The sequence below is a fragment of the Methylobacterium sp. E-012 genome (assembly GCF_057836545.1).
The window spans coordinates 3,536,489-3,590,950 of the sequence record NZ_JBYQEY010000001.1 but is presented as its reverse complement, the minus strand read 5'-3'; the positions used below and the strand labels follow the sequence as shown (position 1 = coordinate 3,590,950).

Annotated in this window: 56 protein-coding genes (2 of these 56 only partly in view); 18 read left to right on the top strand and 38 right to left on the bottom strand. The window is 71.2% G+C overall.

The features are described from left to right. A protein-coding gene (locus AC3IF1_RS17445; protein WP_489218640.1) for a DNA polymerase III subunit delta' crosses the window boundary here: on the bottom strand, positions 1 to 781 show its 5' portion. 272 nt of this gene lie to the left of the window's left edge; only the first 781 of its 1,053 coding nucleotides appear in the window; it begins with the start codon at positions 779 to 781; the stop codon falls past the left edge of the window. A 219-nt stretch (positions 782 to 1,000) separates the two neighbouring features. Between AC3IF1_RS17445 and AC3IF1_RS17440 the strand changes: the two genes are divergently transcribed. The 3 genes from AC3IF1_RS17440 (at position 1,001) to AC3IF1_RS17430 (ending at position 5,082) form a co-directional block, all read left to right on the top strand. Then, a complete protein-coding gene (locus tag AC3IF1_RS17440; RefSeq protein ID WP_489218639.1) occupies positions 1,001 to 2,329 on the top strand; it encodes an AmpG family muropeptide MFS transporter in 1,329 nt (442 codons plus the stop codon). Between the two features lie 176 nt (positions 2,330 to 2,505). Beyond that, entirely contained in the window at positions 2,506 to 3,804 is a 1,299-nt protein-coding gene (locus tag AC3IF1_RS17435; protein WP_489218638.1) for a DUF2778 domain-containing protein, read from the top strand. A gap of 228 nt (positions 3,805 to 4,032) precedes the next feature. Then, on the top strand, positions 4,033 to 5,082 hold the full coding sequence (locus AC3IF1_RS17430; protein WP_243967348.1) for an HpcH/HpaI aldolase/citrate lyase family protein: 1,050 nt from the start codon (positions 4,033 to 4,035) through the stop codon (positions 5,080 to 5,082). A gap of 199 nt (positions 5,083 to 5,281) precedes the next feature. On the opposite strand, the gene AC3IF1_RS17425 is transcribed toward AC3IF1_RS17430, so the two are convergent. Continuing rightward, the gene (locus tag AC3IF1_RS17425) at positions 5,282 to 6,265 is read right to left on the bottom strand and encodes a GlxA family transcriptional regulator (RefSeq protein WP_489218637.1); all 984 of its coding nucleotides are present in this window, start codon (positions 6,263 to 6,265) and stop codon (positions 5,282 to 5,284) included. Between the two features lie 52 nt (positions 6,266 to 6,317). On the opposite strand from AC3IF1_RS17425, the gene AC3IF1_RS17420 reads away from it, so the two are divergent. The 4 genes from AC3IF1_RS17420 (at position 6,318) to AC3IF1_RS17405 (ending at position 8,940) form a co-directional block, all read left to right on the top strand. Continuing rightward, positions 6,318 to 7,061 carry a DJ-1/PfpI family protein gene (locus AC3IF1_RS17420; protein ID WP_489218636.1) on the top strand — a complete coding sequence of 248 codons (744 nt, stop codon included), beginning with the start codon at positions 6,318 to 6,320 and terminating at the stop codon, positions 7,059 to 7,061. Continuing rightward, a complete protein-coding gene (locus AC3IF1_RS17415) occupies positions 7,058 to 7,456 on the top strand; it encodes a nuclear transport factor 2 family protein (RefSeq protein WP_243967351.1) in 399 nt (132 codons plus the stop codon). Before AC3IF1_RS17420 ends, AC3IF1_RS17415 begins: the two co-directional genes overlap by 4 nt. A 47-nt stretch (positions 7,457 to 7,503) precedes the next feature. Continuing rightward, positions 7,504 to 7,842, top strand: coding sequence for a heat shock protein HspQ (hspQ, locus tag AC3IF1_RS17410; RefSeq protein ID WP_243967352.1), 339 nt, complete (start codon positions 7,504 to 7,506; stop codon positions 7,840 to 7,842). 81 nt (positions 7,843 to 7,923) lie between these two features. Continuing rightward, on the top strand, positions 7,924 to 8,940 hold the full coding sequence (locus AC3IF1_RS17405) for a DUF4424 domain-containing protein (protein ID WP_489218635.1): 1,017 nt from the start codon (positions 7,924 to 7,926) through the stop codon (positions 8,938 to 8,940). Between the two features lie 75 nt (positions 8,941 to 9,015). On the opposite strand, the gene AC3IF1_RS17400 is transcribed toward AC3IF1_RS17405, so the two are convergent. Continuing rightward, the gene (locus tag AC3IF1_RS17400) at positions 9,016 to 9,789 is read right to left on the bottom strand and encodes an invasion associated locus B family protein (RefSeq protein WP_243967354.1); all 774 of its coding nucleotides are present in this window, start codon (positions 9,787 to 9,789) and stop codon (positions 9,016 to 9,018) included. A 458-nt stretch (positions 9,790 to 10,247) separates the two neighbouring features. Here AC3IF1_RS17400 and AC3IF1_RS17395 point away from each other — a divergent pair, with 458 nt between their 5' ends. Together AC3IF1_RS17395 and AC3IF1_RS17390 are read left to right on the top strand one after the other, a co-directional pair. Continuing rightward, positions 10,248 to 11,501 (top strand): AMP-binding protein, encoded by a 1,254-nt coding sequence (locus tag AC3IF1_RS17395; RefSeq protein WP_489218634.1) that lies wholly within the window; start codon positions 10,248 to 10,250, stop codon positions 11,499 to 11,501. A gap of 168 nt (positions 11,502 to 11,669) precedes the next feature. Then, positions 11,670 to 12,014, top strand: a complete 345-nt coding sequence (locus AC3IF1_RS17390; protein WP_489218633.1) for a hypothetical protein — start codon at positions 11,670 to 11,672, stop codon at positions 12,012 to 12,014. Between the two features lie 49 nt (positions 12,015 to 12,063). On the opposite strand, the gene AC3IF1_RS17385 is transcribed toward AC3IF1_RS17390, so the two are convergent. Together AC3IF1_RS17385 and AC3IF1_RS17380 are read right to left on the bottom strand one after the other, a co-directional pair. Continuing rightward, positions 12,064 to 13,278: a UbiH/UbiF family hydroxylase gene (locus tag AC3IF1_RS17385; protein WP_243967357.1), complete on the bottom strand. Its 1,215-nt coding sequence runs from the start codon at positions 13,276 to 13,278 to the stop codon at positions 12,064 to 12,066. 143 nt (positions 13,279 to 13,421) lie between these two features. After that, on the bottom strand, positions 13,422 to 14,306 hold the full coding sequence (locus AC3IF1_RS17380) for an alpha/beta fold hydrolase (RefSeq protein WP_243967358.1): 885 nt from the start codon (positions 14,304 to 14,306) through the stop codon (positions 13,422 to 13,424). Between the two features lie 98 nt (positions 14,307 to 14,404). Between AC3IF1_RS17380 and recG the strand changes: the two genes are divergently transcribed. Continuing rightward, positions 14,405 to 16,621: an ATP-dependent DNA helicase RecG gene (gene recG / locus AC3IF1_RS17375; protein ID WP_489218631.1), complete on the top strand. Its 2,217-nt coding sequence runs from the start codon at positions 14,405 to 14,407 to the stop codon at positions 16,619 to 16,621. A gap of 293 nt (positions 16,622 to 16,914) precedes the next feature. After that, entirely contained in the window at positions 16,915 to 17,238 is a 324-nt protein-coding gene (locus AC3IF1_RS17370; RefSeq protein ID WP_243967360.1) for a hypothetical protein, read from the top strand. Positions 17,239 to 17,319: 81 nt separating this feature from the next. Here the strand turns inward: AC3IF1_RS17370 and AC3IF1_RS17365 are convergent, their stop codons facing one another. Together AC3IF1_RS17365 and AC3IF1_RS17360 are read right to left on the bottom strand one after the other, a co-directional pair. Further along, on the bottom strand, positions 17,320 to 18,117 hold the full coding sequence (locus tag AC3IF1_RS17365) for a DUF502 domain-containing protein (RefSeq protein ID WP_243967362.1): 798 nt from the start codon (positions 18,115 to 18,117) through the stop codon (positions 17,320 to 17,322). Between the two features lie 130 nt (positions 18,118 to 18,247). Then, positions 18,248 to 19,183: a sugar kinase gene (locus AC3IF1_RS17360; protein WP_489218630.1), complete on the bottom strand. Its 936-nt coding sequence runs from the start codon at positions 19,181 to 19,183 to the stop codon at positions 18,248 to 18,250. Positions 19,184 to 19,815: 632 nt separating this feature from the next. Here AC3IF1_RS17360 and AC3IF1_RS17355 point away from each other — a divergent pair. Continuing rightward, the gene (locus AC3IF1_RS17355; RefSeq protein ID WP_243967364.1) at positions 19,816 to 20,841 is read left to right on the top strand and encodes a PAS domain-containing protein; all 1,026 of its coding nucleotides are present in this window, start codon (positions 19,816 to 19,818) and stop codon (positions 20,839 to 20,841) included. 146 nt (positions 20,842 to 20,987) lie between these two features. Here AC3IF1_RS17355 and AC3IF1_RS17350 read toward each other — a convergent pair whose 3' ends face one another. Then, positions 20,988 to 21,410 carry a Ros/MucR family transcriptional regulator gene (locus AC3IF1_RS17350; RefSeq protein WP_243967365.1) on the bottom strand — a complete coding sequence of 141 codons (423 nt, stop codon included), beginning with the start codon at positions 21,408 to 21,410 and terminating at the stop codon, positions 20,988 to 20,990. Between the two features lie 974 nt (positions 21,411 to 22,384). On the opposite strand from AC3IF1_RS17350, the gene AC3IF1_RS17345 reads away from it, so the two are divergent. Beyond that, complete coding sequence (locus tag AC3IF1_RS17345) at positions 22,385 to 23,785, top strand: HdeD family acid-resistance protein (RefSeq protein ID WP_489218628.1); 1,401 nt, start codon at positions 22,385 to 22,387, stop codon at positions 23,783 to 23,785. A gap of 41 nt (positions 23,786 to 23,826) precedes the next feature. Here AC3IF1_RS17345 and AC3IF1_RS17340 read toward each other — a convergent pair whose 3' ends face one another. Next, a complete protein-coding gene (locus AC3IF1_RS17340; protein ID WP_243967367.1) occupies positions 23,827 to 25,044 on the bottom strand; it encodes a serine hydrolase domain-containing protein in 1,218 nt (405 codons plus the stop codon). Positions 25,045 to 25,390: 346 nt separating this feature from the next. Here AC3IF1_RS17340 and AC3IF1_RS17335 point away from each other — a divergent pair, with 346 nt between their 5' ends. From AC3IF1_RS17335 to AC3IF1_RS17320, 4 genes are all read left to right on the top strand, one after another. Beyond that, the gene (locus tag AC3IF1_RS17335) at positions 25,391 to 25,717 is read left to right on the top strand and encodes a DMT family transporter (RefSeq protein WP_489218627.1); all 327 of its coding nucleotides are present in this window, start codon (positions 25,391 to 25,393) and stop codon (positions 25,715 to 25,717) included. Between the two features lie 184 nt (positions 25,718 to 25,901). Next, positions 25,902 to 26,480, top strand: coding sequence for a cell wall hydrolase (locus AC3IF1_RS17330; protein ID WP_243967369.1), 579 nt, complete (start codon positions 25,902 to 25,904; stop codon positions 26,478 to 26,480). Between the two features lie 142 nt (positions 26,481 to 26,622). Next, the gene (locus AC3IF1_RS17325) at positions 26,623 to 26,814 is read left to right on the top strand and encodes a hypothetical protein (RefSeq protein WP_243967370.1); all 192 of its coding nucleotides are present in this window, start codon (positions 26,623 to 26,625) and stop codon (positions 26,812 to 26,814) included. Positions 26,815 to 27,118: 304 nt separating this feature from the next. Further along, positions 27,119 to 27,535, top strand: a complete 417-nt coding sequence (locus tag AC3IF1_RS17320) for a hypothetical protein (protein WP_489218625.1) — start codon at positions 27,119 to 27,121, stop codon at positions 27,533 to 27,535. Positions 27,536 to 27,572: 37 nt separating this feature from the next. Here the strand turns inward: AC3IF1_RS17320 and AC3IF1_RS17315 are convergent, their stop codons facing one another. From AC3IF1_RS17315 to AC3IF1_RS17230, 18 genes are all read right to left on the bottom strand, one after another. After that, on the bottom strand, positions 27,573 to 28,118 hold the full coding sequence (locus AC3IF1_RS17315; protein ID WP_243967373.1) for a transglycosylase SLT domain-containing protein: 546 nt from the start codon (positions 28,116 to 28,118) through the stop codon (positions 27,573 to 27,575). Continuing rightward, complete coding sequence (locus AC3IF1_RS17310) at positions 28,078 to 29,625, bottom strand: flagellar hook-length control protein FliK (RefSeq protein ID WP_489218623.1); 1,548 nt, start codon at positions 29,623 to 29,625, stop codon at positions 28,078 to 28,080. The genes AC3IF1_RS17315 and AC3IF1_RS17310 overlap by 41 nt, the downstream gene beginning before the upstream one ends. Next, a complete protein-coding gene (locus AC3IF1_RS17305; protein ID WP_489218622.1) occupies positions 29,622 to 31,010 on the bottom strand; it encodes a chemotaxis protein in 1,389 nt (462 codons plus the stop codon). Before AC3IF1_RS17305 ends, AC3IF1_RS17310 begins: the two co-directional genes overlap by 4 nt. Then, complete coding sequence (locus AC3IF1_RS17300) at positions 31,007 to 32,311, bottom strand: MotB family protein (protein ID WP_489218621.1); 1,305 nt, start codon at positions 32,309 to 32,311, stop codon at positions 31,007 to 31,009. The genes AC3IF1_RS17305 and AC3IF1_RS17300 overlap by 4 nt, the downstream gene beginning before the upstream one ends. Before the next feature lie 2 nt (positions 32,312 to 32,313). Continuing rightward, a complete protein-coding gene (locus tag AC3IF1_RS17295; protein WP_489218620.1) occupies positions 32,314 to 32,940 on the bottom strand; it encodes a hypothetical protein in 627 nt (208 codons plus the stop codon). Then, on the bottom strand, positions 32,940 to 34,592 hold the full coding sequence (fliF, locus tag AC3IF1_RS17290; protein ID WP_489218618.1) for a flagellar basal-body MS-ring/collar protein FliF: 1,653 nt from the start codon (positions 34,590 to 34,592) through the stop codon (positions 32,940 to 32,942). The genes AC3IF1_RS17295 and fliF overlap by 1 nt, the downstream gene beginning before the upstream one ends. A 170-nt stretch (positions 34,593 to 34,762) precedes the next feature. After that, entirely contained in the window at positions 34,763 to 35,962 is a 1,200-nt protein-coding gene (locus AC3IF1_RS17285) for a flagellin N-terminal helical domain-containing protein (protein WP_489218617.1), read from the bottom strand. A 276-nt stretch (positions 35,963 to 36,238) separates the two neighbouring features. After that, positions 36,239 to 36,976, bottom strand: a complete 738-nt coding sequence (fliP, locus tag AC3IF1_RS17280) for a flagellar type III secretion system pore protein FliP (protein ID WP_489218616.1) — start codon at positions 36,974 to 36,976, stop codon at positions 36,239 to 36,241. Positions 36,977 to 37,117: 141 nt separating this feature from the next. Further along, positions 37,118 to 37,600 carry a flagellar basal body-associated FliL family protein gene (locus tag AC3IF1_RS17275; protein WP_489218614.1) on the bottom strand — a complete coding sequence of 161 codons (483 nt, stop codon included), beginning with the start codon at positions 37,598 to 37,600 and terminating at the stop codon, positions 37,118 to 37,120. Between the two features lie 250 nt (positions 37,601 to 37,850). Then, positions 37,851 to 38,558 (bottom strand): flagellar basal body L-ring protein FlgH, encoded by a 708-nt coding sequence (gene flgH / locus AC3IF1_RS17270; protein WP_489220406.1) that lies wholly within the window; start codon positions 38,556 to 38,558, stop codon positions 37,851 to 37,853. 89 nt (positions 38,559 to 38,647) lie between these two features. Continuing rightward, entirely contained in the window at positions 38,648 to 39,292 is a 645-nt protein-coding gene (locus AC3IF1_RS17265) for a MotE family protein (protein ID WP_489218613.1), read from the bottom strand. Next, entirely contained in the window at positions 39,289 to 40,389 is a 1,101-nt protein-coding gene (gene flgI, locus AC3IF1_RS17260) for a flagellar basal body P-ring protein FlgI (protein ID WP_489220405.1), read from the bottom strand. The genes AC3IF1_RS17265 and flgI overlap by 4 nt, the downstream gene beginning before the upstream one ends. After that, positions 40,389 to 40,880, bottom strand: a complete 492-nt coding sequence (gene flgA, locus AC3IF1_RS17255; RefSeq protein ID WP_489218611.1) for a flagellar basal body P-ring formation chaperone FlgA — start codon at positions 40,878 to 40,880, stop codon at positions 40,389 to 40,391. The genes flgI and flgA overlap by 1 nt, the downstream gene beginning before the upstream one ends. Before the next feature lie 4 nt (positions 40,881 to 40,884). After that, positions 40,885 to 41,673, bottom strand: a complete 789-nt coding sequence (gene flgG, locus AC3IF1_RS17250; RefSeq protein WP_489218610.1) for a flagellar basal-body rod protein FlgG — start codon at positions 41,671 to 41,673, stop codon at positions 40,885 to 40,887. 73 nt (positions 41,674 to 41,746) lie between these two features. Further along, complete coding sequence (fliE, locus tag AC3IF1_RS17245; protein WP_489218609.1) at positions 41,747 to 42,079, bottom strand: flagellar hook-basal body complex protein FliE; 333 nt, start codon at positions 42,077 to 42,079, stop codon at positions 41,747 to 41,749. Then, entirely contained in the window at positions 42,079 to 42,492 is a 414-nt protein-coding gene (flgC, locus tag AC3IF1_RS17240) for a flagellar basal body rod protein FlgC (RefSeq protein ID WP_489220404.1), read from the bottom strand. Before flgC ends, fliE begins: the two co-directional genes overlap by 1 nt. Next, entirely contained in the window at positions 42,492 to 42,878 is a 387-nt protein-coding gene (gene flgB, locus AC3IF1_RS17235) for a flagellar basal body rod protein FlgB (protein WP_489218608.1), read from the bottom strand. Before flgB ends, flgC begins: the two co-directional genes overlap by 1 nt. Positions 42,879 to 43,127: 249 nt before the next feature. Continuing rightward, positions 43,128 to 43,811: a response regulator transcription factor gene (locus AC3IF1_RS17230; RefSeq protein ID WP_489220403.1), complete on the bottom strand. Its 684-nt coding sequence runs from the start codon at positions 43,809 to 43,811 to the stop codon at positions 43,128 to 43,130. A gap of 480 nt (positions 43,812 to 44,291) precedes the next feature. Between AC3IF1_RS17230 and AC3IF1_RS17225 the strand changes: the two genes are divergently transcribed. Then, positions 44,292 to 46,775 (top strand): heparinase II/III domain-containing protein, encoded by a 2,484-nt coding sequence (locus AC3IF1_RS17225; protein ID WP_489218607.1) that lies wholly within the window; start codon positions 44,292 to 44,294, stop codon positions 46,773 to 46,775. 268 nt (positions 46,776 to 47,043) lie between these two features. Here the strand turns inward: AC3IF1_RS17225 and AC3IF1_RS17220 are convergent, their stop codons facing one another. From AC3IF1_RS17220 to AC3IF1_RS17170, 11 genes are all read right to left on the bottom strand, one after another. After that, positions 47,044 to 47,493, bottom strand: a complete 450-nt coding sequence (locus AC3IF1_RS17220; RefSeq protein ID WP_489218606.1) for a hypothetical protein — start codon at positions 47,491 to 47,493, stop codon at positions 47,044 to 47,046. A 6-nt stretch (positions 47,494 to 47,499) separates the two neighbouring features. Continuing rightward, positions 47,500 to 47,835, bottom strand: coding sequence for a flagellar protein FlgN (locus tag AC3IF1_RS17215; RefSeq protein ID WP_489218605.1), 336 nt, complete (start codon positions 47,833 to 47,835; stop codon positions 47,500 to 47,502). 41 nt (positions 47,836 to 47,876) lie between these two features. Further along, a complete protein-coding gene (locus AC3IF1_RS17210; RefSeq protein ID WP_489218604.1) occupies positions 47,877 to 48,353 on the bottom strand; it encodes a rod-binding protein in 477 nt (158 codons plus the stop codon). Next, positions 48,350 to 48,871 (bottom strand): hypothetical protein, encoded by a 522-nt coding sequence (locus AC3IF1_RS17205; RefSeq protein ID WP_489218603.1) that lies wholly within the window; start codon positions 48,869 to 48,871, stop codon positions 48,350 to 48,352. Before AC3IF1_RS17205 ends, AC3IF1_RS17210 begins: the two co-directional genes overlap by 4 nt. Position 48,872: 1 nt before the next feature. Then, positions 48,873 to 49,619, bottom strand: a complete 747-nt coding sequence (fliR, locus tag AC3IF1_RS17200; protein WP_489218602.1) for a flagellar biosynthesis protein FliR — start codon at positions 49,617 to 49,619, stop codon at positions 48,873 to 48,875. Between the two features lie 6 nt (positions 49,620 to 49,625). Beyond that, positions 49,626 to 51,716 (bottom strand): flagellar biosynthesis protein FlhA, encoded by a 2,091-nt coding sequence (gene flhA / locus AC3IF1_RS17195; protein WP_489218601.1) that lies wholly within the window; start codon positions 51,714 to 51,716, stop codon positions 49,626 to 49,628. A gap of 227 nt (positions 51,717 to 51,943) precedes the next feature. Next, positions 51,944 to 52,210, bottom strand: coding sequence for a flagellar biosynthesis protein FliQ (fliQ, locus tag AC3IF1_RS17190; RefSeq protein WP_489218600.1), 267 nt, complete (start codon positions 52,208 to 52,210; stop codon positions 51,944 to 51,946). Between the two features lie 21 nt (positions 52,211 to 52,231). Beyond that, positions 52,232 to 52,648, bottom strand: coding sequence for a flagellar hook assembly protein FlgD (gene flgD / locus AC3IF1_RS17185; RefSeq protein WP_489218599.1), 417 nt, complete (start codon positions 52,646 to 52,648; stop codon positions 52,232 to 52,234). Positions 52,649 to 52,692: 44 nt separating this feature from the next. Beyond that, the gene (gene flbT / locus AC3IF1_RS17180; protein WP_489218597.1) at positions 52,693 to 53,115 is read right to left on the bottom strand and encodes a flagellar biosynthesis repressor FlbT; all 423 of its coding nucleotides are present in this window, start codon (positions 53,113 to 53,115) and stop codon (positions 52,693 to 52,695) included. Further along, positions 53,112 to 53,459: a flagellar biosynthesis regulator FlaF gene (gene flaF / locus AC3IF1_RS17175; RefSeq protein WP_489218595.1), complete on the bottom strand. Its 348-nt coding sequence runs from the start codon at positions 53,457 to 53,459 to the stop codon at positions 53,112 to 53,114. The genes flbT and flaF overlap by 4 nt, the downstream gene beginning before the upstream one ends. A gap of 88 nt (positions 53,460 to 53,547) precedes the next feature. Continuing rightward, positions 53,548 to 54,462, bottom strand: partial view of a flagellar hook-associated family protein gene (locus tag AC3IF1_RS17170; RefSeq protein WP_489218594.1) — the 3' portion only. It continues 156 nt past the right edge of the window; 915 of the gene's 1,071 nt are visible here — the last part of the coding sequence; its start codon lies off the right edge, out of view — the gene reads right to left on this strand; the stop codon is at positions 53,548 to 53,550.

The window sequence follows — 54,462 nt, the reverse complement described above, 5'->3', positions numbered from 1 at the left end:
CCCGCGCCAGCAGGGTCTCGACCTCCGCCACCAGCCCGGACGTGACCGGGTCGAGCATCGCCAGGGCCCGGGCCACCGAGCCCTCGCACTGGGCGATCGCCCGGGCCAGGGCCGCCTCCTCGGGCTGCGGGAACGGCTCCGGCAGCCCGCGCACCACCCGGGCGACCTCCCCGGCCGCCAGGGGGCGCAGCATCAGCGCCCGGCAGCGGGAGCGGATCGTCGGCAGCAGCCGGCCGGGCTGGTGGGACAGGATCAGGAACAGGGCCCGGGGCGGGGGCTCCTCCAGCACCTTGAGCAGGGCGTTGGCGGCGTTGGCGTTCAGGTCCTCGGCGCTGTCGAGGATGCAGACGCGCCAGCCGGAATCCGTGGCGGTCGCGGAAAACAGGTCCAGGGCCCGGCGGACCATGTCGACGGAGATTTTGGTCGGCAGCGCCTTGGCGCCCGCGATCCGGTGGCGGCGCAGGGCCACGAGGTTCGGATGCGACAGGCCCGCCACCTTGCCGGTGACGGGGTCGCCCGCCGGCAGGTCGAGCCCGGGCGGGCCCCCGCCCCCGGGATGGGCGAGCAGGCGCCGGGCGACCCGGTAGGCGAGCGTCGCCTTGCCGATCCCGGGGGCGCCGCCGATCAGCCACGCGTGGTGCAGCCGCCCCGCCGCGATGCCGGCCGCGAAGGCGTCGGCCGCCGCCGCGTGGCCGACCAGCCCCAGGGTCTCCCGCGGGCGCGGGATGCCCGGCAGGTCCCCGGGCTCGACGTCGTCGGCGGCGCGGTCGATGGGCTTCATGGCGGTCCCTGGGGCTCCCGTCCGGCCGGCGATCCCGGTGCCGCTGCTTACAGGGGTGGGCGGGCGGCGCCCAGCGCCCCGGGCGGGCCTTGGCGGGCGACCTTGCGGTGCAAGCGATGCCGCGCGCCCCTTGCGGGAGGCCCGGTGCGACGGCCCCGCGCGCGTTGCACCGCGCGGCCGGATCTGCTCTCTCCCCCACGCAGCTCAGGAGAGGCGTGGATGGCAAACCCGGCGCAGGTCACCGGCGCGCCCGACCCGGTGAAGTCCGACACCAACGCCTTCCTGAAGCCCCTGTTCACCGACCGGCGGGTCATGGCGGTGCTGGGGCTGGGCTTCGCCCAGGGCATCCCGTTCCTGCTCGTCTACGCCACCCAATCGGCCTGGCTCGTCCAGGCGAAGGTGCCGCTGGCCACCATCGGCCTGATGAGCGAATTGACCATCGCCTACAAGTTCAAGTTCCTCTGGGCACCGTTCCTCGACCGCCACGACCCGCCGCTGCTGGGGCGGTGGCTCGGGCGCCGTCGCGGCTGGATCGTCGCCACGCAGATCCTGGTGGCGCTGGCGCTGGCGGGGGTGGCCTTCGGCGACCCGGCGCACTGGCTGGCCTGGACCGTGGCCTTCTCCCTGGCCCTCGGGGTGGCGGGGGCCACGCAGGACGTGGTCATCGACGGCTGGCGGATCACCGCCGCGCCCCCCGCGCAGCAGGCGCTGATGTCGTCCTGGTCGGAGATCGGCTACCGGATCGGCAACCTCGCGGCGGGCGCGGGCGCCCTGTACCTGTCCGACGCCTATGGCTGGCGCGCCGCCTACCTGTGCATGGCCGCGCTGATGGCCCCCGGCACCGTCGCGGCCCTGCTCGCCCCCGAGCCCCCCGCCCCGGCGACGCCGGCGATGGGCGGCTTCGTCGAGACCGTCTGGGCGCCGATCCGCGACCTCCTGGCCCGGCTCGGGCCGCTGGCCGTGCCCGTGCTCGCCCTGGTGGCGGGCTTCCGGATGCCCGGCTACGTGTCGAGCGCCATGGCGATCCCGCTGTTCAAGACGCTGGGCTACTCCAACACCGACATCGCCACGGTCACCAAGCTGTTCGGCTTCTGGATCGCGCTCGGCGGGACGTTCCTGGCGAGCGCCATCATCCCGCGGATCGGCATGATGGCGAGCCTGCTCGTCGGCACGGTCACGGCCTCCGCGTCGCACCTCGCCCTGGCCTACCTCGCTTGGCACGGCGGCCATGGCGGGGCGGCGTTCTGGACCTTCGCGGCCACCGTGGGGATCGAGGGCTTCGCCTACGCCTTCGCGTCGATCGTGCTGATCACCTACATGTCCCGCCTCTCGGCGACCGCGCATGCGGCGAGCCAGTACGCCCTGCTCACCTCGCTCTGCGCCCTGCCCGGCAGCCTGCTCGCCGGGGTCTCGGGCTTCGTCATCGAGCGGACCGGCTTCCCCTGGTTCTTCGTCGGCACGTCGCTGATCGGCGTGCCGGTGGCCCTGCTCTGCCTGCTGGTCGCGCGCCGGCACGGGCCGATGGAGGCCGCCGAACAGGCGCCCTGAACGCGTATTCGCCGCGGCGTGCGCGTCTTCAGCAAGACTTAACCATAAGGCCGCTTAATGGGGCGGACGGTTGAAGTCCTCCCCAGACGGGCAACCCAGGCCACGCGCGCGGAACAAGCCTCCGCGGGCGAACGGCGGCGGCTGCCCACGGGGAAGCGCGTGCGCGAGTTCCCCGAATGGCCCAGGCTGCGTCGTCCCGAACTGCGGACCCCCGAATTGCGCACCCCATGGCGGAGCCCGCCCGGCGGACGGCGCCCCCGCGGGTCGTCTATGTCGAGACCGCCTACGATCCCGTCGCCCGCACCCGGGCCCCCTATCCCAGCGCCATGCGGCGCGCCCGCCGCCGCACCCGGCTGACGGCGCTGATCGCCCTGACGGCGGTGAGTCTGTCCGGCTGGGCGATGCTCGCCGGGCCGCCCGCCCCCGACGAGCGCGCGCCCCTCGCCGCGCCCGCGCTCCGGCCGGCGCTGGCCACCGCCCCGCACGCCGCGCCGCAGCCGAACATCGCCTGGATGCTCGATCCGAGCCCCGCCCTGGGCTCCGGAGCGGCGATGGCCTTCGGCACCGAGGCGCTGCTGACCGGATTCCAAGTCGCCACGCAGATCGCCGCATCCGAGCCGTCCCCGGCGATCCGGGAGATCGCCCGGCAGGTCGCCGGCGCCGAGCAGGTCAGGGCGGCGCAGATCCGGACCGCGCGGGCCCCGGGGGCGTCGCCCAGGACGACGGTCGCCGAGGCGACCTCGGCCCCGCTGCGGCTCGCCGCGGCCGAGCCGACGCCGGCCGCCCTCGTCCCGCTCCCGGTGGCGCGCCCGCCGGAGCTGCGGCGTCCCGCCCCCGCCCCCCGGGTGGCGTCCCGCGCCCTGCCCCGCACCCGCGACGTGTTCCGCGCCGCCATGGCGGAGGAGCCTTCCTTCTTCGAGAAGCTGTTCGGCGTCGGCGCCGCGGCGCCAGGTCCGGAATCCCGCCAGGCCCTGGCCTATGCCAGCCCGGACGCCCTGCCGCGCGAGGCCCCGCGCACCCGGATCAGCCCGGCGCCCGACTCCGTGGCCGGCACGGCGGTCTACGACATCAGCGCCCGCACGGTGACGCTGCCCTCCGGCGAGGTGCTGGAGGCCCATTCCGGCCTCGGCGAAGCCATGGACAACCCGCGCTTCGTCCACCTGCGCATGCGCGGCTCGACGCCCCCCGGCACCTACGCGTTGACCGAGCGCGAGAGCCTGTTCCACGGGGTGCGGGCGATCCGCCTCACCCCGGTCGGCGGCAGCGGCGCGGTCCATGGCCGCGACGGCCTGCTGGCCCACACCTACATGCTGCGTCAGCCCGGCGCCTCGAACGGCTGCGTCTCGTTCCGCGACTACAACCGCTTCCTCCAGGCCTTCCTGCGGGGCGAGGTCCGGCGCCTCGTGGTCGTGGCCGGCAGCGGTGACTTCTTCGGCCGGATCGGGATGAGCGACCGCGGCGGCCGGCGGGGCTAGGGTATGGTCACGGGATCCCAAAGGGCGAGCCCTTTGGTGGGGTGTCGGGGTGAAACCCCGACGAACGGCTCTTCCACCCCAGCGCGGGGGTGGAAGAGCCGTACAGCAAGGCTCTGCCCTGCACCCGCCAAAGGACTCGTCCTTTGGAATCCAGGATCGGGCCCGATTGCAATGCGATCGGGATCGGCTCTAACGGGGGCGGACGCCAGCCCTGACAAGAGGCACCCGATGAAACTGCCCCGCCGCTTCTTCCAGCCCCTCGCCACCGGCGCGCCGGCCCCGTTCCGCGAATTGCCGGTGCGGCTGGAGCGGATGATCCACTTCGTGCCGCCGCACAACGACAAGGTCCGCGCCCGGGTGCCGGAGCTCGCCGGGACCGTCGACGTGGTTCTGGGCAACCTGGAGGACGCGGTCCCGGCCGACCAGAAGGAGGCGGCGCGCAAGGGCTTCGTCGCCATGGCCCAGGCGACCGACTTCGCCGCCACCGGCACCGGCCTCTGGACCCGTATCAACGCCCTCAACTCGCCCTGGATTCTCGACGACCTGTTCACCCTCGTCGCCGAGGTCGGCGCCAAGCTCGACGTGGTGATGGTGCCCAAGGTCGAGGGCCCGTGGGACATCCACTACATCGACCAGCTGCTCGCCCAGCTCGAGGCGCGGCACGGGATCGCCAAGCCGATCCTGGTCCACGCGATCCTGGAGACCGCCGAGGGCGTGGCCAATGTCGATGCCATCGCGTCGGCCTCGCCGCGGATGCACGGGATGAGTCTCGGGCCCGCGGATCTCGCGGCGTCGCGCGGCATGAAGACCACCCGGGTCGGCGGCGGCCACCCGGATTACCGGGTGCTCAGCGATCCCGCGGGCGACGCCCCGCGGGCCACCGCGCAGCAGGATCTCTGGCACTACACGATCGCCAAGATGGTCGATGCCTGCATGGCCAACGGCCTCAAGGCGTTCTACGGCCCGTTCGGCGACTTCTCCGACGGCGCGGCTTGCGAGGCCCAGTTCCGCAACGCCTTCCTGATGGGCTGCGCCGGGGCCTGGACGCTGCACCCGAGCCAGGTGGCGATCGCCAAGCGGGTCTTCGCGCCGGACCCCGCCGAGGTCGCCTTCGCGGCCCGGATCGTGGCGGCGATGCCGGACGGCACCGGGGCGGTGATGCTCGACGGCAAGATGCAGGACGACGCCACCTGGAAGCAGGCCAAGGTCATCGTGGATCTGGCGAAGCTCGTGGCCGCGAAGGATCCGGAACTGGCGGCGGTGTATCAGCTGGGGTGAACCCCCTCTCTCCCGAACCTACAAGGGGCACACATTTGCGCCGACGCGCTCTCCTCCCCCCTGTGGGGAGGAGTTGGAGGTGGGGGTGGTGCAGGCGGCACCGGAACGCTCGATCCTGCACCACCCCCACCCCTGATCCCTCCCCGCAAGCTCGAGCGATCCCGGGCAAGCCCGGGATCGCCAGGGGAGGGGAAAAGCGCTAGCCCCCGAACCGCGCCCGGTACTCCTGCGGCGTCGCCGCGACGTGCCTTAGAAAGCTGCGCCGCATCGTCTCCTCGGAGCCGAAGCCGCAGGTCCGGGCGATGCGCTTCACCGGCTGCGCGGTCTCGGCGAGCGCCCGCCGGGCCGCCTCCACCCGCAGGCGCTCCACGGCCTTGGCCGGGGTGAGGCCCGTCGCCTCGAGATAATGCCGGCTGAGGCTGCGTGCGCTCATCCCCGCCGCTGCGGCCAGCGCCGGCAGCGCGAGATCGCCCGACAGGTTGTCGGCGATGTAGGCGTGGAGCCGCCCGAACCGCTCCTCCCCCGCCTGCAGGGCGAGCGCCGCGCTGAACTGCGCCTGTCCGCCCGGACGCTTCAGGAACATCACGAGGTGGCGCGCCACCGCCAGGGCGAGGGGGCGGCCGAGATCCTCCTCGACCAGCGCGAGCGCCAGGTCGATCCCCGCCGTGACCCCCGCCGAGGACCAGACCGGGCCGTCGCGCACGAAGATCGGATCGGGCTCGACCCGGACCCGCGGGTAGCGCCCGGCCAGTTCGCCGCAATGATGCCAATGGGTCACCGCCCGCCGCCCGTCGAGGAGCCCGGTCGCCCCCAGCAGGAACGCCCCGGTGCAGACCGAGGCGACCCGGCGCGCCCGTCCGGCCCGCGCCCGGACCCAGGCCACCAGGGTGGGGTCGTCGCAGGCCGCCAGGATTCCGGGGCCGCCCGCGATCACCAGCGTGTCGACCGGCATGTCGTCGCCGGGCAGCGGCTCGGCCACCAGCCGCAGGCCCGCCGAGGTGGTGAGCGTCGGCTCGCCCGTCGCGATCACCCGCGGCGCGTAAGGTTGGCCCACGCCGCCGCGCTCGTTGGCGGTGGCAAACACCTGGAGCGGCCCTGCCACGTCGAGGAGCTGCGCCGACGGGAAGGCCAGCACCTCGACGGGCCGCGGCGCATCTGGCGAAAAACGAGGGCTCTTTGTCATTCGGGCCAGAGCGTGACGCGGTAGGGTCGCCCTGTCCACCCCGGAGGCTCCGATGATCCCGCCCGACACCCACCTACAGATCGGCTCGCTCCTGTTCGAGGGGCTCGACCAGATCGACCTCACCGGCCCGTTCGAGATCCTGGCCCGGATCCCGAACAGCACCTACCGGATCTACGCGGCCACCCCCGATCCGGTGCGCGACGTGCGCGGCCTGCGGATCCTGCCGGACGCGACCCTCGACGCCGCGCCCCGGCTCGACGTGCTCCATGTCCCGGGCGGCCAGGGCCAGGAGGCGCTGATGCGCGATCCGGCCGTGCTCGGCTGGATCCGGGAGCAGGCAATGGGCGCCTCCCATGTCCTCTCGGTCTGCACCGGCGCCCTCCTGCTGGGGGCGGCCGGCCTCCTGGTGGGGCGCCGGGCGACCACCTACTGGAACGCGGTCCACCTGCTGCCCTTCTTCGGGGCCGAGCCGGTGGATGCGCGGGTGGTGATCGACCGCGACGCGGAGGACCGCACCTGGGTGTTCGCGGCCGGCGTCACCGCGGGGATCGACGGGGCGCTGCGCCTCGCCGCCGAACTGCGCGGCACGGAGACCGCGCAGGGCATCCAGCTCGGGATGCAATACGCCCCCGAGCCGCCCTTCGACAGCGGCACCCCCCGGACCGCCCCGCCGGCCGTCGTGGCGCAGGCGCGAGCGCGGGCCGCCGACCTCACCGCCCGGCGCGAGGCCACCGCCCGGGCGATCGCCGCCGAACGCGGCATCCGGCCCCCCCAACCCGCAGGAGATCTCCGATGAACCTCACCCATGTCCGCGCCTTCGCGGCCGCCATGCAGGCCAAGGATCCCGACGGCATGCTCGCGCAGATGGCCGACGGCGTCGTGCTCAACACGCCGCTCGCCGCCGAGCCCGTGCGCGGCAAGGCCGCGATCCGGCCGGTGGTCGACGCGCTGCTCGCGACGATCGACGCCTTCGAGATCCGCGAGATCCTGGAAGGGCCCGGGCGGGCCGCCGCGTATTTCGGGGCCTCGGCCGGCCCGCACCGGCTCGACGGCGTGGACGTCTGGCGCCTCGATGCGGCCGGGCTGATCGCCGAGATGAGCGTCCTGTGGCGGCCGCTGCCCGCGGCGCTCGCGGTCCGGGACCGCCTGGCCCAGGCCGCCGGGACGGGGGGATCCGCGCCCACCCGGTGACAGGCCCCGTCATCGGACCTATCTGTCCCGTCAGGACGGACTGAACCATGACGGACGTAACCCTGAGAACCGCCAAATTCGCCATCGGTGCCGTGGTGCGCCACCGGATCTACCCCTTCCGGGGCGTCGTGTTCGACGTCGACCCGGTCTTCGACAACACCGAGGAATGGTGGATGTCGATCCCCGAGGAGGTCCGGCCGCGCAAGGACCAGCCCTTCTACCACCTGCTGGCCGAGAACGCCGAGACCGAATACGTCGCCTACGTGTCGGAGCAGAACCTTCTGCCCGACACGTCGGGCGAGGCCCTGCGCCATGCCGGGATCGCCGAGATGTTCGTGCGCGACGCCGCCGGCGCCTACCGGATGCGCGCCCGCGCCACGAACTGACCGAACTCGTAAAGCTTCCGACACGGGCGGCGCTTTAGCCTCGGTCCGACGGCCGCCGTGCCGTCGGACGAGTTCGCCGCCATGTCCGCCAAGCCCCGATCCGCCGCCGCGACACTCCTGGCCGCGGCCCTGCTCTGCGCTCCGGCCCGCGCCAATGACAGCGCTGCCGAGCTCGATGCCGGCGGGCTGGTCCTGGTGCCGGAGCCGGGGATCGCCCTCGCCAGCGAGGATCTGTCGATCGGCCTCGACCGGATCGACGTGTCCTACGTGTTCCGCAACCGGGTGGATGAATCGCGCACGGTCCGGATCGCGTTCCCGCTGCCGCCGATCGATGGCCGCCTGCTCAGCGCGTCCGCCCTCAAGCTGCCGCAGGCCGAGCGGGCGAACTTCGTCGGCTTCACCGTGACGGTCGACGGCCGTCCGGTCGAGCCGGCGCTGGAGGAGCGCGCCTTCGTGGGCGAGCGCGAGGTGACGGACCTGCTGCGCCGCCACGGCCTGCCGTTCAACCCGCTGCGCTTCGCCGACCTCGCCGCCGCCGAGAAGCGCCTCGGCCAGGCGGACTGGGCCGAGCTGGTCAAGGCCGGCCTGTTCCCCGAGGGCGCGGGCACGACCGAGGCGCCGAACGATGGGCCGATCGAGGGGCTGTGGCGCAGCGAGGCGAAATTCCACTGGCTGCAGACCTTCCCGCCCGGGACAGAGGTCCGGATCGCCCACAGCTACGCCCCGGTCAGCGGGTTTCACCTCCTCGATCCCAAGGAAGCCGCCCGCGCCGGTTACCGCGCGACTTACTGCCTGGACGGGGCCGTGCTGGCGGCGATCCGGCGCCTGCACGCCAGGGCCCCGAACGCGAGCGGCCACCTGCGGGCCTTCGTGGTGCCCTACATCGTGACCACCGCGCGCAACTGGGCCGCGCCGATCGGGCGCTTCACGCTGACGGTGGATAAGGGGACGCCGGACGCGGTCGTGAGCTTCTGCCGCACGGGCGTCCGGAGGATCGGACCCACCACGTTCCGGTGGGAGGCCCGGGACTACGTGCCCGACCACGACCTCCGGATCCTGATCGTCCTGCCCGGTCCGGGCCCGATGGGGATCCGTTAGCGCATCGGCGGCCGCGAACGCGAAAGGGCCGGACCTGCCCGGTCCGGCCCCCGCGGGTCGCGCGCTGCGCGGCGGTTACTTCGCCGCCGGGGCGGCACCGGCGGCCGGGGCGGCGCCGCCCTGCTGCTCGAGCTTCTTGCGCATGTCCTCGGAGCGCTTCTCCAGCTCCGCCTGGAGCTTCTTCTGCTGCTCCTCCAGGACCTTCGGGTCGATCGCCGGGCCGTCGAAGGCCTTGCCGAAGCCGGCCAGCGGCACCGCGAAGGTGACCTCGCGCTGGGTCTGGTTCTGGACCGAGACGTTGAGGGTCGTGCCCTTCTTCATCGCCGCGACGACGCCGGCATCGACGCCCCCGGCCTCGGCGAAGCAGCCGTTCGGGAAGCAGACCGCGAAGCGGCCGGGCGTGCCGGCCTGGCCGTCGACGTTGAAGCGGATGCCCGGCTGCAGCAGCAGGCCGAGCGGCAGCAGGTAGCGCACCACGCGCACCTCCTGCTTCTGGGCGGCGTTCTTCATCTCGTAGACCGCCACCGCCAGCACCGGCTGGCCCTGGTCGGACACGAAGTCGCGGGTCGTGTAGCAGATGTCGGTGCCCGAGCCCTGATCCTTGCCGCAGACCTTGGTCCAGTCGGCCTGGCTCGGCTCGGACTTCACCGCCACGATCTGCGGGCCGGTCTGGGCCGCCGGGGTGTTGGCCGCCGGGGTGCCCGGCGCGGCCGGGGCCGGGGCGGTCGGGGCGGGCGCGGTCGGGGCGGGCTTCTTCGGCTGCGCCAGCGCCGGAGCGGCCGCGAGGCCGAGGCCCGCGAGACCGAGGAGGGCGGCGCGCACGTGCGGCGCGGGGCGGGTGAAGGACATCGGCTCTGACCCCTTGGACGAGATGTGGTGTGCGGTGAACTTGCAGGATGCGGAGCCCGCCTGGCGGCAGGTCCGCCGGACCGTCCGGGTGCGCGCCGCCGTGGCGTGCCTTCCGGAACTCCGGATGAATCGGTCCGGCCATCGGGGGGGACGGGCGCCCGGATGCGCGCAGTTCCCGCCCCGGCGACCGGGCGGCCTGCCTTTCCCCTGGAATGAGGCGAAGGCATGACACCGCGGCCTGGCGGGCCTCTCGGGGCCTTCCGGGCCGCGGCCGGCCCCCCGATAGGCCCGCGCCCGCCCGGCCGCAAGCGCGGCCTTGCAAGCACGACCTCGCACGAGGGCGTGATCGGTCCGGCCCGCTTTGGCCCGGCCGGCCGTCACCCTCCGGTCTTAGCGGTTGGTTAACCGTAATCGGCCGACCATGCCGGCGGATCTGCAGTATCGGTGGGGGCGGTGGGTTGAGCGCGTTCGCGGTGGCGGAGAGGGCGGCCCGTGCCGCACCGGACGCGTCCGCGCGATCCGCCGGCCTGCCCGCCTGCCTGGTCGCGGCGGCGCGTTCCGCACCGGAGCGCACGGCGCTGCGTGATTCGGGCGACCGGGCCGCGTGGTGCGGGCGCCCGCCGATCACCTGGACCTACGCGGCCGCCTCCGAGATCGTCGGCCGGCTCGCCCGCGGGATCGGCGCGTGGCGGCTCCCGCCCGGCAGCCGGATCGGAGTGTGGTTCTCCGGCGGTGCGGAGGCGGCTCTGGCCCACCTCGCCGTCGAGGCGGCCGGCCATCTGCCCTGCGCGATGCCGGCCGGCTGGGATTCCGCGCAGCTCTCTGCCGGGATCGAGGCCGCCGACCTCCTGGGCGTGCTGACCGAGGGCCGCCGCGGGGCGCGCCGGCCCGCGGAGGAACTCACCCACGTGGCGATCCGCCAGTTCAGGCTGCGCTATCTCGCCGCCTTCGGCCCGGGCGTGCCGGACGGCGTGATCAGCCTCGACGCGATGGCGCTGGAACGCGGCGTGGCCGAACCGGTCGCCAGCCGCGGCCTCGTGACCTTCGCGGACGGCGATCCGGAGCGGCCGGTCTACCGCACCGCGGCGGCGCTCGCCGCGGCGATCGCCGCGCATCTCGACGTGCTGCCCCTGGCCGCCGACGAGCGGATCCTGACGCTCCTGCCCGCCCACGACCTGCGCGGCCTGGTGACCGGCCTCGGCGCGGCGCTGACGGCCGGCGCCGGTCTCGAGACCGTGATTCCCTTCGAAGCGGCCGGCTTCGGATCCGCCCTGCTGCGACCCGTGCCGACCCGGCTCGTCGTCCCGGGCGTGGCCCAGGCCGCCCTCGCCGCCCTGCCCCTGCCCTGGACCGTGCGGACCCTCAACGTGGTGCATCGGGCGCCCGTGGACCTGGGCCTGCGGGCGGGCGCCGAGGCCGGCGCGCCGCCGCGCCTCGAATCCCTGGTCTTACGCGAGAATGCGGTGCTCACGCGCCCCGGCCTGCGCGATCTCGCCGCGACCCTGGCCTATCCGGAGCGTGCGCCCCTGCCCCGGGCCCTCCTGGCCATCGCCCGCGACGCCGAGGGGAACCTCACCTATCGCGGTCCGGCCTGCGCGGCCGCGCCGCTGCCCCGCGGTGCGATCCCCGAGACCGACGCCCAGACGTGGCGGAGCGCCGGCTATCGCCCGATCCTGTCGGGCGGGACCGCCGTGGCCGTGGAGAACGCCTGAACGGTACCGGTCCCCCCGGCCGCGGTTCATCCGGCGCTCAGGCGCCGTGGGTAGTCTCGCATCTGCACACGGACCGACGGATCCGATCCGCCCCCTCGCGGGTTCTGCAAAGGATTGTGGTCACGGCTACCTTTCCAATCCGTGCCGGATGGAGTACCGCTCAAGCTTATGGGTGCGCTGCAACAAGTGCTCGTGGTCGACGACGGCGTCCGTGCCGTGGACCGTTCCCTTTCGGGCGAGCTAGCCAGCCTCGGCTACGCGAGCGTGACCGCCTCCATGGAGGCGGCCGACGACGTATTGGCCGTGATCGCACGGCCGGCCGCGGTGCTGCTGCAGGCGCCGACCCGCCGGGATCCCGCCTATGCCCGCCGCGCGGCCAGGCTGCGCGCCCAGCTGCGCGACCGCGGCATCCCGGTGATCCTCATCGGCGATTCCGCCGAACCCCGGGCCGGCGGCCCGGTCGACCTCGCGACCCGCCTCGGCGCCTACGTGACCGCCCAGCCGGAATTCTGACGGAGTCCCGGCGGGACTCCGACCCGGCCCGCGGAGCCGAGCGGCCCGGTCAGCGCGCCGCGCGCATCAGTTCCGGTGCGCCGAGCCGCGGCAGCACCCCCTCCCGCATCACCAGCCGCCGCAGCGGCCCGAGCTGCGCCATCGCCAGCAGGCCGAGGCCCCGCAGCGCGTCCACCGGCAGCAGGTCGGTGAGCAGGCTGCGGTTGAGCAGATCCACCGCGGCGGTGCGTGCGGCGGTGTCGACGCGGCGGGCGCGGGCGTAGCCGTCGAGCACCGGGCGCGAGCCGGGATCCCGTGCGTCCCGGGCGGCGCCCAGCACCACGTCGCGCAGGGTCGCGGCGTCGCGCAGGCCGAGATTGAGCCCCTGCGCGCCGATCGGCGGGAAGACGTGGGCCGCTTCGCCGATCAGGGCCAGCCGCTGCGCCACCGGGCGCGCCACCGCGAGCCCGCGCATGGGCACGAGGCCGCGGGGTCCGTCGACCCGCATGGCCCCGAGCATCGACCGGGCCTGCCGCTCCACCGCCAGCCCGAGATCTGCGTCGTCCAGCGCCGCCAGCCGCCGGGCCGCGGTCTCCCCGGTCACCCAGACCAGGCTGGAGCGGTGCCCGCCCGGCAGCGGCACCAGGGTGAACGGGCCGGAGCGGGTGTGGAACTCGGTGGAGACGTCCCGGTGCGGGCGGTCATGGGCCAGGATCGTGGTGAGCGCGCTCTGCGGGTAGGTCCAGTCGCGCACGCGCAGGCCGCTGGCGGCCCGGAGCGGCGAGCGGCCCCCGTCGGCGCCGACCACCAGCCTCGCCTCGACGGTGCCGCCCGCCGCCAGGGTGATGCGGGCGGCCGCCTCCCCGGGGGTGGTGCCGGCGGCATCCGCCTCGACCAGGGTGAGGTTCGCCTGGGCCCGGGCGCGGGCGCGCAGGCTCTCGACCAGGCGGGCGCTCTCGACGTTCCATCCGAAGGCGTCGAGGCCGATCTCGGCGGCCTGGAAGCGCACGGGCGCGGGCCGAAACAGGCTGCCGGTGTCGTCGATGATCTGCAGGGTGCAGAGCGGGCTCGCCAGCGGCGCCACCGCCGCCCAGGCGCCCAGCGCCTCCAGGAAGCGCACCGACCCGTCGAGCAGCGCCACGGTGCGCCCGTCCGCCACGGGGGCGTGGCGGCCGACCAGGGCCGTCGGGATGCCCTCCCGGGCGAGGCTCAAGGCGGCGGCGAGGCCCGCGGCCCCGGCCCCGACCACGGCGACGTCGAATCGAACTGCGCGCGTGTCGGACATGGCTCCCTGCACGGTTGGCCCGCTCGCCGGACCCGAGCGGCGCGGCGACGGGCTCTATCTGCGCCTTTCCGCGCGCCTGCCAAGGGCGGCCGGCTCCGGCCCGCGGGGTCACGGCGCCGCAGCCCGGTCCTCCGGCGTCCTGCTCAGGCGAGGAACGCCGCCAGCTCCGAAACAACCGCGTCCGGCCGCTCCTCCTGGAGGGTGTGGCCGCAATCGAGCGCCCGCCCGGAGACAGCGGTCGCCTTCTCGCGCCAGGTCGCCAGCACGTCGTAGGTCTGGCCGACCACGCCCTTCGCCCCCCAGAGCGCCAGCAGCGGCGCCGTGATGCGCGCGTCTGCATCGGCGGCGTCGTGCTCCAGGTCGATCCCGGCCGCCGCCCGGTAATCCTCGCAGATCGCGTGGCGGCAGGCCGGGTCGGCATAGCAGCGCAGGTACTCGGCGAAGAGGTCGGGCGGGGTCGAGCCGGGGGTCTTCGACTGGCCCTCGACGTGGTGGCGCAGAAAATATTCCGGATCGGCCCCGATCAGCGTCTCCGGCAGGGGATGGGGCTGGATGAAGAAGAACCACCAGAAATAGCGGGTGGCGAAATCCTTGTCGGTGCGCGCGTACATGGTCGCCGTGGGGGCGATGTCGAACACCGCCAACCGGTCCACCGCGCCGCTATGGTCCAGGGCCAGCCGGTGGGCGACGCGGCCGCCCCGGTCGTGGCCGACCACGGCGAAGCGCTCGTGGCCCAGCGCCCGCATCACCGCCGCCGCGTCGGCCGCCATGGCGCGCTTGGCATAGGCGGCGTGGCGCGCCCCGCCCGGGGGTTTTGACGAATCGCCGTAGCCGCGCAGGTCCATCGCCACCACGGTGCGATGCTCTGCGAGACGCGGGGCGACGTGGAGCCATGTGGACAGGGTCTGCGGGTGCCCGTGCAGGAGCAGCACCGGTGGCCCGGCGCCGGCCGAGCGGGCGTGGATCGTCACCCCCGGCGCGGTCTCGATCCGGTGCCGGCCGAAGCCCGGCAGGAAGTCGCTGGCCATGGGATCGATCTCCGGGGTCGGTCGCCATCACGACGCACTGGCGCGCCGGGATGCACCGGATGATAAGGCGCCTCCGGCACCATGTCCGCCGTACCGCCATGACAGATGCACGCGCGCTTCAGGACGCCGCCCCCCGGGACGCGGCACCGAACGACCCCGAGGCGCCCGGGGGCGAGGCCGTCCGCGCGCCCGCGCTCCGCCCGAGCCTCCTCGATCCCCTGTTCGCCCCGGCCCGCACCCTGCCGGGCATCGGCCCCAAGATGGCCCCGCTCATCGAGAAGCTGCTCGGCACGCCGGAGCGCGAGGCCCGGGTCGTGGACCTGCTGTTCCACCTGCCCCAGGGCGGCGTGGCGCGGAAGCTCATGGGCTCGGTCGGCGAGGCGCCGGTGGGCGAGCCGGTCACCCTCGGCGTCACCGTGGTAGAGCACCGCCCGGCCCAGATCGGCTCGGGCAGGCGCCCGCACCGGGTGGTGGTGGAGGATGCCTCCGGCCACGACATCACGCTGGTCTTCTTCGGCATGCCCCGCCCCCGGGTGGAGAAGATGCTGCCGCTCGGGGCGCACCGCTACATCACCGGCCGGATCGACCTCTGGGACGGGACGCGCCAGATGGTCCACCCGTCCCGGATCGTCGACGAGGCGGGGCTCGCCGAACTGCCTGCCGTCGAGCCGGTCTATGGCGCCACCGAGGGGCTGACCTCCCGGGCGATCAACAAGCTCGCGGTGGCGGCCCTCGACCGGCTGCCGGTCCTGCCGGAATGGCAGAATGCGGCCTGGCTGGAGAAGAACCGTCTTCCGGCCTTCGCGGACGCGCTGCGCGCCGAGCACCGTCCCGAGGAGGCGCCGCCGAAGGCCGAGGACCCGCTCCAGCCGCCGCCCGCGACGCCGTCCCGCAAGCGGCTTGCCTACGACGAACTCCTCGCCTCGCAGCTGGCTCTGGCCCTGCTGCGCGCCCGCCAGCGGCGCAAGGCCGGCCGGGTCAATGCCGGCGACGGCGCCTTGAGTGGGCGCATCGAGGCCGCCCTCCCCTTCGCGCTGACCGGTGCCCAGGCCCGGGCGGTGGCGGAGATCCGGGCCGACCTCGCGGCGCCCCGGCGGATGCTGCGCCTGCTCCAGGGCGATGTCGGCTCCGGCAAGACCGCGGTGGCTTTGCTCGCCCTGGCCTCGGCGGTGGAGGCCGGGCGTCAGGGCGCGCTGATGGCGCCTACCGAGATCCTGGCCCGCCAGCATTTCGAGCGGCTGAAGCCGCTGGCCGGCTCCCTGCGCCTGCGCCTGATGACCGGCCGCGACCGGGCCGCCGAGCGCAAGAGCACGCTCGCCGACCTCGCCGCGGGGGAGATCGACATCCTGGTCGGCACCCACGCCCTGTTCCAGGAGGCGGTGACCTTCCGCGATCTCGGCCTCGCGGTGGTGGACGAGCAGCACCGGTTCGGCGTGCACCAGCGCCTGGCCCTCGGCGCCAAGGGCGAGGCGGTCGACTTCCTGGTGATGACCGCGACGCCGATCCCCCGCACCCTGGCGCTGACCTTCTTCGGCGACATGGACGTCTCGGTCCTCGACGAGAAGCCCGCCGGCCGGCAGCCGATCCGCACGATCACCCTGCCCACCGAGCGGATCGACGAGGTCGTGGCCGGCCTCGCCCGGGCGATCGCCGGGGGGGAGCGGGTCTACTGGATCTGCCCGCTGGTGGAGGAATCCGAGTTCATCGACCTCGCCGCCGCCGCCGAGCGTTTCGACGACCTGCAGAGGCATTTCGGCGCCGCGGTTGGGCTGATCCACGGCAAGATGCCGGGGCCCGAGAAGGACGCCGCCATGGCCCGGTTCGCCGCCGGGGAGACCAAGCTTCTGGTCTCGACCACGGTGGTGGAGGTCGGCGTCGACGTGCCCGAGGCCACCATCATGGTGATCGAGCACGCCGAGCGGTTCGGGCTGGCGCAGCTGCACCAGCTCCGCGGCCGGGTCGGGCGCGGCTCGAAGGCATCCTCGTGCCTGCTGCTGTACCGGGGGCCCCTCGGGCAGGTGTCCCGGGCGCGGCTCGAGATGATGCGGTCGAGCGAGGACGGGTTCCGGATCGCCGAGGCGGACCTGAAGCTGCGCGGCGAGGGCGAGGTGCTCGGCACCCGCCAGTCGGGGCTGGCGGCGTTCCGGCTGGCGCGGATCGAGAGCGACGGCGCCCTGCTGGAGGCCGCCCGCGACGACGCGCGGATGATCGTGGAGCGCGATCCAGGCCTGAAGAGCCCCCGGGGGCAGGCCCTGCGGGGGCTGCTCTACCTGTTCGAGCGCGAGGCCGCGATCCGGCTGATCGGGGCCGGGTGACCGGCGCCGTTCAGGAAAGCCCCCCGTTCAGGAAAGCCCCGCATTCAGGTGCGATCCCGCACCCGGTGCCGCCTGATCGGTGATCCGATGCAGCGATGTCACAGCCGTCCTGAAAAAGCGTTGCGGATCAGTGCGTTATCGGATTCCGGCGGAAGCTTTGCCGCCTCCGTCGAAGCCGCGGGCGAGCCGCCGGCAAGGGCCGCGACCTTGCAACAGCCACAATCTTCCCTTAACTGCAGATGAACGAATGGCCCGGTAAGCCGGGACATCACGGACGAATCTGGAGGACGAACATGTCGAACGGACTGTTCCAAAACCTGCCGGGCTCAAACGAGATGGCCGGCATCCAAGCCCTGCCGACCGAGCCCTGGCTGCTGCCGATCACGGATCGCGCCGCCGAGGCCGCGAGCCGGACCGCGGAGGATCTGCAGGCCGCCGTGCGGCGGGCGGCGCGCCCCTTCTGGATGGCCGCCAACGGCCTGTGCATGGCGCTGGGTCTCGCCCTGGTCCTGCAATGCGCCACCGGCTGGATGCCGGCGGCGCACCGCGGCACCGTGACGGTGGCGCAGGCGACCCCGCCGACCATCGCCCCGCAGACGGCCTCGCTGCAGCGCTGAATCCTTCGACCCCCGCGACCCATCGGAGGGCCGGCCCGCATACGCGGGTCGGCCTTTTTCATGGCCGGCGGCCCGCCGCCGTCACGCGTCCTGCGGTTCCCGCCGCGGTGCCGGTCCGCCCGCCTGGTGGGCCGCCCGCAGGGACGCGGCCATGCCCTGGAGCCGGGCCTGCGGATCCTCCGGCTGGATCACCCCCGCCGACATCACCAGCTTGGCCGCGTCGTCGACGCTGATGGCGAGCTCCACCACCTCGGCCCGGGGCAGGTAGAAGAAGAACCCCGTGGTCGGGTTGGGCGCGCAGGGCAGGAACACCCCGACCAGCTCGTCCGCGGCCGCCCCCCGGGCCCGGAGCGGGCCCTCGACCTCGGGGGCCGCGGGGGCCGACACGAACACCACCGACCACGTCCCCTTCACGGGGAACTCCACCAGCCCGACGGTGCGGAACGAGGTGCCGTTGGCCGAGAACAGGGTCTCGAAGATCTGGCGCAGGCCCTTGTAGAGGCCGGAGATCACCGGGGTCCGGGCGAGCAGCACCTCGCCGAACTCGATCACCGAGCGGCCGACGAGGTTGGCCGTGAGGAAGCCGAGCAGCGTCACCGCCAGGAACGCGATGACGAGGCCGAGGCCGGGAATCGAGAACGGCAGGTAATGGTCGGGCAGGTAGCTCGCCGGCACCAGCGGCTTCACGAAGGAATCGATCAGCGCGATGAACCACCACGTGATGTAGGCGGTGATCGCCAGGGGTCCGGCCACGATGATGCCGGTGAGAAAGTAGGTGCGCAGCCGGCCCCGGGTGCTGACCCGGGTCTTGGGGGCGCCGCCGCCGGGCGCGGGGGCGTCGGGCTCGGGGACCTGGATCGGCGGGGGACTCGGCGCCACGGCTGCCCTCTCGGCCGCTCGACGCGCGGCGATCCTGCTGCGGGGGCCATCCCCCGATGGCACAGGTAGCGGCTGCGCTTGCCCGTCTCAAGGGCGCCCCGCCCCGGGCGGCGGCACGCGCTCGCCGCCGTCAGGCCCCCGCGCCGGAGAACGCGCGGTCGAGGGCCGGCATCGCGTCCCGGGGGATCACGGCGCCGCGATGCCCGATCACCGCGCCGGCGAGGCGGTGCGCCCGGGCCGCGGCCGCCTCCGGGGCCAGCCCGGCGATGCGGGCGGCGAGATAGCCCGCGGCGAAGCTGTCGCCCGCGGCGGTCGTGTCGATCACCCGTGCCACCGGCCCGGCCGGCACCGCCACGTCGGATCCCCCGTGCAGCACCCGGGCGACCGGCTCGGGTCCGCCCGAGGCCTTGAGCACGATCTCGGCCCGGGCGCGGTGGCGCAGCACCGCGTCCTCCCCCGCCGCGCCGAACAGCCAGTCCAGATCCTCCGCCGAGGCGAAGATCAGGTCGGCCTGCGCTAGGGCCGTCCGGAACGCGGCCTGGGCGACGTCCCGGTCGGGCCAGCCGCGGGGGCGGTAATTGGTGTCGAAGGCGACGCGTCCGCCTCGGGCGCGCAGGGCCGCCAGGGTCTCGGACAGGGCCGCGCGGCCGGCCTCGCCGTAGAGCGAGAGGCTGATGCCGGAGAGGTAGACGAGGTCGTAGGCCGCCAGGGCGGCCCGGGTCCCGGCGGCCCCCGGTTCGGCGAACAGGTCCCGGGCCGCGGCCCGGTCGCGCCAGTAATGGAAGCTGCGCTCGCCGGCCTCGTCCGTGCGGATGATGTAGAGACCCGGCATCCGCCCCGGCAGCCGGCGGACCCGGTCGAGGCCGATGCCCTCGCGTGCCCAGGCCGCCGCCATCTCGGCGCTCCAGACGTCGTCGCCGAGGGCGGTCACGTAATCGACCGCGACGCCGAGGCGGGCGAGGTAGAGCGCGGTGTTCAGGGTGTCGCCGCCGAAGCCGCGGGCGAGGCTCCCGTCCGGGCGCTCCGACAATTCGACCATGCACTCGCCGATGCAGGCGACCTTCATGTGGCTCCTCCCGGTGTGCCGACCCGCTCCCCACCGTCCGGCCCGCCTCGGCGCCCCGGGGCGCTCGTGCGGGCGTCGGCGGGAACCGGGCGGCGCACGTGCTTATATCCGCGCCGGATGATGTTGTCTCGCGTGTGCATCTGCCGAAAGACACCTGTTATGAATAGATATTTTCAATATTCAATGTGGAAATATTTCGGAATATATTGGTAGTCATCGGGCCGATGTCATTGCGACAAGACTTATGAATCTGTTTCATGGGTTGGAAACTGCGCGGTTTAAGCCTGCTTTAGTGCGTGCCGCGGTAAGGGCCTCCCTTGTCCGATCCGAACGCATGCCGGCCGCGGCGTCTCATGCCGGACGGGCGCCGGGGTCCGCTCGCGTGAGGGAGATCGCGGTTCACGGGTTCCGTCTCCTGCACGGAAACCATGTCCGAAGTTCAGGCCTGCGCTGGCGTCGCTCCAGCAACCGGTTTCCACTGTTGCGAGGCGGTTGACCCTGTGAAATGCTCGCCGGCGCCGAACGTGTTCCGAGTTCCGGGCGCGTCCTGAATCTTGCCGCGCCATCGATTCGTCTGTCGCTCGGTTCGAGGCCGGCGAGAATCATCTGTCGAATGCACCGGGTTCTCTGGTATGTTTCATTCCGCTCTCAGTGCCCTGACGTTCTCGTCCGGAGAGTTCCTGACCATCACCGAAGGTCGGGGCATCAGCGGCGCCTGGAGCTGGGTTTTCGCCGGCGGCGAGCAGGTCTGGTCCCCGGGCTTCTACCGCCTGCTCGGCCTCGTCCCCAATGCCGCGAAGGCGCATTACGAACTGCTGCTCTCCCTGGTCCATCCGGATGACCGGCCCCTGATGCCGTCGCTCGCCGATGTTTGGCAGGGTCATGTCCCGCGGGAGGCGATCGTCCGGGTGCTGCGCCCGAACGGCACGCAGCGCACCCTGTCGCTGACGATGGAGATGCGCTTCTCGGCCGAGGGGCGGCCCGTCGCCGTCAACGGCACGGCCCTCGACGTGAGCGACCGCGAGCAGCTGGCCCATGCGCGCCACGAGGAGCGGCGGCGCCGGGCGGCGCTCTACCTGACTGAGCGCATCGCCACCTTCTCGATGGGGCTCGACCGCGTCCGCGAGCTGCCCTTCGAGATGGCGCAGGTCCACGGTGTCCCGTTCGAGGAGATCTGCATCAACCCCTTCCTGCTGATCGTTCCCGGGGAGCGGGCGGCCTTCCGGACGATGGCCGAGGAGCATATCGAGCAGCAGACGGTCTACCAGGGGACCGCCCATGAGCGCCTCGCCGACGGGGAGCTCTGGCACTTCCGCATCCTCACGATGCCGGTCTGGGATCCCGACGGTACCTATCTCGGCCGGTGCGGTCTCAAATACCCGGTCGGCGCCGGCGCGCGGGTTCCCGTGCCCCTCCGCGCGGGTCTGGAGCAATCCGTGACCGGACACCACCTGCGCGCCGCGCGGGCGCTGCTCGACTGGTCGATGATGGACCTGGCTCAGGCGAGCGGCCTGTCGCACTCCACGGTCCGGCGCCTGGAGGACGACAGCGAGCATCGCGGGAGCCGCTCCCGTCTCCACGCCGTCGAGGCGCTCCGCCGCGCGGGGGCCCGCTTCGTGGCCATGGACGACGGAACCCTAGCTGTGGCGCGGGCCTGAACCCGACCGCCGCGATCCGCGAGGCCGATCGGGCGGCCCCGCCTTCGGAAAGGCGGAGTCCGGAACGTCCCGCGCGCGCCGTCCGGATGCGACGCACCGGCGGCGGCCGGATCGGGCCGCTGCCGGTGGCGAGGCGATCGCGCCTCTCAGGCCGCCTTATGGCCGAGCTGGATCGCCTTGGCGATCTGCGACCGCTTGGCGGCGTAGCCCGGGGCGACCATCGGGTAATCGGCCGGCAGGCCGTACTTGGCCCGGTAGCGCTCGGGCGTCAGGCCGTGGGCGGTGAGGTGGCGCTTCAGGGTCTTGTAGGACCGGCCGTCGATGAAGCTGATCAGGCCATCGTGCTGGATCGAGGCCTCGATCTGGGCCGCGCTCGGCCCGGTCCAGCCGGCGCCCGAAGTGCCGTTCTGCAGGACCGAGATGGCCGTGTGAACCTGATCGATCAGAACGGGCAGGTCGCCGACACCCACCGCGTTCCGAGAGACATAAGCCGCGACCAGAGAAGCCGTGCACTTGATCAGGTCCGTATTCGGATCTGAGGTCTTTTCGTACAGATCGATGGTGTTCATGGAATCCCCCGGTTACGCGAAGAAGCAAAACGATCCGACAGGAGACGGAAGACCGACGCTGCGATCGGAATTACCCCATCCGTACCCTGTCGAACTGCTTCGGATATGCCAAAATTGGCGCCTTACAATACAAAAACTGCTTGAAATGTCTAGGCTTTATCTTAGGATACACTCTGAACATATTTTGCTCGGACGCGTAAACATGAGGTTGTCCTGCGGTGAAGTCGCAACAATTATTGCGCACCTTCGGGGATTGAGCGGCATCACCCGCGCGATGACTTCAAATGCCCATGCGATGACAGGCTGTGGGCGCGCGAATCAGTCCCGGAGACGCGGTCCAACCGTCCGCTGCGGGGCCCCGGCCGTCGGCGCAATGGCGCATAGGTTTGTGTCGCCGCGGCCGCTACCGCTTCGGCCGCGCGGTAGCGCGTGCCGGGCGGCGTGTTCGTGCCCGCACGCGTCTCGATCATCGAAGATGCGGATAATATTTCGAAGGTAATTGTATTTATTGTAGAGATGTTGGGACGTTTGCCGATCCATCAGTCTAAGGGTGACCCGGCATCCGGCGGTCAGACCGGCCGTCGAGCCCCGGTGTCCGCACGGCGATATAGTATTTTGGATGCACCTGAAGCCCCGCCCCGCGGGTCCGGCGATCCCGCGGGGCGGTCGCGGGCAGACGGGTGGGCAGGCCGGCGGGCAGACCGGGATTGCGACGGGCGGCGCCGGTCCGCCGTCGCGCCGGGTCCTGCGGTGCGTCCGATCTTCAGAGATCGTTAAGATGATCCGCGTCTCGGTCGCGGGCGCGGGCGTGCATCCGGGGTCCGATTAAGGAAGTCCTCAGCCAAGGCGCAGATGTTGCCTCCGGAGAACCTTGCGCAGCGCCCGATCTTCGCCCGATCCGTCGCACCGCCGTTTCGGTGCGGCCGCGTTCGTGCGAGAGGCTCTTCGATGTGCACTTTCGAGGGCGACCGTTCATGTCCGGACCCTGTACGACATCTCTTCCGCGCGCCCTCTCGACCCTGGCCGAGCCGGGGAACGCGGATCCGGTGGGCGGCCGGATGGCGCCCCTCTGGCTGCTGCTCGTGGGACGGGCCGCGGTGGGCCGGCACTGGCGCCTCATCCTGGCGGTCGGCCTCCTCTGGGCGCTGCTCGGCATCGTCGTGGTGGTCGATTCCCTCGACGGGGCGATCCACGTCCCGGACCGGTGGTTCGGCCTGATCCTCCTGGCCGACGGCGTGATCTCCCTGGCTCTGGGCGCGACCGCCGTCGGGGCCGCCCGCCGGCTGCGCGTCCTTCAGGGGGGCCTTCTGACGATCATGGCCGTCCTGATCCTGATGGCCACGCGGCACAGCAACTTCCTGCTCGCCCTGATCTTCGGCGTCGCCTTCACGGTCGACGGGCTGGTCCGGGTCGCGATCGCCAGCCTGCTGAAATTCGCCGGCTGGCGGATCTCGGTGGCCTTGGGCGCGCTCAGCATCGCGTTCGGCCTGTTCCACCTTCAGCCGTGGCCGACCTGGTATGCCGGGACGGTCGGCTACTGCATCGGGATGTTCCTGATCCTGAGCGGCGCCAACCTGGCGCTGATCGGCCTCCGGGCGCGGCGCCTGCGCGTCGCCGCACCGGAGCCGGCCGCCACCGAGCCCGGCAGCCTGACGGTCTATGTCTGGACCCCGACCGGACAGGCGACCACCCCGGCCAGTCAGCGGCTGATCCGGCGCTACGTGGCCTCCGTCGACACGGCCGGCCGCTATTCCACGGGCCACGCGGCCCTGGGCCAGGGGGATGACCTGTACATCAGTCACTACCCCGCGGTGGAGGTCGACCATTCCCCGACCAACCTGCGGTCGACGTTGCGCGCCGGGCCCGAGAACGACGTGGCCGGGCGCTTCCTGCCCTCCCACGCCGCCGAGGTGGCGGATTGGTGCCCGCCCACCGTCGCCGTCACCCTGAACGGCATCGACGCCCCCCGGTTGCGGGCGTTCTGGGAGGCGTATCGCGGCGACGCCACCTACAACTTCATCAGCCGCAACTGCTCGACCACGGCGGCCCGGGCCCTCGACGTCGCGGTCGAGGGCGCGTTCAGCCGCGGCGGCCACCCCTGGCGCCGGCTCGCGGCGGCGCTGACCACCCCGGAATTCTGGGCGGCGGCCCTGCTGCGCACCGGCGCCCGGTCCATGACCTGGACCCCGGGTTTGGTGCTCGACTACACGCGGGCGCTCAGCGCCCTCATCGATCCCGCCTCGCCGGTGCCGTCCATCGCGTGGAAGCGCGTCGGCTGGCGGCTCGTCCGCAACTGCCGGGCGCGGTCCCTCGCCCGGCTGCACCAGATCACCCGGCGCCCGTCCCTGACGGATGCGGGACCGACCGGGGCCTGACCGACCGGGGCCTGACCGCGGCCGTCGCCCCGCGCGGGCCCTCAGGGCGCCTTGCGGCCCCCGGCGAGATCGGCCGCGATGGCCTGCATCACCGACAGGGTATCGATCTCGTCCTGCTCGGCGCCGTGGTCGCTGAGTTTCACGATCACCGTGCCGGTCTCGCGGTTGACGTAGACGTACTGGCCGTAGACGCCGATCGCCGAGATGTCGTCGGCATCGCCGCCGGGGGCGTGCCACCACTGGGCCGAGTATTGCCAGCCGTCGACCGCGCGCCGGGCCGGCGTCAGGATCCGCTCGATCCACCGGGCCGGGATGATGCGGGTCTGACCCGCCCGGCCCTGATCGGCCACCAGCAGCCCGAGGCGGGCGAAGTCCCGGGCGGTGGCGTTGATGCAGCAGAACGCCTTCTCCATCCCCCCGGGCCGGTCGAGGTTCCAGGTGGCGTCGGCCTGGGCGCCCATCGGCTTCCAGATCCGGTCCGAGAGGATGTCGGCCAGGGGCCGGCCCTCGGTCCGGGCCAGGATCAGGCCGAGCAGTTCGGTGTCGATGCTGCGGTAGCGGCCCTGGCTGCCCGGCTTGAACGCGAGATGCGCGTGGTCGCGCACGAAGGCTTCGATGTCCCGCGTCAGGTACATCCCGGCGGTGCCGGTCAGGGGATGCCGGGGATCGTAGCTCTCCGGCACGGCGATCCCGCTCGCCATGTCGAGGAGGTTGCGCACGGTGATCTGGCCGAAGACCGCGCCGTTCCTCAGCTCCGGCAGCAGGGCGGAGACGCGGTCCGTCTCGGCGAGCTGGCCGCGGGCCACCGCGGCGCCGACCAGCAGCGAGACGATGGACTTCGCCACCGACCAGGACGGGAACAGCGTCGCCGGACCGGTGCCGGGCCGCTGCCACTCGTGGACCAGGACCCCGTCCTGCACCACCAGGAACGCGTTGGTGTGGGTCTCCGCCAGCACGTCCATGAGCGGGACGGTCCGCCCCTTCCAGGGGACCCGGTCGAGGAGCGGGCGCGGCCGGGACGGCAGGTCCCGGGCCTGCGCCGGCGCCTCGACGACCCGGCTCGGGAACCACGGGCCCACCGAGGACGGCTCGACCAGGGCCAGGGCCGCGAGGGTGACGGGGTCGGGGACGTTCAGCAGCCCGCAGGCGGCCCAGGTGCAGCAAGCGGCCGCCGCGGTGCCGGCCGCCGCGATCGCACCCCAGCGGCGGCCCCGGCGCGGGCGAGCCGGTGTGTCCGGGATCGCGGAGGACGCGGTCATGTCGGATCTGTATCGCTCTGGATCGTCACGGTCGCGCGGCCGGCGACGCGGTGGACGGCCGACGCGCAGTCATCATGGTCAGGATGGCTTAACGAAAGCCCCACTCCGTCGGCGGGCGAAAGACTTCCGAAGGTTCGGTGGAACGGCGGTTCGGAAATGTTCATGGATTCCATGGAGACGTGTTGGGCGGCGTCCTGTCGATGACGACATCCTGTCGACGAACCGGATCGGACGTGCCGCGGCGGCGCGATCCTTCATCTGCCGGGGCTTCCGATTCGAGGCAGATCTCTACACGCGTCCCGCGTCGCATTCACGTAGCCGTCCCGCGCAGAAAGTTCGCCGTGCCATGAATCCGTTCCTGATCCTCGGGCTCGCCATCAGCGCGGAGGTCACCGCCACCCTGGCGCTGAAGGCGGCCGACGGCTTCACCCGGCCGGGGCCGACGCTGATCGTGGCTGCGGGCTACGGGACCGCCCTGTGGCTGATGTCGACCAGCATGGACATGTTGCCGATCGGCGTCGTCTACGCGATCTGGTCCGGGATCGGCATGATCGGCGCCGCCATCGGCGGCGCGTGGCTGTATGGCGAGACGGTGAACCCGACGATGCTGGCGGGCATCGCGGTGATCGCCGTGGGCGTGACCATCCTGGCCACCGGCCAGGGCCGGCCTTGAAAGCACGGCCCGCCGCGTCAGGACCGCCGCGACCGGTCGACCGCCGCTGTGGCCCTTCGGCGACACGACCGGGCCCGGCCGGCGTCCCGGACCCGCGCCACATCCTCGCCGCGAACGTGCCGTCAAGCTTGCCCGGCGCCGAGGCGCAGCGGAACGCGGACGACGCAGAACGGAGCGGGCCTGCATGCAGGGTAGCGAGCGGACGAAGATCATTCCTGTCCTGGTGGCCGTGGCCTGCGGCCTGGGGGCCTGCAATACGGCCGCGCCGGTGCTCACGACGGGATCGATCCCCGGCCACAAGCCGCCGGTGGCCGTCAGCGATGCCGAGCGGGATTGCCTGGGCCGGGCCATGTACTTCGAATCGAACCGGAGCGACGAGGGCGGCCTGATCGCGGTCGGCACCGTGGTCATGAACCGGCTGGAGAATGCGATCTTTCCGGGCGGCATCTGTGCCGTGGTCGGCCAGCCGGGCCAGTTCGCCGCGGGGGTCCTGACCAAGCCGATGCAGGACAAGGACCTCCAGAAGGTCGCCGACGCCGCCGACGCCGTCCTGGCGGGCGAGCGTCACCCGCAGGTCGGCAAGGCGATGTATTTCCACACCGCGGGGCGGCACTACGCCTACACCAACATGCATTACGTGGCCGAAGCCGGCGGCAACGCCTTCTACGAGAAGCGTGACGCCCGCGCGGCCAAGCCCGAGACGGCGGCGGCCCCCGCGTCGATCCCGACCTTCGCGGCGGCCCCGACGGCGGCCGCGCCGTAGCGTCCCGATCGGAGCCGGGTCTCCGTGGCAACGGGCCCGGTGTCGCGAGCGGGGCTCGGCCGCCCCGTCGCCGCGGCCGTTGCCGAAAAGGCGTACAACCGTAAGGTTGTATTCCCGCGGGCGATCAGGTTATGGCAGCGCCATGCCCGACGACGACGGTTTTGACCGCATGGTGAGAGCCGCCATCCGCGCCCACCGGCTGATGGGATCGCACGGTACGCCGATGATGCAACTCCTGTCGCGGCTGCTGCTGATGGAAATCGGACTCGCCCTCGCGGCCCGGTGCGAAGTCGACCCCGCCGCCAACGACAATCCGGACGAGACCGAAGAGTAGAGCCTCGTCCCGAAAGGCGGCCGCCGGCTGTCGGACAACGACGTTGCGCCGGGCGGTTTTGCGTCTCGCGGGCGCCCGGTGCCCGGGGCCGCCGGGGGGCGATGAAGACCGGGTGGTCCTGGGTGCTGGCCGGCCGGATGCTGCCGAAGATCCCGGATCGACCATGAGTCACTGATCGAAATCCATCGAATGCCGCCGGGAAACTGTTGATCGACCCGGCTGGCCGGGCATGCGGCATTTACACCGGGCGGCGACGGTCTAGCTTGTCGGTAGAATCTACCCACGAATCACGGATGTCACGCCGATGATTGCCAACCGGGTAGCCCTCGCCGGTGCGCTCCTCCTGCTGAGCATCACGCCATCGGCGTCCCAGTTGCGCCGCCCGTTGACCTGTACGGAGGCGGCATCGGTCGGTCTCGACACCGCCGCCGTGCCGGAGGGGACGAAACCGCCGCCGCCACCGCAGAAGGCCCGCACCTTCTCCCTGGTCTCAAGCGGCGGCCTGCTGACCGTGATCTCCGCCGGACGCTCGGACTATTACGAGTGCCAACCCGCATCGCCGCGGTTGAATGAACGCTCGCCGCACAACGCGATCAAGTGCCAGAACGGTGTCTATTTTTTCCTGATCGACCTGATCAAGCTGAACTTCGTCGAGGCCCAGCTCAACCCGCAAGATCGCACCGAGATCAAGATCAGCTACGGAAGCTGTCGGGGTCTGTGATCGTGGCCCCCGGCGGAGCCCGATCCGCCGCTCGGCCTCACCGGCAGAACCGCGCCGCGGCCGGCGTCCACTGCCCGAAGCCCGTCGCGACCATGTTGGTCATCACCCGGCAGACATAGACCCTCTGCGCCGCGTCGTTGTGCGGCCCGGCATGGTAGCGCGCCACCGCCAGCGTCCAGCTGCCCTCCCGCTGCTTCAGCGCCCGGAGGAATTGCGTCGCGTAGTCGACATTCGCGTGCGGGTCGATCATGGCCTCGACCGAGCCGAACTTGCCGCCGTGGTAATGGTGGTTGATCTGCATGCAGCCCAGGTCGATCAGGCGCGCGCCCCTGCGCCGCGCCTCCCTGAAGCGGGCGATCACGTCCCCTGGCCCGGTCGCGAAATAGGCCGCGCCCTCGATGTTCATGGCGTAGGGCTGGAGGGAGCCGCGCTTGCCCGTCTCCGCGAGACCGACGGCGTAGAGCACGCCGAGGGGCACGCCGTAGCGCGCGGAGGCGCGGCCCATCTCGGCCTCGCAGACATTTGCCGCCGCCGGGACCGCGCTACAGATAAACGCCGCCGTCGCGAGGACGTATCGTGTCATCTCCCCGCTCTCCCTCCCGTCTGCCGGCGGCCGGACCCTGGTCCGCCTGTCGCTGCCTGTCCCCGCCCTGGCCCGGTCGGGCGCCCCCGGAAAAGCCGGGCTGCCCCTGCGCGGGGGCGTTGCCGGAAAAGCCCCCCGCCTCGGCCGGGCGCGCCTGGGCGACGGTGACCTCGGCCTGGTAGTTGGCCTGCTTCAGCAGATCGGTGAGGATCGCCGCGTCCCTGTGCAGGAGGGCCGCCGTCTCGGGCTGCGAGGCGCGCAGGTGCGTTTCGAGCTGGCCGTTCGTGAGCCGCAACTCCACCGTGACGGTCCCGAGATCCTCCGGCCTGAGCTGTATCCTGAGCACGCGCACCGGACCGTCTGGGCCGGTCCGGACCGCCGGATCGGCCTGGACCCGGGGTGCCGAATCGGTGGCGGCGGCGCGGTCGATCTCGTCCTTGATGGCCGCCGCGATCGTCGGCAGGGCGCCGGCGGGCAGGCTCGGTGCGGTCCCGTCCAGCCCGGTCGGGCCGGGGGCGTCCGCCGCCTCGGATCCCCCGGCGGAGGCAAGCCCCGTCCTGGCGATTCCCGTGATCGCACGGGTATCCGCGAGGGCGGTGACATCCGCCTTCTCCAGTCCGGCACCGGCCGCCCGGGCCGCCGCACCGGCGGGATCGGGGGCCGGTGCGCCCTGGTTCTGGGGCAGGCTCAGGGCTTGCGCCCCGGGCGCGGCGGCGACCAGCTCCGGCAACCCGGCCCGGTTCGGTTGAGGCTTGGTGGCGGTCAGCGCCGGCGATCCGGCCTGGGCGGCTTGCGGCCTAGCCCCGGTCCCGTCCACGGAGGCCGGGGCCGGCGGTGTGGCGAGCGCCGGGGGGCGCAAGATCGGCTTCGCGACGACGGGCTTGAAGTGGACCGCCCGGTCGAGCACCGCGACCTTGGGCAGGCGGCCCGGATCGATCCCCTCCGGCCGCGCGGTCGCCGTGTTCGCCGCCCCCAGGATGGTTCCGGCCGCCGGGAGCGCTCCGGAGCCGGCGGTCGCGGCCGGTGCGGAGGCGGCCGTGCCGATCGCGGCGGCATCGCCCCCGGTGGCCCCGACCGCCGCTGCGCCCGCGGTTCCGGGACGGCTCTTCGCGTCGCCCGCCGTGGCGGCCGCCGGAGCGCCCGCCGGCCCCCCCGCCGTGGGGGCCGCGGGAGCGCCCGCCGGTGTCACGGCGTTCAGGATGTTGGCGAGGATCGCCGCTGTCGCGTTGGCCGCATCGGCTGCGGATGGCGGCGCTGCCAAGAGTGCCTGGGCCGCCGGCACGGACTCGGCCGTCCCGGCAATCCCGTCCGGCTCGGCCGCCTCACCGGTGTCGCTGTCGCCCCGGGGGGCCGCCGGCCGGCCCGAGGCCGCGCGCAGGGCGGCCGAGAAGCCCCGCTTGGCGCCCGTTTCCGGCGCGTTCGGGGCGTCGGCCTCCGATTGCGGGGGCGACACGTCCCGATCGGGTTGCGGGATCGCCTTCTGGACCGTGGCGGAGATCGGGTTCACGGGTTCGCCTTCCTCAGAAGCAGATCGATCCGGTCGATCATGGCCTGGGCCCGGGGGATCAGCTTGGCGGGCTCGTCGGCCGCCGCCGCGGCCTGCGCCGGCTTCGCCGCGGCGGTGTCGGCCTCCGGCAGGCCGGGCTTGCCGGTGAGCCCCCGCCGGATCTCCTCGGCCGTCGCCAGGGCGGTATCGAGGAGGAGGGTGTCGCGCCGCGGCAGCCTGGACCTGTCGATGGCTTTCAGGGTCCGCAGCCCGGATTGGAACGTCGCCAGGCTCACGATCTCGGCGGCGGCCCGGTAGAGCCGCGCCTGGAGCGCCTCCGGGCTCTCGGGGGGGCAGAGGGCGAAGGCCCGGTCGGCGGCCAGGAGGGCCGAGCGCGTCTTGCCCTCCTGGATCGCCGTGCGGGCGATCAGCAGGTACAGGTCCTTCCGGCTCTCGGGGCCGAGCTCGTCCAGGATCCGGCCGAGCGCGGCGAAGCGCCCCTCGTCCTGGCCGAAATCCAGCTTCGTCAGCTGATAGGCGAGGCGCTGGCGGAAATTCCCCGCGTAGATCGAGTGCGGGAAGCGGCGCAGGTACTGGATCGCCAGGGCCTCGAACTTTTTCAGGTCGCCCACCTGCCCGAGGGTGAAGATCTCGCGGCGCAGGGCGCCCTCCTCCGACAAGGTCCCCGGCAGGAGCAGGCGGACCTGATCGAGCAGAGCGATCGCCCGGATCGGGTTCTCGGTCACGGTGAGCGACGCCTGCGTGAGGCCGATCGCGGCGGCCAGCGTCAGCGGCAGGCCGGCGATGTCGACGTCCTTGAGCAGGCGGCTCGCCTCGGCCTCCCGCCCCTCGACGTAGGCGAGCGCCCCGCGCGCGAGCGTCGCCTCGGGCTCGCCGAGACCCTCCTGCTTGGTCAGGCGCCGCAGGATGGCCGGGCCGCCGCCGCTCAGGGCGAACACGATGGCGGCCTGGAGATTGTGCGGATCGGTCCAGACCTCCGGGGCCGCACCCAGGAGATCCGCGTTGATCCGGGCGATCACCACGGGCTGGCCCTCGTGGGCCGCCAGGGATCCCGTGGCGACCCGATCCTGAAGCAGCTGCAGCGTGCGCACCCACGCGACCGGCCCGTCCTTGCGGGGCTGCGCCTCCGCGGCCGGCGCGGGGGACGGCCCGGGATCGGCCGGCAGGGGATTGGCGGCGACCGGATTGGCGGCCACCGGATTGGCGGCCACCGGATTGGCGGCCACCGGATTGGCGGGCGCGGCATCCGGCTGTGCCGGGCGCTCCGCCTGCGGAGCCGCGGCCGGCGCAGGGCCCGGTTCCGCGGCGGCCGGTCCCGGAAGCCCGGTGACGAGAAGAAGGCCGGTGACGAGAAGGCCGATCAGGCCAGGCAGGGACCGCCTCATCCCGGAGACGCCTGAAGCAGGATCTCGATCCGCCTGTTCTCGGGGGCCTTCGGATCCGTTGGATTGCGCGGCATCCGGTCGGATGCCCCCTCGACGCGCCAGATCCGCCCCTCGCCGATCCCGGCCCGGGTGAGCATGTAGGAGGCCATGTGGGCCCGCGCCGTCGAGAGCCGCCAATTGTCGTAGACCTCCGAGCGGAACGGACGGCTGTCGGTATGACCGCGGACGATGATCCGGCCCGGTCGCCCGGCGAGCGCCTTGGCGAGGCGCTCCATGGCCCGTACCATCTCCGGCCGGGGCTCGGCCGAGCCCACCGCGAACATGCTGAAGGTCAGGTCGTCCGTCACGTTGATCAGGAGCCCTTCCGGCGTCCCCTGGACCTCGACATGGGGACCGGGCGCGCTGGGCGGGAAGATCCTGGCGATCTCGGCCTTCAGCGCGGCCTGGGCCTCCGCCTGATTCTGGCCGATCCCGTTCGCCGACGCGCCCTCGGCCTTGACCTCCCCCGCCCCGGCCGCCGCCGTCTTGACCGCGCCCGATTGGGCCTCCCCGGACTTGGTCTCGACTACCTTGGTCTCGCCCGCCTTGGTCTCGCCCGCCTTGGCCTCGCCCGTCTTGGCCTCGCCGATCTTGGCGTCCCCCATCCTGGCATCCCCAGCCTTGACCTCGCCTGCCTTGACCTCGCCCGGTTTGGCGTCGGTGACCCCGGCGGCGCGGGCATCGGGCCTGGTCCGCTCCGGCGGCGGCGTGATCCCGGTGGAGGCCGGCCGGTCGGCCTTCGCGGGCGACAGGGTGGTGACTTGCCAGTAGAGCGGGTCGAACGGATCGCGCGGGGCGTCGCCGCCGCGCCGGCCCGCTTCGCCCAGATCGCCGATCGTGGCGCTCTGCGGCTTGTCCGGCTCGGCCTCGGCGGCGAGCGTCGCCAGGACCGTGTAGGGATCCTGGAACAGCTCCCGTTCCCGGGCCACCGATCCCGGCGGCAGGGCGCCGCCCTTTTCCCGCCCGCTCGCCTCCGATTCGCCGTCGCCGTGGCTCGCGGTCGGATCCGCGGCGGCGGGCTGCGCATCGTGCACACCCTTCCGGACCGGCAGGGCCTCGGACAGGCTGATCGGATTGAAGTAGTTGGCGATACTGGTCTTGGTCTCCTCGTTCGAGGCCTTGATCAGCCACAGCACGAGGAAGAGCGCCATCAGGGTCGTCATGAAGTCCGCCAGGGCGATCTTCCAGACACCCCCGTGATGGGCGTGTTCCTCCTCGGCCGCCCGCCGGACGATGATGATCTCGGAATGGCCGTCGGCCATGGTCAGCCCTCCTCGATCAGGGCTGCCACGCGCGCCCCCCAGGCCCCGAGCCGTGTCTCGACCACGGTTCCGTTCAGCCGGATGCGCAGATCGGGGCTGCCGTCGGCGGTGACGGTGAGGCGGCCGGGCGGCAGGTCGAGGCGCTGCGCGAGCGCCGCGACGAGATCCGCCGGACCGGTCACCGCGAGGGTCCCGGCCTGGTCGTCCGTCACCAGGGCCGCGAGCGTCGCGTGCAGCTCGTGGATCGCCTCCCGCCGCAGGGCCTCCGCCAGGAAGGGCTGGAGGACCCGCGCCAGGCTCTGCGCCAGGCGCTCCTCCAGCGCCCGGACCTGCTCGGCGAAGGCGCTCGCCAGGGCCGCGGATTCGGCCTCGACCCAGCGCTGCCGGGCCTCGGCGAGCGCGGTGGCTGCGGCCTCCCGCGCGGCCGCGGCGTGCGCCTGCGCCGCCTCCCGGGCCCGCGCCTCGCCCTCCCGGCGGCCCTCCGCCCGGGCGGCGGCCGCGACGGCGTCGAGATCCGGCGGCGGCGGCGCGTCCGGCTCCGCGCGCTTGGGAGCCAGCGCCGTGAAGGTCGAGGAGGATCGCTGGCCCGTGCCCGAGAAGACGGTCCAGACCGGGGGCGTATCCGCCATCACGCGGCCTCTTCGCGGGTGAGCCATTGCTTCAGGATGTTGGCGACCTGCTCCTCATCGAGCTCCACCAGCTGTTCCAGCCTGCGGACCGGCGAGCGGGCCATCTGATCGGTCAGATCCTCGATCAGGTTGGGCGGGGGCGCCGCCGCGGCCAGCTGCGCCGCCTGCAGCGCGTCGAACGCCGCGTCCTCCTCCGGCGTGGCCAGCGCCAGTTCGGTGCTGATCTCGGGTGAGCGCGCGAGGATCGCGTTGACGGCCGGACGCAGGCCGAACCAGATCAGCAGGCACCCCACGATCAGGATCGTGGCGGCGTTGATCAGCGTGCCGGACTGGCGCATCAGCACCTCGCCGAAGCCGAGGGTCGGGACCGGGGCGAGCGGCTGGCCGTCGTTCAGGAAGCTGACCGCCGCGACCTTGATCTGGTCGCCCCGCCCCTTGTTGAAGCCGGAGGCCGAGGCGACGAGCTGCTCGATCTCGGTGATCTGCGGATCGAGGTCGACCTTGGCCCCGTCCTTGGCGCCATCCTTGGCCCCGCCCGCCAGGGATTCGAGCCGGGTCCGGTTCACCAGAACGGCGACCGACAGGGTCCTGACCGAGTAGCCGTCGCTGACGGTCTGCACCGTCTTCGACGAGACCTCGAAATTGGACAGCTCCTCGCGGCGCTGGCTCTCGGAATTTGAGCTCTCGTTGCCCGAGGACTGGACGTTCTGGCCGGGCAGGTTCTGCTGCGCGGTGGTCGGCTTCTGCGGCGCGCGGTTCTGCGAACTCTCCGTTTCCTTGACGGTCCGTTGCGAGCGCTCGACCTTTTGGTCGGGATTGAAGATCGTCTCGTCGGTCTTGGTCTTGTCGGTGTTCAGCCGCGCGACGACGCTGACCTCGAAATTGTTCGGCCCGAGATAGGGGGTGAGCGTCCGGCGGATGTTGTCCTGGATCTCCCGGTTAATGGTCTGTTCGAGGGTCGCCAGGCGGCCGGCCGGCGCCGTGGTGGCGTCGTCCCCCGCGAGCAGGACCGTCCCGTCGGTGTTGAGAACGGTCACCTTGTCGGGCTTCATCCCGGGGATCGCGGCGGCCACGAGCTGCCGGATGGCGGGGGCGACCGTGGGATCGTTGGCCGGCTCCGTGCGCACCACCACCGAGGCCGAGGCGGGTTGCTGCTCCCGGCGGAACGAGCCGGGATCGGGCATCACGATGTGGACCCGGGCCGCCTTGACGCCCTTGAGCGTCTGGATCGTGCGGGCGATCTCACCCTCCAGGGCGCGGACCCGGGTGACGTCCTGCATGAACGAGGTCAGCCCGAGGGAGCCCAGGTCGTTGAACAGTTCGTAGCCGGCCTTCCCGCTCTGGGGCAGACCCTTCTCGGCGAGCAGCATGCGCGCCTGCGCGGTCTGCCCGTAGCTGACCAGGAGTGCGGTCCCGTCCGCGCTGACGTCGAAGGGGATCCCGGCATCCTTGAGCGCGGCGCCCATGCGGGTCACGTCATCGCGGCTCAGGCCGGCATAGAGGGTCTCCCGCAGGGGGCGGCTCAGATAATAGGCGCCCAGGCCGACGGCCAGGAACACGGTGAGCCCCACCAGTCCCAGGGCGATCAGCCGCCGGGGACCGAGCTCCAGGATGTTGTTCCACAGCTTCTCGAGGTGCGCGCGACCGGGCATCGACGGGACTCAGACCTCCACCGCAGGGGCTTGGCGCCAGGGTGGCGCATCAATCTTGTGTGGGGATGGCGACGCGCGGGGCGCCGCCGCGACGAAAAAGGCCGCGCGCCCGAAGACGCGCGGCCGGCATCCGCCCGGGGGCGGATGCGGTGTTCGCTGAGCGGTCGAACTTACGACCGGAACAGGCTCAGGATCTGCTGCGTGCTCTGGTTGGCGATGGAGAGCGACTGGACGCCGAGCTGCTGCTGGACCTGGAGGGCCTTCAGCTTGGTCGACTCGTCTTCCATGTCCGCGTCCACCAGGATGCCGACGCTCTTGTCGTTGTTCTTCATCAGAACGTCGACGAAGTTCGACTGCGTCTGGATCTGGGCCTGCACGGCGCCGAGCTTGGTGGCGACGTCGGTGATGTTGCTCAGCACCTTGTCGGCCAGGTTGACGTAGGCGCGCAGCTTGGACAGGTCGGTGTTCTGAATCGCCCCGATGTCGATCTTGTCGACGCTCAGCGAGTAGCTCTTGTAGAGGCCGTTCTCGTCGGCACCGAAGACGGCATATTCCTTGTTGAGGATGCCGCCCGTGCCGTCTGCGCCCGCCGTGGCCGTCCCGCCGGTCGCGGCAGCCGTGTTCGCGGCCGTGACGGCGGTGTCGAAGGATGCCTTCGCCGTGTTGTAGTCCTTCTGCGCCGCGGTGTAGGTCGCGAGGGCACTCGTGCCCTTGTCGCTGGCGTTGAACGCTGTCGTCGCCGTGTCGTAGCTCGTCTTGGCGGCGGTGTAGGTCGCAACGATGCCGCCGGTCGTGCCGGAATCGACTGCGCCGGTACCGGTCGAGCCGGCCGAGAACTTGGCGTCGTAGAGCTTCGTCTCGTCGGCGTTGACCGTCACGGTGCCGACCGAGATCTGACCCTGGACGCGGCTGAACGACGCGACGATCTTGCGGTTGGCCGTGTAGTTGCCCGAGCCCGAATCGACGGCGAGCCAGTTTTCACCGTTCGTCGCCGCGCTGGAGGCGACGGTCCGAAGGTCGTTCTGGCGGGCGGCGATTTCGGTCTGGAGCTTGTTGCGGTCGACGTTCGGGTTCAGGGCCGCGGTCAGGCGGTTCTTGATCTCGAGGAACGAGTTCTTGACGTTCTCGAGACCCGAGACGGCCGCGTTCACGGTCGCCAGGCCGAGGCCGATGGCGTCCTTGACGGCGCCCAGCGAGCCGTTGTCGGCGCGGATGGTGGTGGCGATCGACCAGTAGGCGGCGTTGTCGGAGGCGGTCGCCACCTTCTGGCCGGTGGCGATGCGGTTGCTGGACTGCTCGAGCGACTGGTTGGTGGTCTTGAGGGTGGTGAGCGCCGTCATCGCGGCGGTATTGGTCAACAGACTCGACATGAAGATGTCCCTTCGTCAGTTACGGAAGTGGGACATGCCGGATTTTCACCGGTATGGCAGCGCGGCGTCATGCCTTTGATCCGTCGTGCTGGGCACGGGGACTAATCTGCCATCGATAGCGGGCCCGAAACATCGCAGCGCCTGCGTCGACGCCGCAAAATTCTTCGTTCCGACACTGATGAGATGAAGCAATCCAAGACCTGAGTCAACACGCGTTTCGAAATTCGGATCGCGAGTCTGAAAAGTTTGCCAATTTTGCCATCGAATTGAGGTATTTCAAAAATAGGATCTGACCAAACCACTGATTAGCATATTCCACCCGTCAATCAGGACGAAGAACAGGATCTTGAACGGTAACGAGATCACTGTGGGCGGCAGCATCATCATGCCCATCGACATCACCAGCACGGCGATGATCATGTCGATGACCAGGAAGGGCAGCGCGATCAGGAAGCCGATCTCGAATCCCCGGCGCAACTCGGAGATCATGAAGGCCGGGATCAGCACGCGCAGATCGGTCCGGCCGCCATCCGGCGCGTTGGGGAGATTGGCCGCCGCGATCTCGGCGAAGGTGTCCAGGTCCTTGGGGCGGACATGGGCCAGCATGAAGTCCCGGAACGGCGCGGTCACCTTGGCGAAGGCCTCCTCCTCGGTGATCCTGTTCTCGGTCAGCGGGCGGACGCCGTCCTGCCACGCCCGGTCGAAGGTCGGTCCCATGACGTAGAAGGTCATGAACAGCGACAGGCTGATCAGCACGAGGTTGGCCGGGGAACTCTGCAGGCCGAGGCCCGACCGCAGGAACGACAGGGCGACGACGAATCGCGTGAAGCTCGTCACCATGACGAGGAGGCCCGGCGCGATCGACAGCACGGTCATCAGCGCGATGACCTGGATCATCCGCCCGCTGATCGACCCGTTCCCCGGCGGCAGCACTTGGTCGAGGCTGAAACCCTGGGCGCTCGCGGCCGTGGCGACGAGGAGCAGCGGGCCCGCCAGAAAAACGCGACGCAGCATGGCGTGACCGGTCCTGATGTTCGGCGGCCGAGACGGACATCCCGAAAGATGGCCGCCGGCCTTCGGGGAAAGACGATGACCGTCGGAGACTCGGCGTCCGGTCCCGGGACGGGCGCCCGCGGGCGGGACCGGCCGGTCGACCTACTGGACGACGAGGGATTCGATGAAGAAGTCGCGGACCTGGCCCTTGCTGCGGATCTGGACCCGCTCGGTCAGGTCCTCCCGCAGGTGGCTCAGGCCGCTCGGCCCCTCGATCTGGGCCAGGGACACCGTGCGCAGGTAGCCGATGATATCCTGGCGGATCTCGGCCGCCATGGCCTGCGGGTTGGCGAAGGCCCCGGTCTTCACGACGACCGACGATTCGAGGCGGATCCAGACGTCGCTCGGGGTGGCGAGATTCGTCACCACGGGGCCGAGACTCGTCAGGGTCGATCCCGCATCGTAGGTGATCACCCGCTGCACGTTCTCCTCCTCGGCCTTCTTCCGCTCGTCCACGGCCTGCTCGACCCGGTTGATCATGTAAAGGCCGCTCGCACCTCCGACCCCGACCGCCAGGATCGTGAGAACCGCCAGGAGAATCAGCCAGCGGAGCTTGGAGCGCTCGGTCCCCGAATCTGAAGCCATGGATCGTCCCCGTCTCGGCGAGACTGCGCGCGCCTCGAAGAAAAATTGTGCGCCCCGTGATCCGGGATCGGATGTCTCGGTTTCAAAAGGTCCGTGACCTTTTGCGGGTGCAGGGCCGAGCCCTGCCGGGGGGCGAAGCCCGATCCGAAGCTTCGGCCCCGAACCCGGCCAGAGGCCGTGCGGCCCTTTGGAACCCCATGATCCGGCGTCGATGCGCGACGATGTCCCCGTGCGGACCCGCGGAGACGCTCTAGAACGGAGAGACGAGATCGTAGACCTGCTGGACCACGGCGGGCTGCTGGACCTCCATGAGACGTCCGCGGCCGCCGTAGGAGACCCGCGCCTCCGCGATCTTGTCGTAGTCGATGGTGTTCCGGCGCGAGATGTCCCGCGGCCGCACGATGCCGGCGATGTTCAGCACGCGGACCTCGTAGTTGACGCGCGTCTCCTGCGATCCGCTGATCATCAGGTTGCCGTTGGGGAACACGTGCGTGACCACGGCCGCGATGGAGAGCCGGAGCTGCTCCTTGCGGTCGATCGTGCCCTGCCCCTTGGCCGAGGTGTTGCCGTTGACCTCGTAGTGGTTCTTCGATTCCGTACCGATGCCGAACAGGTCGTACTGGAAGTCCAGGCTCGACTTGACCCGCGAATCGCGCGACCGGTCCGTGGAATTGTCGAACTGGGCCTTGTCGTTCATCGCGACCATCACGGTCAGCACGTCGCCGACATTCTTGGCGCGCGGATCCTGGAACAGGTCGGCACTCTGCTGGGCCCAGGTCGAATGGTAGCCCTGCGCCTGCGACGCGACGGCCAGGGGCGGCACCGCGTTGTGGCTCGGGTCGATGCCGAAGCCCACGGGGCTCAGGGGCGGCGCCTTGCCGATCTCCTGGATGGGCGTGGCGCAGGCGCCCAGCGCCGCGAGCGCCGCGATGGCGGCCAGAGCCGCGCCCGATCGCACGGCGACCCGGAGCGATTCCGGACCTGTGCCGCCGCGCGCGCCCGTGCCCGAACCCGGGTTCCCCTGCGCTGGCAGGCGCTCGAGCCGCTTCATCCTGACTTCTCGCTGTTCTGCGGGCGACGGTCCCCCGTGTCCGAGCGCGGCTCGGGGGGGGGCTTGGTCGCCTCGTCCGGCCTGAACGGCACCGGATCCTTCGGGGGCGTGTTGGTGATGACGTTGGCCAGGCGCGCGGCCCGGCCGGGATCCATCTCGTTCATGATCGCGCTGGCCGCGCGCGGATCGAGGCGGGTCAGGATCGCGGCCGCCGCCTCGCTGTCCATGGCGGTCAGTTGCTGGGACGCCGCCTCGGGGCGCATCTTGGCGTAGATCGCCGTGACGCTCTCGTCCGCCTTGGCGAGGAAGGCCTGCCGCCGCTTCAGCCACGTCTCGTACTCGGCACGCTTGGCTTCGAGCTGGCCGATCCGCGCCTCGACATCCTTGCCGAGCGCCGTGAGCGTCTCCTTCTGCCAGGTGAAGCGGGCGTCGGCGGCGGCGTTGGCGATGCCCGCGCAATATTGCGACGGCTGCGCCTCCTCCGCCTTCGCCTCGGCCGGCTTCTGCTGGGCCGCCGCCCGGGCGGCCGGCAGGGCGGCGGCGACCGCGACCGCGAGGCCGAGCCAGCCGCCGCGCCGGCGGCCGCCTGGGCGGCGCCGATCGTCCCCGCCGCTGCGGCTCTGCTGGACCGGGCCGGTCATTGGATCACCAGCTCCGCCTGAAGGGCGCCTGCGGTCTTCACCGCCTGGAGGATGGCGATCACGTCCGTCGGCTTCATCCCGACATTGTTCAGGCCGCGAATCAGGGTCTGCAGGTCGGGACCCGAGACGATGGCCAGGCGGCCCAGCTGCTCGGCCGCCTGGATGTCGGTCCGGGGCACCACGGTCGTCTGCCCGTCCGAGAACGGGGCCGGCTGGGACACCTGCGGCGTCTCCGTGATGCGCACCGTGAGGTCGCCATGGGTCACCGCCACGGTGGAGACCTGGACGTTCCGGCCGATCACGACGGTGCCGGTCCGCTGGTCGATCACCACCTTGGCGGGGATGTCCGGCTGGACCTGCAACTCGCCGATCTCCGCGACGAACCGCGTCCGCCCGACATGGCCGGGGCGGGACAGCACAACGGTGCGGTAGTCGCGCGGGCTCGCCGCCCGGTGCCCGTATTTCTGCAGCGTGTAGGCGTTGATCGCGTCGGCGATCAGGACGGCGGTGTGGAAGTCCGGGTTCTTCAGTTCGAGCGACATGCCCGGCAGGTCCCGGAACGTGCCCGCCACCGCGCGCTCCACCAGGGCGCCGTTGGGGATCCGCGCCGCCGTCGCCACCCCGGAGATCAGCGATTCCGCCTGGCCGGTGGCGCTGAAGCCCGAGACCAGGAGGGCGCCCTGGGCGACCGCGTAGACCTGCCCGTCGCCCCCCGAGAGCGGCGTCATCAGCAGGGTGCCGCCGCGCAGGGAGGTGGCGTCGCCCATGGAGTTGACCGAGACGTCGACCCGCGAGCCCGGCTCGACATAGGCCGGGAGATTGGCCGTCACCATCACGGCCGCGACGTTGCGGGTCCGCAGGCGCTGGTCACGCACGTTGATGCCCAGCCGGTCGAGCATCGACTGCAGGGATTGCTCCGTGAACTGCGAGTTGCGCAGGGTGTCCCCGGTGCTCTGCAGCCCGGTCACCAGCCCGTAGCCGACGATCTGGTTGTCGCGGACCCCCTGGAGCGACGCGATGTCCTTGATCCGCGTCGCCGCCGCGGGGGCCGGCCAGAGGCCGAGTGCGGCCAGGAGGAGGAGGGCCAGCCTGCGCATCACGGCTGCCCCGTCCGCACCCGGCCGTCGGGCTGGACGACGCCCTGGACGATGCGCCCCGTGGCGGTGTTCCGGACGCTGACCGGCTCGTTCACCGTCGCGTTCGCCAGGGCGGTGCCCAGGGTCGAGATCTCGACGCCGTGCTCCTCGAACAGGATCGTGGTCGGCGCGCCGCGGGTCACGAGCTTCGCCTCCTCGAGGGCGATCGACGGGATCGCCTCGCCGGGCAGCAAGGTCCGCCGGGCGATCCGCCCGACGGCCCGCGCCGCCGAATCGACGGCCGGAAGGCGCGGCCTGTAGTTCTCCGGAAACGCCTGCTCGCGCAGCATCGTGGGCTTGATCACGTCGCCCGCGTAGATCGTCGCCACCGGGACCGGCAGCGTCTGCTCCGCCGCCACGGCCGGGACCGGGCCGGGGCCGAGCGCCCAGACGGCACCCAGAGCCCGGGCGATCCGCGCCGCGATTCGCACGGGGCGAGCGTCTCGGGTCATGATCTTAGCGGATGCCCTTCGAGATCGTGCCGGCCATCTCGTCCGCCGCCTGGATCACCTTCGAGTTCATCTCGAACGCCCGCTGGGCCGAGATCAGGTTCGTGATCTCCCGGACCGGATCGACGTTGGACGTCTCGAGATAGCCCTGCTCGACCTTGCCGAAGCCCGGATCGGCGGCGAAGCCCGTCACCGGCAGGCCGGAGGCCGCCGTCTCGCGGTACAGGCCGTTGCCCAGGGGCTCGAGCCCGGCATCGTTGGTGAAGTTGGCGAGCTGCAGCTGGCCGATCGTCTGCGGCAGCTGCTGTCCGTCGACCTTGACCATCACTTGGCCGGTCTCGTTGATCATCACGTCGATGGCGTTCTGCGGGATGATGATCGCCGGATCGACGCTGTAGCCCTCGGCCGTGACCAGGCGCCCGTCGGCGTTCTTGTTGAAGGAGCCGGCGCGCGTGTAGTTGATCTCGCCGTTGGGCATCGTGACCTGGAACCAGCCGCGGCCGTTGATCGCCAAGTCGAGGGGGTTCGTCGTGTTGGTGAGCGGGCCCTGCCGGTGCAGGTTCCGGATCGCCGTGTTGCGGACGCCGAGGCCCAGCATGGCCCCCTCGGGGATCGCCGATTCGCCGGCCTGGATCGGGACGCCCGCCGGCCGCTCGGCCTGGTAGATCAGGTCCTTGAATTCCGCGCGCGCCGCCTTGAAGGCCGTCGTGTTCAGGTTCGAGATGTTGTTGGCGATGACTTCGACGTTCAGCTGCTGGGCGTTCATGCCCGTGGCCGCGATGGCGAGCGCTCTCATGATCAGGTCCTTGCGCCGGAGAGGGGGGTGATCCGTGTGCCGGCGGCGCGCGGACCCGGGGCGGGCAGCCGCGTCAGATCGCCATGCGGACGATTTCCAGGTAGGCGGCGACGACCTTGTCGCGGACCGCCACCGCCGTCTGGAGCGTCTGCTCGGCCGACATGACCGCCTGGACCACCGCCTGGGTCGAGGCGGTGCCCTGGATCCCCGCGATCGCGGTCGCTTCGCCGGTCTTCACGGTGTCCCGCATCTGTCCGGCGACCTGCGTCATGAGATCGCCGAAGGTGGCGGCCCCCGCCGTGGGGGCCGTCTGCCGGACTCCCGGCATCGTCAGGCCGAATTCGCCCGGTCCGAAGACGGAGGTCTTGTCGGTGGTGCTGGCGAGGGCTGCGAGGGACTGGATCATCACGGCCTCAGGAGTTCGATGATGCTGGCGACCATCGAGCGGGTCTGCTTGATCATCTGCAGATTGGCCTCGTAGGAGCGGTTGGCCTCCCGCATGTCGGCCATCTCGATCAGCATGTTCACGTTCGGCAGCTTGACGTTGCCGTTCTGATCCGCCGCGGGATTTCCGGGATCGTACTCGACCCGGAACGGCGCCTTGTCCTCGCCGATCTGCCGGACCGACACGGCCGCGGTCCCCGAGGCCCGGTCGAGGGCGGTGCGGAACGTGATCGTCTTGCGGGTGTAGGGATCCGAGCCGGCGGTCTGCCCCGTCGACTGGGCGTTGGCGATGTTCTCCGCGATGACGCGCATGCGCTCGGATTGCGCGCCCATGCCCGAGCCGGCGATCCGCGAGGAGGCGACCAGGGGATCGATCATTGCCCGGACTTCACGCTCGTGGCCAGCATCCGGTTGAAGGCCTTGACGATGCCGCCGTTGAGCGCCTGGTCCCGGCTCACCTCGCCGGCCTTCATCAGCTGCTCCTCGAGATTGACCGAATTGCCGGAATGGACGACGTCCCAGCCGTCCGAGGCGGCCGCCCGAGCGGGACGCGCGCCGGGGCCGTCGATCTCCAGATGGCCGGTATGCGTCGCCGCCATCGACAGCGCCGTCTTGTTCAGCACCTCCCGGAACGGGGTCAGGTCCCGGGCCTGGTAGCCCGGCGTGTTGGCGTTCGCGACGTTCCCCGAGATCACGGCTTGGCGGGCCGTGAGGTGCTGCAGCTGGCGGGCTGCGAGATTGAACAGAAAGATCGGGTTCATGACCTGTCGGCTTTCCGGCTTGGCAAGGACGGCGGCAGGGCCGCCCCCGAATCGGGGAGCGGATCCCGAGCCGCTGCATTGGGATGGCGGTCCGCTGCAGCGTGACAATTGCCTGTCGGCGGAACTTTGCGCGGGCTGTCTTGTCCGAAGCTTGCGGTGACGTGCCGCCGGCCCCTCGAACCCGTGCATGACGGTGGGTCTGTCCCGGCCCGCCGGACGCCCAGGCCGGGCGAAGCCGGCACCGGCCGGTCAGTTCACGAAGGCGTATCCGAGATAGCGCCGGACCTCGATCGGATCGAAGCTCAGCTTCTGCCGGAGCTTCTTCCGAAGCTTGCTGATGTGCCCCTCGATCACGCTCTCGTCCACGTCGTCGGTGAAGGCGCCGTAGACCGCGTTGAACACCTGCTCCTTGGTCATCCGGCGCCCCCGGTTCCGGACGAGGAACTCCAGGATCTGCCGTTCGCGGCGCGGCAGGGCGATCTTCTCCCCGTCGATGTCGGGGTCGCGGCCGTCGAAATACACCTTCAGCCGCGCGGTCCGATCCAGCACGGTCGCGTCCTTGGTCGCCTGGCGCTGCGAACGCCGCCATACGGCCTCGGTCCGGGCGAGGATTTCTCGGACATGAACCGGCTTGCGGACGACATCGTCGATGCCGGCTCTGAAGAGCTGCAGCGTCTCGGTCAGGCAGCGCGTCTCGATCATCGCGATGATCGGCGCGCGGGATCGCTTCTGGATCAGATCCGCCCAGTCCGAGCGCTGCTCGCAATCGCCCAGGAGGAATCCCTGCACCGCGTCGATGTCGCTCGACGGGGCGGATTGCAGCCACTCTTCAAAATCCGCCGACAGCAATCCGACCGAAGAGACGCCTTCTCTGAAAAAGCTCGCTACGTATCCATCCGTAACTATCGGCCTTTCGTCGACAATGACGTACATTGTCAGCAGTCTCCTTCCATTTCGATCCGTAGATCTGATGTGAATAACGCTCTGAAAGACATGACTCTTAACTGCGGGTGCACGGTGACGTAAGTCATCGATCGGGTCAAGAATTTGGCCGGCGTCTTGACCGCCAAGCGCAGATGTAAAGTCCGACAAAAATTCAGAATCCATAGCAATCTTGAGCGCATTTTGACGAAAACTTTATAGGAAATCATCGACCCTGGACAACGTAGCTTCAAAATGCTGCGGTATCGGCTCGTGCGGTTGCGTGCCGCGCGCCGCGATCCGGTTTTGCGAGAATTGCCCGATCCGATGCACGAACATCACGCTATGGCGCCCGCATCGGTGCGGGCGGACGCGAGCGCTGCGCGTCCCGCGGATTCGGACCCCGTCGTCGGCAATCGGAATCGCTGGTCCCGGGCGGCCTTCTCGTTTCCGGGCCTCACCGCCGATCAATGGTATGAGTTCAGCGCATGCATGCTCTGCGCATCCACCGAGGCGGCCTCCGCCGCCAAGGACTTCGTGGCGATCGGCTTCGCGTTCCTGGCGCAGGACCGGTCCGAGGTCGATTTCGCGCATGTCCCGGGGCTGGCCCGGACCTCCATGGATGCGCACGGGGACTGGCTCGCCGGGCCCGCCGCGGCGGGCCAAGGCGGCCGCGCCGTCCCCGTCCGGCGCCGCTTCTACCTTCCGGCCCCGGCCGCGGAGGTGACCGTCGTCATCCGGAGCTGGCGCAACGCGCAGCCGTTCCGGATCATCGACGCGGAGATCCGGCCGGCGGCGCCCGGCGCGTCGCTCCCGGCGGAGGCCGCCGGACCGCCGCCGCGCCGGCTGACGCGGGACGGCCGGATCGTCCTCGGGACCAAACCGGTCTGGTTCCGGCACGGCCTCGTCCCGGGGCGACCGCTCGTCTTCAAGGGGCAGGTGATCGCGCGGGGACGGACCGAGGGCGCCCTGGCCCGCCTCGCCTTCCGGGATGCCCGGGGCAGCCCGATCCCGCCCCCCTACCCCGACACGATGGCCACGGTGGCGGTTCCCGCCTTCCTGGACATCCCGGTGCATCGGCAGGCCTACCGCTTCACCCTGAAGGTCACGCCGCCGCCGCAGGCCGCGACGCTGGAGATCGGGTTCGCCGCCTGGGACGCGGATGCGGATCTCGCGCTGGCCGGCGCGCCGGACGTGCTGCTCGACGACGATCTGCGGCTGGCGGATCTGGCGGACGACGCGGATCCGGGCGCCGCGGCGTTCCTGGCACGGCTGCTCGGCCGCCTCGGCGCCCCCCGGCTGGGGGGCGCCGAGGCGGCGGCATCGATCCGGCCATACCTCGATCGCGCCGCCCTGGCGGAGGGGCCGTCACCGCTGCGCAGCTTCGCCCGTCTGCGGGACGGACCCGATGCCTGCGCCTTCGCCGCGGGCGCCGTCCGGATCGCGGCCCACCCCGATTGGCCGCTGCCGGACGTGCCGGACTGGGCGGCCGATCCGTTCCGCTCGCGCGCCTGGCGCCTGGCGTTCCAGTCCCTGGCCTGGGCCTGCGCCGCCGCCGCGGGCTCGGACCCCGGGATCCGCGCCCGCGCGGTCGCGGTCGCGGTCGCCTGGTCCCGGGCCAATCCCTGGGGCCGGCCGGCGGATGGGCTGAGCCTGCATCCCGCCTGCATGGCGCTGCGCCTGGAGGCGATGCTGGGCCTGCTCGGCGCCGCGCAGGCGGCGGAGCCGTCGGACGCCGCCGCGGTCGAGATCCTGGGCGGCGAGGTCGTCCGGCATGCCGGGGCGCTGGCGGAGATCCTCGCCCAGCACACGGTGGCGGGCTCGCCGCTGGAGGTCCAGGTCGCCGCCGCCCTGCTGGCGGCGGGCCTCGCCCTCCCGTCCTTTCCCATGGCGCCGCACTGGACCGGCCTCGCGGTGAACGCCCTGGAGCGCGGCTTCGCGGCGCTGATCGATCCCGAGGGGGGCATCGCCGAGCCCTCCTATCACCGCAGCCTGGAGATCCTCACCCTGGCTCTCGTCCTCGTGCCCGTCCTGGCCGCGCGGCCCGCGCTCGCGGCCCTGGCCGGCCTCCTGGACGCGCGCGTCCCGAAGGCCTGGGCAAGCCTCGCCGCCCTGTTCGAGCCGGACGGCGCCCTGCCCCCGTTCGACGATGCCCCCGACCAGACCGACGGCGCCGGCTGGCTGAGGCGGCTGGCCGCGTCGCGGGCGCGTCCCGCGGCCGCCGCGGCCGCATCGCCGCCGGGACCGGTGGGCGGCGGAGCGTCCGCCCCGGTCGGGGCGGTCCGGCCCGGCGCGCTCAGCCTGCGCCGGCCGGGCGACGGCACCGGATGGTCCGCCTTCACGGCGGATTTCTCCGAGCAGGTTCATCCGCAGGACCATCGGGACTGCACGGCCTTCACCTTCGCGGCGGGGGGCCTGCGCTGGATCACGGAGGGGGAGGGTCGGCACCTGCCGGCGGCGCGGGCACACAACGTCGTCGTTCCGGATGGCCGCGAGCCCGGGGCGGGCGCGGGCTTCGCCCGGCCGCCGGTCCGGCTGGGCGAGGCCACCCTGCACCGCATCGCGACCAGCGTGCATGGTCCCGATTACCGGCACGGCCGGGCCTTCGTGCTGCTGGAGGATCTCTCCGGCTTGGCCGTCCTCGACGGGTTCGTCACCGGGGACCGCCCCCTCTCGGTCGAAGGCTCCCTGCACTTCGACCCCGCCGTGGCGATCGCCCTCGACACGACCCGGCGCGTGTTCGCCCTGCACGGCGAGCGGCGGCTGCACATCGTGCCCCACGCGATCGCCGGCCGGTTCGACGACCTTGCGGCGGGCCGCACCTGGACCGGGTCCCGGGGGCCCGTGCTGCGCTACGGCCTTTCGGGCGTGCGCAGCGTGGCCGGCGGTCTGCTGATCGCCGTGTCCCCGGAGAGCCTGAACCGGCTCCTGCGCGCGGTCGAGGCGGAGGCGGTCCGGCGTACCTTCGCAGAATGAGCCCTGCGCGGCGCCGGATACCCGACTGCCGCATCCGATCGGCGCGCCTCGTCCCGGGGCGGATCGCGGATCGTGTCCCGCAGGCCCGCGACGGAGCGCGGCTCGCGTCCCGGTTTCAAAAGGTCCGTGACCTTTTGCGGGGGCCGGGCAGAGCCCTGCGCTCGGGGGCTCCGCCCCCGAACCCGGCCAAAGGGCCGCAAGCCCTTTGGAAACCCATGATCGGGGGTCGATGCGCGGCGATGTCTTCGTCAGACTTCGAAGACGTGCTCTAGCTGCGAATGTCTTTCTTCGTGACGAAGTTGAAGTTCTCGACCATCACGTCCTTGACGATGTCTGAGCCCAGCCGCTCGTTGACGCGCCGCTTGATCTCCTCCAGGCGCTTGTTGATGTCGTATTTCTTGAGATTGCGGAAGTCGAGGTCGCCGTCGCCGTAGATCTGCCGGAACGATTCGTCCATCACGAACGGTGCCGGGGTGACGCCCATGCCCTTGATCAGGTGCGAATCGGCCGTGAAGATCATCGTGGCCATGACGTAGCCCTGGACGTTGCCCTCCGCGATGATCGGGATGCTGAGGGGGCGCAGCTTCTGGTAGGTCAGGCCCTCCAGGTACTCCTCGGCCTTCGGCTTGGGAAAGGCCGGCATCCAGGTGATCACCGCGAAGCTGGACAGGACCGTGATCGCGCAGATCCAGAGGCCGGTGATGACGATGCGGGCCACGGGCGGTCACTCCTGATAGCGCAGGCCGGCCGAGTAGGTGCCGTCGGATTCCGCGCTCTGGATCATGGTCGAGACGATGTCGGAGACCTCCTGCATGGCGCGCAGGTGGATGCCGAGGAGTTCGTGGTTGCGCCTGAGCTTGGCGCGGACCCGTTCCAGGCTGTCGATCTCCGGGGGGCTGAGCTGCGTCGCATCCACCGCCCGCCCGAGGCGCGCGAGCTCCACCAGGCTCTGGCTCTTGCGGCGGTTGAAATCGTCCTGATCCCGCAGATCGTGCGCCGTGAGCGCGTCGGTCTCGGCATCGATGATGGCTTCGAGGCGGCTCAGGGATGACAGCAGCATGGTCCGTGTCCGTGGGGGAGGCGTGGGCGGCCGGGCCGGCCTCAGGCCGCGGGAGTCCGGCGGCCCGGTGCCGGCTGCCCGGCGCCGGGATGCGCGGCCTCGATCATCCGGGCAATGCCGATGCCGCCGGCCTTGGCGAGCTGGGCCCCGAGCTGCTCGGCCAGCATCGACTTCCAGATCGACCCGGCATTGCCCTTGCCGAAGACCGCCGAGGCCCCCTGGGGCAGCATCGATTCGACGAAGCTCTGCAGGATGAAGGCCTCGAATTGCTGGGCCGGTTTCCCCTTGGGACCGGGGGCCGCGAGGGTTGCGGCGGTCCGGAAGCGGGTCAGCACGGTGTCGGCGCTCGGCTGCGCGAAGGCGGAGACGCCCCCATGCGCGGCCGCGGCCGCGCCGAGCGCGTCGGCGAAGGTCGCGGGCGAGCCCTCCGTGAGCTTGGTCACGGCGGCCTGATAGCGGGTCGGATCGGCGGCACGCGCCACGTCGAGGACGATATCGGAGGGCGGCTGGACGCTCACGGCGCGCTGGTATCCGGAGGGCTGGGCCCGCGTCCGGTCCGGTCTTCGGGGCCGACCGGATCCGTCGCGGGTGTGGGCACGAGGGGTTCGTCCGGTAGGCTATCCGGTCTGGCTGGCGGGAGGCTTGCCGCTGCGGCGACGCCGGCGGACAGGAGATCGAGCCGCTCGGCCCAATCCTGCTTCTCCCGAGAGCGCTGGTGCGCGTCTTCGAGGCGGCCGACCCACTGCTCGGTCCGCTTGTGCTGCGTGGCCCGATCCAGGAGCTGCCGCGCGGAGACCGCCCGTTCGGCGCGCAGCCCCTGCGCGGTGACCGCGAGCCTCTTCAGGCGATCGAGCGCCGTCGCACGGAGCGGCTCGTGAAACGCCGACGCTTCGTTGAGGGCGCGAATCAGATCGGCCTGGGCGGTGTCGGCCGCCTGGACCCGGCGCTCCGCGACGGCGAGTTCCCGCTCGGCGAGCTGGCGCATCCGGTCCTGCAGGCGGAGGAGCCGGGTGGCCCGGCGGAGGCGCGTCCGCATGTCAGCCCCGCTTCAGCCAGTGCTCGTAGGCGAGCATGAACTGCACGAGCATGTCGTTGGAGAGGACCATCAGCAGGAGCAGGCCGCCGAACAGGACGAACGGCGTCGCGATGAAGAAGACCGGGATCTGCGGCGTGAGCTTGTTGGCCAGACCGAGGGCGAGGTTCACCATCACGGAATAGACGATGAACGGGCTCGTCACCCGCAGGGCCATGACGAAGGCCTCCGTGATCCGGTCGACGAAGCCCGCCAGCATCGGCCCCGAGCCGAACGGGGTCCCGGCCGGGATGCGGTCGTAGGAGGCGACGAGCCCGCGGAACAGCTCCCAGTGGAGGTCCAGGACGAAGATCAGGATCGTCGCCGCCGTCATGATCAGCGAGCCGGCCAGCGAGGCCCCCTCGGTGTCGGCGACCGGGTTTCCCGGGATGCCCCCGAGACCGATCATCGTCGCCAGGCCGGTCGCCATCGTCTCGAGGGCGAAATAGAAGGCCCGGCCGAAGAAGCCGATGGCGATCCCGGTGAGCGTCTCGCATCCGATCCACCACAGGGTGTCGGCCGGCGCGGCGTTGCGCAGCTGCGCGCTGAACTTCGGCAGCAGCAGCGGCGCCACCGCGAGGGTCACCGTCAGGGCGATGAACAGGCGGACGCGCTGCGCCACCCGCGTGCTCGACAGGCCCGGGGCGACCATCAGGCAGCCGCCGACGCGGCAGAAGATCATGAAGACGCCGAGGATCGTCTCGGGACTCATCCGGGGTCAGGAGATCGTGCCGAGGGACTTGATCTCGACGCCCCGGGCGATCTCGACATGCGACAGCACGGCGATCGTCGGGAAGAGGCGCTCGATGATCATCCGCACGTAGCCGCGGACTTCCGGCGCGGTGACCAGGGCGAACTTGTGGGACGATTTCATGTGCGCCCGGATCGCCTCCGAGGCCTCGACGCCGAACTGCTCGATGAGCCGCGGATCCATGTCGATCTCCGCCACGTCGCCCTTGGCGTCGCGCTTGAGCGCCTGGTGGAAGCTGAGATCCCAGCGGCTTCCGAGGCGCAGGACGCTGAGCACCCCGTTCTCGGCGATGTCGCCGCAGATCTGCTGCGCGATCCGCAGCCGGACATGCTCGGCGATCTGCTCCGCGCGGCGCGCGTGGGGGACGATCTCGGCGATGGCCTCGATGATCAGGTGCAGGTTCCGGATCGACACGCGCTCGGCCAGCAGCAGCTTGAGCACCGCCTGCAGGCCCGAATACGAGATCTGCGACGGGCAGATGTCGTCGACGAGGCGCTTGTATTCCGAATCGAGCCGGTCGATCAGCATCCGCAGATCCTTATAGGACAGGAGCTGCGGCAGGTTGTTGCGGATGACCTCGCTGACATGGGTCAGCATGACCGAGTTGCAGTCGATGGGGCTGAATCCCTCGCGCTTGGCCTCCTGGGCGTAGGCGTCCGGCACCCAGACGGCCCGCATGCCGAAGGCCGGCTCGCGCACCTCCTCGCCGGTGATGGTGGGCAGCGGCCCGTCGCCCACGACGATCAGCATCTCGCCGGGCCGCACCTGCTGCGCGGCGACGACGGTCCCGTGGATCGCGATCTCGTAATTCTTGCTCGGGACGGTGTGCGATTCGACGAGCTTGATGTCCGGGACAACGAACCCGTATTGCTGCGCGAACTTGCGGCGCATCCGGCCGACCCGGTGGGCCAGTTCCTGCTGGGCGCTCTGCATCTGCACCGCGAGATGCTTGCCCAGGCGCAGTTCGATCTCGGCGGTCTTCAGGGATTCCTTGACGGCCTCGCTCTCGCGGTTCTCCAGGAGGCGCTGCTGCTCCTTGACCTGCGCCTCGGCGTCGACCTTCGATTGCGCTTCGGCGATGCGGCGCGGGACCAGATAGGCGACGGTGCCCATCAGGACGCTCAGGAGCGCGAAGGGCACGAACGGCATCCCGGGCATGATCGCGAAGACTGCCATCATCCCGGCGGCGACGAACAGCGCCCGCGGATAGGCGCCGAGCTGGCCGAGGACCGCCTGCTCCGCCGTCCCCCGCGTGCCGCCCTTCGAGACCAGCAGGCCCGCGGCCAGGGACACGATCAGCGCTGGGATCTGCGCGACGAGGCCGTCCCCCACCGAGAGCTTGGTGAAGACGTCGGCCGCCTTCGCCAGCGGCAGGCCGTGGCGGGTGACGCCGATGATGATCCCGCCGAAGATGTTGACCGCGATGACGATCAGGCTCGCGACCGCCTCGCCGCGCACGAATTTCGAGGCGCCGTCCATGGAGCCGAAGAACGCGCTCTCCTCCTCGAGCTCCCGCCGCCGCTGCTGGGCCGCCTTCTCGTCGATCAGGCCCGCCGACAGGTCGGCGTCGATCGCCATCTGCTTGCCGGGGATCGCGTCCAGGGTGAAGCGGGCCCCGACCTCGGCGATGCGGGTGGCGCCCTTGGTGATCACCAGGAAGTTCACGGTGATCAGGATGGCGAAGACCACCAGGCCGATCACGAAGTCGCCGCTCATGACGAATTGCGAGAAGCCCTGGATCACGTGGCCGGCCGCGTCGATGCCCGCATCGCCGTTGGCCAGGATCAGGCGCGTCGTCGCGATCCCGAGCGCGAGACGCAGGAGGGTCGCGATCAGCAGGATCGTCGGGAAGGACGAGAATTCGAGCGGCTTCTGGATCCAGAGCGCGACCATCAGGATCAGCACGGACAGCGCGATGGAGAGCGCCAGACCGATGTCGATCAGCACGGCCGGAACCGGCAGGAACAGCACCGCGAGGATCGCGATGATCCCGAGGGCGAACCAGACATCCCGCCGGACTCTGCCGTCCGGCGCGAGCGCTTCTACGGCCGCTGCCACGCTCTCAATCCCCTCCGTGTCGAGGCCGCTTCTGGACCATCAAGCTTGCGCCTGGATTGCGTCTGCGGCGGCCGCGCCGCCGCAGGGGAGACCGGTTCGGCGCGGGCGCGCGCGTCACATCAAGGGCTGGGAGCCGTTCCCCGTCGCGACGCGATCGGGGGCGGCTCCCGCGTTTCGACCCGCATCGTCCTCGTCCGACAGCCGGCCGCCACCGTTCGGGACGATGCCTAGAAGCCGGAGACGATCCGCCCGTAGACCATCTCGGTGAAGGCGTAGATCTGGCCGCCGACGAAGGATCCGGTGACGATCATCACCACCAGGACGACCACGATCTTCGGCACGAAGGTGAGGGTGACTTCCTGGATCTGGGTCAATGCCTGGAACAGGGCGATCAGGACCCCCACGACCATGGCGGCCGCGACCGCCGGCCCGGAGGCGACGATGATCGTCCAGATGGCGGTGCGGACGAGCTCAAGCGCGTCGATCTCGTTCATGGTGTCGGCGCGGCCCGGCCGCTACGAGACGGTCATGTCGGGCTCGTACGGGACATCCTTGCCGGTATCGAGATGCGCGACCAGCCCGTCCTTGGTCATCTGAACCGCGGTGACCGTCCCGGTGGTCTTCTGGTCCGCCGAGGTGACGGTGTGGCCGATGAGGTTGCCGGCCTGGGACATGGCCGAGGACGCGAGCAGCGCGTCGAGCTTGCTGTTCGTGTTGACGCTCTGCTCGACCTGCGAGAACGTCGCGAGCTGGCCCATGTAATCCGTCGACTTCATCGGATCGGTCGGATTCTGGTTCTTCATCTGAGCCAGGAGGAGCTTGAGGAAGGTGTCGTAGTTCAGCGTCGTCTGCTTCTTCGCGGTCGCCGTCGCGGTCGTCGCGCCCGTCGACGTGTTCGCGTATACGGTGCTGGTGGCTGGCGGTACGGACATGATTCAACCTCGATCCGGTGTGGGTGTCGGGCTTCGGAGCGCCCTCAGGCGACCCGATGGGTGATCGCGGCCGCCGCGTCGGAGGTCCGCGAACCGTCCGATTCGAACAGGCCCCGCAGGATCCGCAGAACCTCGAAGGGCCGGCCCGCCGCCAGGAAATTCCGGGCCGCCGCCAGGGCCGACGTGATCTCGGATCCGGGATCGCTCGCGACGATCGCGCGGTCGACTCCGTCGTAGGCATCCCGGACCCGATCCGCATTGCTGGGATCGATCAGCATCGCCTGCGCGATGAAGTAGAGCTGGCGGATCGGCGTATTCACCTGCTCCGCCTGCAGCACATGCGCCTCCAGCAGGAACGTGGCGTCGTTGAGCAGCTCGATCGTGACCTTGCGGTCGACCCGGAGGACGGCGCCGTTGATGAAGATCCGCTCGTGGCCCCGCAGGCTGAGATTGATCGAGCGGCTCATTGCAGACCGTCCCGGACCAGGGTGTTGACGTAGATCAGGGCCGCGAAGCCTTCGGCGTCGCCGCGCAGGATCTGGTCGGCCCGGCTCATGTTCCACAGGCCGATGGAGATCAGGTCCGCCCGCAGCTCCGTCGACAGGGCGTTCTCGGGATTGGCGAGATCGTCGATGAACAGGCTCCAGAGGCGCTGCAGGAAGCTGGTGGCCTCCTGGCGCAGCTCCAGCGGCGCATCGGCGGATTCCGCCCGCTTCATCAGATCGATGGCCCAATCGAAGGCGGCCCGCTCCCGTTCCCGGGCAAGCGCGGACGATTCGTCCATGATCTCTGCGTAAGACGCGCCGTACATCGCAGAAGTGCCTCTTGCCTCAATGTGTCGAGCAGGTCCGGCCGGACGATGGTCTGTCAGGGCCGCTTCGGTTCAATGCAGCTCTCAATCACCGAACGTAGTCGAGAAGATTGAGTTTGTTGACTTGACCGGTCAGAGAATACGCGATTTCCAGCTGCGTGGTCAGGCCCTTGACCCGTGCCGCAGCTTCGATCGGATCACCGCTTTCGAAGTTCTTGACGGCGGTCTGAACAATATTCTTCTGCGCGTCCATCTGTTTCCCGATGGTCGTGATCCGGGCCTGCACATTGCCCACATCCGCCTGGATCCCGGTGACGCCCCAGGTCGCGCTGCCGGAGAGGCTGCGCAGCTTGTCGTAGACGACCGTCTGCGCGGCGGAGGACAGGCTCGACAGGCCGATCGAGGAGCCCAGCGTGTACATCATCGCCAGCTGCCGCAGGGGCTGGGCGTTGGCGCTCACGGAGGTGTCGACCGCCTCGTTGCGGGCGATCTCGCTGCGGACCGGCGTGTCCGACGCCTTGGACCAGTTCGCGCTCCATTGCGCATCGGAGGAGAGGGCCGCGAATCGGCCGCCATCCGCGAGGAAGGTCTGCATCTGCGCCGCGGTGATGGTGCTGGATTGCGGCTGCGTGCCCGGCGCGAAGCCGAACTCGGTCTGGAACGCGTCCAGGAAGGCCTGCTTGGCCGCCGAGGCCGTTCCCGACGTCGTGTCGTAATCCGCGATCGGAACCTGCCCGGTGTTGATCCCCCCGAAGAGATACTGGCCGCCCGTCTGCGTGTTCAGCTCGCCGATCAGCGCCGTGAGCTTCGAGGCCGAGGCCTGCGCGATCGTGCTCGCGCTGGTGTCGGTCAGCTTCCCGGGCGTCAGGGTCGCCATGAAGGCTTCCCCGTCCGACCGGACCCGGTCGAGGGCTTCGTAGGCGCTGTTGATCCGGGTGGTCGTCAGGCCGTTGCGCTGTGTCTGTGCGTCGATGCTGTCGAGCTCCTGCCGGAGATCGAGGGT

What these genes read in the sequence shown, in the direction of transcription:
- AC3IF1_RS17350 (WP_243967365.1), bottom strand. Translation starts at nt 21,410, where the DNA reads ATGAACACCATCGATCTGTACGAAAAGACCTCAGATCCGAATACGGAC.
- AC3IF1_RS17355 (WP_243967364.1), top strand. Translation starts at nt 19,816, where the DNA reads ATGTTTCATTCCGCTCTCAGTGCCCTGACGTTCTCGTCCGGAGAGTTC.
- AC3IF1_RS17215 (WP_489218605.1), bottom strand. Translation starts at nt 47,835, where the DNA reads ATGCTGCTGTCATCCCTGAGCCGCCTCGAAGCCATCATCGATGCCGAG.
- AC3IF1_RS17435 (WP_489218638.1), top strand. Translation starts at nt 2,506, where the DNA reads ATGGCCCAGGCTGCGTCGTCCCGAACTGCGGACCCCCGAATTGCGCAC.
- AC3IF1_RS17420 (WP_489218636.1), top strand. Translation starts at nt 6,318, where the DNA reads ATGATCCCGCCCGACACCCACCTACAGATCGGCTCGCTCCTGTTCGAG.
- AC3IF1_RS17385 (WP_243967357.1), bottom strand. Translation starts at nt 13,278, where the DNA reads ATGTCCGACACGCGCGCAGTTCGATTCGACGTCGCCGTGGTCGGGGCC.
- flgA (WP_489218611.1), bottom strand. Translation starts at nt 40,880, where the DNA reads ATGACCCGAGACGCTCGCCCCGTGCGAATCGCGGCGCGGATCGCCCGG.
- AC3IF1_RS17285 (WP_489218617.1), bottom strand. Translation starts at nt 35,962, where the DNA reads ATGTCGAGTCTGTTGACCAATACCGCCGCGATGACGGCGCTCACCACC.
- AC3IF1_RS17415 (WP_243967351.1), top strand. Translation starts at nt 7,058, where the DNA reads ATGAACCTCACCCATGTCCGCGCCTTCGCGGCCGCCATGCAGGCCAAG.
- AC3IF1_RS17340 (WP_243967367.1), bottom strand. Translation starts at nt 25,044, where the DNA reads ATGACCGCGTCCTCCGCGATCCCGGACACACCGGCTCGCCCGCGCCGG.
- flgD (WP_489218599.1), bottom strand. Translation starts at nt 52,648, where the DNA reads ATGTCCGTACCGCCAGCCACCAGCACCGTATACGCGAACACGTCGACG.
- flgB (WP_489218608.1), bottom strand. Translation starts at nt 42,878, where the DNA reads ATGAACCCGATCTTTCTGTTCAATCTCGCAGCCCGCCAGCTGCAGCAC.
- AC3IF1_RS17265 (WP_489218613.1), bottom strand. Translation starts at nt 39,292, where the DNA reads ATGACCGGCCCGGTCCAGCAGAGCCGCAGCGGCGGGGACGATCGGCGC.
- AC3IF1_RS17380 (WP_243967358.1), bottom strand. Translation starts at nt 14,306, where the DNA reads ATGGCCAGCGACTTCCTGCCGGGCTTCGGCCGGCACCGGATCGAGACC.
- fliQ (WP_489218600.1), bottom strand. Translation starts at nt 52,210, where the DNA reads ATGAACGAGATCGACGCGCTTGAGCTCGTCCGCACCGCCATCTGGACG.
- AC3IF1_RS17320 (WP_489218625.1), top strand. Translation starts at nt 27,119, where the DNA reads ATGATTGCCAACCGGGTAGCCCTCGCCGGTGCGCTCCTCCTGCTGAGC.
- flbT (WP_489218597.1), bottom strand. Translation starts at nt 53,115, where the DNA reads ATGAGCCGCTCGATCAATCTCAGCCTGCGGGGCCACGAGCGGATCTTC.
- hspQ (WP_243967352.1), top strand. Translation starts at nt 7,504, where the DNA reads ATGACGGACGTAACCCTGAGAACCGCCAAATTCGCCATCGGTGCCGTG.
- AC3IF1_RS17330 (WP_243967369.1), top strand. Translation starts at nt 25,902, where the DNA reads ATGCAGGGTAGCGAGCGGACGAAGATCATTCCTGTCCTGGTGGCCGTG.
- fliR (WP_489218602.1), bottom strand. Translation starts at nt 49,619, where the DNA reads ATGAGTCCCGAGACGATCCTCGGCGTCTTCATGATCTTCTGCCGCGTC.
- AC3IF1_RS17225 (WP_489218607.1), top strand. Translation starts at nt 44,292, where the DNA reads ATGCTCTGCGCATCCACCGAGGCGGCCTCCGCCGCCAAGGACTTCGTG.
- flgG (WP_489218610.1), bottom strand. Translation starts at nt 41,673, where the DNA reads ATGAGAGCGCTCGCCATCGCGGCCACGGGCATGAACGCCCAGCAGCTG.
- AC3IF1_RS17345 (WP_489218628.1), top strand. Translation starts at nt 22,385, where the DNA reads ATGTCCGGACCCTGTACGACATCTCTTCCGCGCGCCCTCTCGACCCTG.
- flaF (WP_489218595.1), bottom strand. Translation starts at nt 53,459, where the DNA reads ATGTACGGCGCGTCTTACGCAGAGATCATGGACGAATCGTCCGCGCTT.
- flgI (WP_489220405.1), bottom strand. Translation starts at nt 40,389, where the DNA reads ATGCGCAGGCTGGCCCTCCTCCTCCTGGCCGCACTCGGCCTCTGGCCG.
- recG (WP_489218631.1), top strand. Translation starts at nt 14,405, where the DNA reads ATGACAGATGCACGCGCGCTTCAGGACGCCGCCCCCCGGGACGCGGCA.
- AC3IF1_RS17205 (WP_489218603.1), bottom strand. Translation starts at nt 48,871, where the DNA reads ATGCGGACGCGCCTCCGCCGGGCCACCCGGCTCCTCCGCCTGCAGGAC.
- AC3IF1_RS17305 (WP_489218622.1), bottom strand. Translation starts at nt 31,010, where the DNA reads ATGAGGCGGTCCCTGCCTGGCCTGATCGGCCTTCTCGTCACCGGCCTT.
- AC3IF1_RS17300 (WP_489218621.1), bottom strand. Translation starts at nt 32,311, where the DNA reads ATGGCCGACGGCCATTCCGAGATCATCATCGTCCGGCGGGCGGCCGAG.
- AC3IF1_RS17230 (WP_489220403.1), bottom strand. Translation starts at nt 43,811, where the DNA reads ATGTACGTCATTGTCGACGAAAGGCCGATAGTTACGGATGGATACGTA.
- AC3IF1_RS17360 (WP_489218630.1), bottom strand. Translation starts at nt 19,183, where the DNA reads ATGAAGGTCGCCTGCATCGGCGAGTGCATGGTCGAATTGTCGGAGCGC.
- AC3IF1_RS17430 (WP_243967348.1), top strand. Translation starts at nt 4,033, where the DNA reads ATGAAACTGCCCCGCCGCTTCTTCCAGCCCCTCGCCACCGGCGCGCCG.
- fliE (WP_489218609.1), bottom strand. Translation starts at nt 42,079, where the DNA reads ATGATCCAGTCCCTCGCAGCCCTCGCCAGCACCACCGACAAGACCTCC.
- AC3IF1_RS17370 (WP_243967360.1), top strand. Translation starts at nt 16,915, where the DNA reads ATGTCGAACGGACTGTTCCAAAACCTGCCGGGCTCAAACGAGATGGCC.
- fliP (WP_489218616.1), bottom strand. Translation starts at nt 36,976, where the DNA reads ATGCTGCGTCGCGTTTTTCTGGCGGGCCCGCTGCTCCTCGTCGCCACG.
- AC3IF1_RS17425 (WP_489218637.1), bottom strand. Translation starts at nt 6,265, where the DNA reads ATGACAAAGAGCCCTCGTTTTTCGCCAGATGCGCCGCGGCCCGTCGAG.
- AC3IF1_RS17390 (WP_489218633.1), top strand. Translation starts at nt 11,670, where the DNA reads ATGGGTGCGCTGCAACAAGTGCTCGTGGTCGACGACGGCGTCCGTGCC.
- AC3IF1_RS17400 (WP_243967354.1), bottom strand. Translation starts at nt 9,789, where the DNA reads ATGTCCTTCACCCGCCCCGCGCCGCACGTGCGCGCCGCCCTCCTCGGT.
- AC3IF1_RS17325 (WP_243967370.1), top strand. Translation starts at nt 26,623, where the DNA reads ATGCCCGACGACGACGGTTTTGACCGCATGGTGAGAGCCGCCATCCGC.
- AC3IF1_RS17275 (WP_489218614.1), bottom strand. Translation starts at nt 37,600, where the DNA reads ATGGCTTCAGATTCGGGGACCGAGCGCTCCAAGCTCCGCTGGCTGATT.
- AC3IF1_RS17405 (WP_489218635.1), top strand. Translation starts at nt 7,924, where the DNA reads ATGTCCGCCAAGCCCCGATCCGCCGCCGCGACACTCCTGGCCGCGGCC.
- AC3IF1_RS17335 (WP_489218627.1), top strand. Translation starts at nt 25,391, where the DNA reads ATGAATCCGTTCCTGATCCTCGGGCTCGCCATCAGCGCGGAGGTCACC.
- AC3IF1_RS17315 (WP_243967373.1), bottom strand. Translation starts at nt 28,118, where the DNA reads ATGACACGATACGTCCTCGCGACGGCGGCGTTTATCTGTAGCGCGGTC.
- AC3IF1_RS17440 (WP_489218639.1), top strand. Translation starts at nt 1,001, where the DNA reads ATGGCAAACCCGGCGCAGGTCACCGGCGCGCCCGACCCGGTGAAGTCC.
- AC3IF1_RS17295 (WP_489218620.1), bottom strand. Translation starts at nt 32,940, where the DNA reads ATGGCGGATACGCCCCCGGTCTGGACCGTCTTCTCGGGCACGGGCCAG.
- fliF (WP_489218618.1), bottom strand. Translation starts at nt 34,592, where the DNA reads ATGCCCGGTCGCGCGCACCTCGAGAAGCTGTGGAACAACATCCTGGAG.